The sequence below is a fragment of the Hungatella sp. genome (assembly GCF_046966825.1).
Genome location: NZ_JBKVCZ010000046.1, coordinates 1 through 44,995, shown reverse-complemented (window position 1 = coordinate 44,995; position 44,995 = coordinate 1). Strand labels below are relative to the sequence as shown.

Annotated in this window: 42 protein-coding genes and 6 pseudogenes; 39 read left to right on the top strand and 9 right to left on the bottom strand. The window is 47.4% G+C overall.

Annotated features, from left to right (window positions below):
• The first annotated feature begins 168 nt into the window (after positions 1–168).
• From ACLTD4_RS15625 to ACLTD4_RS15540, 18 genes and pseudogenes are all read left to right on the top strand, one after another.
• Entirely contained in the window at positions 169–957 is a 789-nt protein-coding gene (locus tag ACLTD4_RS15625; RefSeq protein WP_007858309.1) for a hypothetical protein, read from the top strand.
• 21 nt (positions 958–978) lie between these two features.
• Positions 979–1,443 carry a hypothetical protein gene (locus tag ACLTD4_RS15620; protein ID WP_007858308.1) on the top strand — a complete coding sequence of 155 codons (465 nt, stop codon included), beginning with the start codon at positions 979–981 and terminating at the stop codon, positions 1,441–1,443.
• Between the two features lie 54 nt (positions 1,444–1,497).
• Positions 1,498–2,202: a Cas9 inhibitor AcrIIA9 family protein gene (locus ACLTD4_RS15615; RefSeq protein WP_007858307.1), complete on the top strand. Its 705-nt coding sequence runs from the start codon at positions 1,498–1,500 to the stop codon at positions 2,200–2,202.
• Positions 2,203–2,244: 42 nt separating this feature from the next.
• Positions 2,245–2,760 carry a JAB domain-containing protein gene (locus ACLTD4_RS15610; protein WP_243007949.1) on the top strand — a complete coding sequence of 172 codons (516 nt, stop codon included), beginning with the start codon at positions 2,245–2,247 and terminating at the stop codon, positions 2,758–2,760.
• On the top strand, positions 2,744–3,304 hold the full coding sequence (locus tag ACLTD4_RS15605) for a hypothetical protein (RefSeq protein WP_007858305.1): 561 nt from the start codon (positions 2,744–2,746) through the stop codon (positions 3,302–3,304). Before ACLTD4_RS15610 ends, ACLTD4_RS15605 begins: the two co-directional genes overlap by 17 nt.
• A gap of 3 nt (positions 3,305–3,307) precedes the next feature.
• On the top strand, positions 3,308–5,515 hold the full coding sequence (locus tag ACLTD4_RS15600; RefSeq protein ID WP_007858304.1) for a PcfJ domain-containing protein: 2,208 nt from the start codon (positions 3,308–3,310) through the stop codon (positions 5,513–5,515).
• Between the two features lie 461 nt (positions 5,516–5,976).
• Positions 5,977–6,894, top strand: a complete 918-nt coding sequence (locus ACLTD4_RS15595) for a phosphoadenosine phosphosulfate reductase family protein (protein ID WP_117632740.1) — start codon at positions 5,977–5,979, stop codon at positions 6,892–6,894.
• Positions 6,895–6,940: 46 nt separating this feature from the next.
• Positions 6,941–7,237: a hypothetical protein gene (locus ACLTD4_RS15590; protein ID WP_007858302.1), complete on the top strand. Its 297-nt coding sequence runs from the start codon at positions 6,941–6,943 to the stop codon at positions 7,235–7,237.
• Positions 7,238–7,241: 4 nt separating this feature from the next.
• The gene (locus ACLTD4_RS15585) at positions 7,242–7,667 is read left to right on the top strand and encodes a DUF6809 family protein (protein WP_007858301.1); all 426 of its coding nucleotides are present in this window, start codon (positions 7,242–7,244) and stop codon (positions 7,665–7,667) included.
• Positions 7,651–8,025 carry a DUF4313 domain-containing protein gene (locus ACLTD4_RS15580; RefSeq protein ID WP_007858299.1) on the top strand — a complete coding sequence of 125 codons (375 nt, stop codon included), beginning with the start codon at positions 7,651–7,653 and terminating at the stop codon, positions 8,023–8,025. The genes ACLTD4_RS15585 and ACLTD4_RS15580 overlap by 17 nt, the downstream gene beginning before the upstream one ends.
• 131 nt (positions 8,026–8,156) lie before the next feature.
• Positions 8,157–9,515: an ATP-binding protein gene (locus ACLTD4_RS15575; protein WP_007858298.1), complete on the top strand. Its 1,359-nt coding sequence runs from the start codon at positions 8,157–8,159 to the stop codon at positions 9,513–9,515.
• Between the two features lie 382 nt (positions 9,516–9,897).
• Complete coding sequence (locus tag ACLTD4_RS15570; RefSeq protein WP_007858297.1) at positions 9,898–10,221, top strand: helix-turn-helix domain-containing protein; 324 nt, start codon at positions 9,898–9,900, stop codon at positions 10,219–10,221.
• A 56-nt stretch (positions 10,222–10,277) separates the two neighbouring features.
• Complete coding sequence (locus tag ACLTD4_RS15565) at positions 10,278–10,922, top strand: hypothetical protein (protein WP_007858296.1); 645 nt, start codon at positions 10,278–10,280, stop codon at positions 10,920–10,922.
• A 247-nt stretch (positions 10,923–11,169) separates the two neighbouring features.
• Positions 11,170–11,985, top strand: a complete 816-nt coding sequence (locus ACLTD4_RS15560) for a hypothetical protein (RefSeq protein ID WP_007858295.1) — start codon at positions 11,170–11,172, stop codon at positions 11,983–11,985.
• A gap of 110 nt (positions 11,986–12,095) precedes the next feature.
• Positions 12,096–12,554, top strand: coding sequence for a hypothetical protein (locus tag ACLTD4_RS15555; RefSeq protein ID WP_007858294.1), 459 nt, complete (start codon positions 12,096–12,098; stop codon positions 12,552–12,554).
• 477 nt (positions 12,555–13,031) lie between these two features.
• Positions 13,032–13,301, top strand: coding sequence for a DUF6462 family protein (locus tag ACLTD4_RS15550; RefSeq protein WP_412331409.1), 270 nt, complete (start codon positions 13,032–13,034; stop codon positions 13,299–13,301).
• 258 nt (positions 13,302–13,559) lie between these two features.
• Positions 13,560–14,789: a tyrosine-type recombinase/integrase gene (locus ACLTD4_RS15545; RefSeq protein ID WP_007858292.1), complete on the top strand. Its 1,230-nt coding sequence runs from the start codon at positions 13,560–13,562 to the stop codon at positions 14,787–14,789.
• A 196-nt stretch (positions 14,790–14,985) separates the two neighbouring features.
• A pseudogene (locus ACLTD4_RS15540) lies at positions 14,986–15,468 on the top strand (lysine--tRNA ligase); the annotation flags it as partial.
• 181 nt (positions 15,469–15,649) lie between these two features.
• Here ACLTD4_RS15540 and ACLTD4_RS15535 read toward each other — a convergent pair.
• Both ACLTD4_RS15535 and ACLTD4_RS15530 read right to left on the bottom strand, forming a co-directional pair.
• The gene (locus ACLTD4_RS15535; protein ID WP_117621743.1) at positions 15,650–16,105 is read right to left on the bottom strand and encodes a VOC family protein; all 456 of its coding nucleotides are present in this window, start codon (positions 16,103–16,105) and stop codon (positions 15,650–15,652) included.
• 32 nt (positions 16,106–16,137) lie between these two features.
• The gene (locus ACLTD4_RS15530) at positions 16,138–16,974 is read right to left on the bottom strand and encodes a helix-turn-helix domain-containing protein (RefSeq protein WP_117621742.1); all 837 of its coding nucleotides are present in this window, start codon (positions 16,972–16,974) and stop codon (positions 16,138–16,140) included.
• 284 nt (positions 16,975–17,258) lie between these two features.
• Here ACLTD4_RS15530 and ACLTD4_RS15525 point away from each other — a divergent pair, with 284 nt between their 5' ends.
• Together ACLTD4_RS15525 and ACLTD4_RS15520 are read left to right on the top strand one after the other, a co-directional pair.
• The gene (locus ACLTD4_RS15525) at positions 17,259–19,253 is read left to right on the top strand and encodes a L,D-transpeptidase family protein (RefSeq protein WP_117621741.1); all 1,995 of its coding nucleotides are present in this window, start codon (positions 17,259–17,261) and stop codon (positions 19,251–19,253) included.
• Between the two features lie 54 nt (positions 19,254–19,307).
• Positions 19,308–20,708 (top strand): PLP-dependent aminotransferase family protein, encoded by a 1,401-nt coding sequence (locus tag ACLTD4_RS15520; protein ID WP_117621740.1) that lies wholly within the window; start codon positions 19,308–19,310, stop codon positions 20,706–20,708.
• Here ACLTD4_RS15520 and ACLTD4_RS15515 read toward each other — a convergent pair.
• Positions 20,705–21,517, bottom strand: a complete 813-nt coding sequence (locus tag ACLTD4_RS15515; protein WP_117621739.1) for a MerR family transcriptional regulator — start codon at positions 21,515–21,517, stop codon at positions 20,705–20,707. The genes ACLTD4_RS15520 and ACLTD4_RS15515 overlap by 4 nt on opposite strands.
• Positions 21,518–21,612: 95 nt before the next feature.
• Between ACLTD4_RS15515 and ACLTD4_RS15510 the strand changes: the two genes are divergently transcribed.
• Positions 21,613–22,257, top strand: a complete 645-nt coding sequence (locus ACLTD4_RS15510) for a GNAT family N-acetyltransferase (protein ID WP_117621738.1) — start codon at positions 21,613–21,615, stop codon at positions 22,255–22,257.
• A 14-nt stretch (positions 22,258–22,271) separates the two neighbouring features.
• On the opposite strand, the gene ACLTD4_RS15505 is transcribed toward ACLTD4_RS15510, so the two are convergent.
• From ACLTD4_RS15505 to ACLTD4_RS15490, 4 genes are all read right to left on the bottom strand, one after another.
• Positions 22,272–23,393: a hypothetical protein gene (locus ACLTD4_RS15505; RefSeq protein ID WP_412331408.1), complete on the bottom strand. Its 1,122-nt coding sequence runs from the start codon at positions 23,391–23,393 to the stop codon at positions 22,272–22,274.
• Positions 23,384–23,788 (bottom strand): permease prefix domain 1-containing protein, encoded by a 405-nt coding sequence (locus ACLTD4_RS15500; RefSeq protein ID WP_412331407.1) that lies wholly within the window; start codon positions 23,786–23,788, stop codon positions 23,384–23,386. Before ACLTD4_RS15500 ends, ACLTD4_RS15505 begins: the two co-directional genes overlap by 10 nt.
• A complete protein-coding gene (locus tag ACLTD4_RS15495; RefSeq protein ID WP_002600580.1) occupies positions 23,781–24,113 on the bottom strand; it encodes a PadR family transcriptional regulator in 333 nt (110 codons plus the stop codon). The genes ACLTD4_RS15500 and ACLTD4_RS15495 overlap by 8 nt, the downstream gene beginning before the upstream one ends.
• A 124-nt stretch (positions 24,114–24,237) precedes the next feature.
• Positions 24,238–25,632 carry an alanine/glycine:cation symporter family protein gene (locus ACLTD4_RS15490; RefSeq protein ID WP_117621736.1) on the bottom strand — a complete coding sequence of 465 codons (1,395 nt, stop codon included), beginning with the start codon at positions 25,630–25,632 and terminating at the stop codon, positions 24,238–24,240.
• A 381-nt stretch (positions 25,633–26,013) separates the two neighbouring features.
• On the opposite strand from ACLTD4_RS15490, the gene ACLTD4_RS15485 reads away from it, so the two are divergent.
• The 5 genes and pseudogenes from ACLTD4_RS15485 (at position 26,014) to ACLTD4_RS15465 (ending at position 31,459) form a co-directional block, all read left to right on the top strand.
• On the top strand, positions 26,014–26,436 hold the full coding sequence (locus tag ACLTD4_RS15485; protein WP_117621735.1) for a flavodoxin: 423 nt from the start codon (positions 26,014–26,016) through the stop codon (positions 26,434–26,436).
• A 50-nt stretch (positions 26,437–26,486) separates the two neighbouring features.
• Positions 26,487–27,446: a helix-turn-helix transcriptional regulator gene (locus tag ACLTD4_RS15480; RefSeq protein WP_055660580.1), complete on the top strand. Its 960-nt coding sequence runs from the start codon at positions 26,487–26,489 to the stop codon at positions 27,444–27,446.
• 156 nt (positions 27,447–27,602) lie between these two features.
• A pseudogene (locus ACLTD4_RS15475) lies at positions 27,603–29,347 on the top strand (ABC transporter ATP-binding protein).
• Positions 29,347–31,105, top strand: a pseudogene (locus ACLTD4_RS15470) (ABC transporter ATP-binding protein). The pseudogenes ACLTD4_RS15475 and ACLTD4_RS15470 overlap by 1 nt, the downstream one beginning before the upstream one ends.
• Positions 31,106–31,246: 141 nt before the next feature.
• Positions 31,247–31,459, top strand: coding sequence for a FeoA family protein (locus ACLTD4_RS15465; protein ID WP_055660586.1), 213 nt, complete (start codon positions 31,247–31,249; stop codon positions 31,457–31,459).
• A gap of 107 nt (positions 31,460–31,566) precedes the next feature.
• Here ACLTD4_RS15465 and ACLTD4_RS15460 read toward each other — a convergent pair.
• Positions 31,567–31,932: pseudogene (locus ACLTD4_RS15460) on the bottom strand (metal-dependent transcriptional regulator); the annotation flags it as partial.
• Positions 31,933–32,111: 179 nt separating this feature from the next.
• On the opposite strand from ACLTD4_RS15460, the gene ACLTD4_RS15455 reads away from it, so the two are divergent.
• The 4 genes and pseudogenes from ACLTD4_RS15455 (at position 32,112) to ACLTD4_RS15440 (ending at position 35,619) form a co-directional block, all read left to right on the top strand.
• Positions 32,112–32,498, top strand: a complete 387-nt coding sequence (locus ACLTD4_RS15455; protein WP_117621733.1) for a heavy-metal-associated domain-containing protein — start codon at positions 32,112–32,114, stop codon at positions 32,496–32,498.
• A 167-nt stretch (positions 32,499–32,665) separates the two neighbouring features.
• A complete protein-coding gene (locus ACLTD4_RS15450; protein ID WP_002600571.1) occupies positions 32,666–32,944 on the top strand; it encodes a DUF6110 family protein in 279 nt (92 codons plus the stop codon).
• Positions 32,945–33,007: 63 nt separating this feature from the next.
• A pseudogene (locus tag ACLTD4_RS15445) lies at positions 33,008–35,095 on the top strand (heavy metal translocating P-type ATPase).
• Positions 35,096–35,328: 233 nt separating this feature from the next.
• Complete coding sequence (locus ACLTD4_RS15440) at positions 35,329–35,619, top strand: DUF2325 domain-containing protein (RefSeq protein ID WP_002600569.1); 291 nt, start codon at positions 35,329–35,331, stop codon at positions 35,617–35,619.
• Here the strand turns inward: ACLTD4_RS15440 and ACLTD4_RS15435 are convergent.
• Positions 35,582–36,637 (bottom strand): AraC family transcriptional regulator, encoded by a 1,056-nt coding sequence (locus ACLTD4_RS15435; protein ID WP_055660590.1) that lies wholly within the window; start codon positions 36,635–36,637, stop codon positions 35,582–35,584. The two genes, ACLTD4_RS15440 and ACLTD4_RS15435, sit on opposite strands and share 38 nt — an antisense overlap.
• A gap of 170 nt (positions 36,638–36,807) precedes the next feature.
• Here ACLTD4_RS15435 and ACLTD4_RS15430 point away from each other — a divergent pair, with 170 nt between their 5' ends.
• From ACLTD4_RS15430 to ACLTD4_RS15390, 9 genes and pseudogenes are all read left to right on the top strand, one after another.
• Complete coding sequence (locus ACLTD4_RS15430; RefSeq protein WP_117621731.1) at positions 36,808–38,214, top strand: PTS transporter subunit EIIC; 1,407 nt, start codon at positions 36,808–36,810, stop codon at positions 38,212–38,214.
• 27 nt (positions 38,215–38,241) lie between these two features.
• Positions 38,242–39,699: a family 1 glycosylhydrolase gene (locus tag ACLTD4_RS15425; RefSeq protein ID WP_117621730.1), complete on the top strand. Its 1,458-nt coding sequence runs from the start codon at positions 38,242–38,244 to the stop codon at positions 39,697–39,699.
• 147 nt (positions 39,700–39,846) lie between these two features.
• Complete coding sequence (locus tag ACLTD4_RS15420; protein ID WP_117621729.1) at positions 39,847–40,506, top strand: YczE/YyaS/YitT family protein; 660 nt, start codon at positions 39,847–39,849, stop codon at positions 40,504–40,506.
• A gap of 456 nt (positions 40,507–40,962) precedes the next feature.
• Positions 40,963–41,991, top strand: coding sequence for a zinc-dependent alcohol dehydrogenase (locus ACLTD4_RS15415; RefSeq protein WP_117621848.1), 1,029 nt, complete (start codon positions 40,963–40,965; stop codon positions 41,989–41,991).
• A gap of 53 nt (positions 41,992–42,044) precedes the next feature.
• Positions 42,045–42,434: a VOC family protein gene (locus tag ACLTD4_RS15410; RefSeq protein WP_117621728.1), complete on the top strand. Its 390-nt coding sequence runs from the start codon at positions 42,045–42,047 to the stop codon at positions 42,432–42,434.
• 69 nt (positions 42,435–42,503) lie between these two features.
• Complete coding sequence (locus ACLTD4_RS15405) at positions 42,504–43,139, top strand: endonuclease III domain-containing protein (protein ID WP_002600565.1); 636 nt, start codon at positions 42,504–42,506, stop codon at positions 43,137–43,139.
• Between the two features lie 25 nt (positions 43,140–43,164).
• Entirely contained in the window at positions 43,165–43,626 is a 462-nt protein-coding gene (locus tag ACLTD4_RS15400; RefSeq protein WP_412331406.1) for a LysR family transcriptional regulator, read from the top strand.
• On the top strand, positions 43,608–44,054 hold the full coding sequence (locus ACLTD4_RS15395) for a LysR family transcriptional regulator substrate-binding protein (RefSeq protein ID WP_412331405.1): 447 nt from the start codon (positions 43,608–43,610) through the stop codon (positions 44,052–44,054). Before ACLTD4_RS15400 ends, ACLTD4_RS15395 begins: the two co-directional genes overlap by 19 nt.
• 91 nt (positions 44,055–44,145) lie before the next feature.
• Positions 44,146–44,995 (top strand): annotated as a pseudogene (locus ACLTD4_RS15390) (2-enoate reductase); the annotation flags it as partial.

Here is a 44,995-nt window from a genome sequence, read left to right as displayed (position 1 = left end):
GTGCAGGTCCGAACCGCCAGTGGAAAATCCAAGGGAAACTGGAAAGATGGAGAAAGCGTATTTAACTGGTGGCTCTATGGAGGACCTAAGTTGGAAAGACAGGTAGAGGGTCAAATGGATTTAAGTGAGTTTATTGATATGGCTGCTTAGAAAGGAAAGGGAAGCAGAATGGAAAAAGAATCGTGCAGGAACTGCCGGAATATTGATTTTAACAGGAAAGAGATATTGGAAGGCAGGCTGGCAGGAAAATACCGTTATGGGTGTAAGTTTTGTAAAAGCGGATATATCTGCGGCGTATTGTCTCATGACGAAAAGCTGGAGATGCTGGTTTGTCAGGGCTATAGTGGGAATCGCCAACAGGCAGATGATATGAAGTCGATTGCTCAAAGTTATGAGGAACGGCTCCAGGAGCTGTACGACCGCTGGAATTTGTGGAGGCAGACAGGCGCTTTGGAGGCGGAATTGTCTGACGGTATTTATTTAAACAATCTCCGTAAAGGAATTGAGGCATTTCTCAGACAGATTGAAAAAGCATTGCCGGAAGAACACTATCCGGAATGCTATTATTCTCCGCTCCCTCCGGTAATGGACGAGTCCTACATGGCAAACGAAGTCGAAATCAAGGAAGCGGCAGGAAAGGCCCTGAATGCATACAGAAAGAATCCTGATTATCAATGGCTGCAGGAACATTTCTGTGAACTGCAAAATGATGACAGGGAAACAGGGGAGGCTTACCGACTGTTTTACCATGAAGAAGTGCTGGAACAGGCAATCAGGGACGGGGATTTATTAAAAATGAAGAGAGAGAGCTGTCAGGAAGGATTGGCTGTGGCGCTGGCTTTGTGCAGAAAACGAATGGAAAAGAAGCTTCGCTCCGGTAAACGGAAACGGGGAAAGAGCGGAGAAAAGGCGCAGATTACCGGTCAGCTGGATATTGCGGAATTAAAAGTATCTTAGCGGATGATAAGGAGGATGAAAATGTATTATCAGACACTGGTGAAGAACCTGTTTAACGACATGCATCATTTCCTGAATGGGGTTCAGGCAATCAGCCTGGAGGACTTAAAGGACAACTATCAGGAAGAACCGCTGTTCCTGGCTTTCATAGGGAATCTGGATCAGGCTGCAGCTGTTGATTATAATGCGGCGATGAATGAGAGTTATGCTTTTTACAAGAAATTTTGCGGAAAGGGGCTTGCGGAAGAAGATTGGGACCTTGTTATTCTTGAAGTCCAGGAATTTAATAAGAATTGGGAGAACATCTGGTGCAAAGGATTGATTCTTGCGCTTCTGGATATTCTGGACCGGGAGGACAGAGAACTGAGAGGAGAAGGACAGGAATCGGGAGAGAGTTCAACACAGGCGGAAGCAGATGGTGACATGGAGCAGGAAGGAACAGAACTGACAGAGGATGACGGGCAGCAGGAGATGGAAGCAGCCTAAAACGGAAAGGCCGGGGAAACGATTTCTCCGGCTGTTTTTATGGAGGAGGACGCAATGGTAGAAAAGATGATTAAAAAGATGGAAAGTGTTCAGGCAGTCAATCAACTTGCGGCAAAACTAAAGCAGATGGGACTTAAGAAAGACCTGGAAGCACTTGCGGAAAAAAACAAGATAAAAAAATCTGATCTTGAGGCATTCTTGTCCGGAAAGCATTATTTTCTGGTAGACGGCGGAAACACGGTGAAAACTTATGCCAGTGCCAGAGCGAAACTTCTGGATGAAATGCTGTATTTAAAAGACCCCCATTTTGCAGATGTCATTGGAAATGCTCTGTTGAAACAGTGTAGCAATCCGGAAATGGAGTTTCAGATTCTTCAGAGCCATAAGACATTGCAGCGGTGTGTAGACTACTTAATGCAAAAAGCATGGGAACTGGTGGATGAGGAATCGAGGAATCAGCGGATTCGTGTGGGATTTGCTGTGACAAGCGATACGGTGTTTAGCTGGGTCCAGGATTATTATGCCCTTGATGACAAGGAACAGATGGAGCAGAAGGAAAAAGAAGCAGAAGAGAATTTTTTGGAAAAATTATCCACTTCCATCGAGGGTAAAAAGCCAGCAGGCAAGCAGAAAGGCAAAGGGCAGACAAAAAAAGCAAAAACAGAAGAAAAGAAAAAGCCGGATAATACGTCAGACAGGACAGAAAACAAATCGGAAGAGGAACAGATATCTTTGTTTGATGTAGGAATGACTGTGTAAGAGGAGGATATGATGGAAGCGTATTTGCAGCAAGAAAAAATAATGAATATGTTAAGACAGCCGATACCAGGAAAGCGGGTGGATTTAATTCGATTGCAGGTAGTAAGAGAAAGCACAGGTTTATATGGGATTAGCAGGTTTACAGAACCGCAGGAAGCGGCGGACATGGTGAGACCTATGATTTCTGCGGCAGACCGGGAATTATTCCTGGTGATGTCCGTCAATACACGAATGGAGCCTATGGCCGTGGAGATTGTATCGGTGGGGACACTCAACGCTTGCTTAGTCGAGATGCGGGAGGTATTTAAACATGCCATTCTGAATAATGCGGCAGGGATAGTATGTTTCCACAATCATCCGTCCGGAGACGCAGAGCCAAGCCGGGAAGACAGGCTCATGACAGAAAAGCTGGAAGCTGCGGGTGAACTGCTGGGGATTCCTCTGGTTGACCATATTATTGTGACAGAAGAGCAGTATTATAGTTTTAAGGAACAGAAAAGCGGTTCGAGGGATGAATTGGAAGAAGGGGGGCACCGGATTTATGATAATCGCTTATAAAGGGTTTGACAAGGATCTATCCTGTACAGCGTGTGGAAACCGTTTCCAGTATGAGCTGGGAACATGGAATGAGGAGACGGAAGCAAACTGCGCCAGAAACGGATTCCACTGTGCAGAAAATCCCCTAGACTGCCTATCATATTACCCGGATTGGGACAGCGCCCTGTACTATCTGGTTCTGGCAGACGGTGACATTGACGAAGACGCCAACGACAGCCGTATTTCCTGTACCAGGTTGAGGCTTGTAAAACAACTGGAATTACCGGAGTTTATCGCCCATAGCCTGCGATATATCTGTGAGTACCCATTTAGAAAAGATACAAATTTCAGAGTAGAGACAGAGCGGGGGGAAGCATATAGGGGATTTACTGTTGTACGTGGAAAAAGGCCGCTGGCAAAGGGCCGGATTGGCGATGTGCTGGGATTCTTAAAGGAGGAACCGGACAGCCAGAGAATCGCGGAAGCAGGTATCTATGTTGTGGACGGCGAAGAAATTATGCCGGATATCTGGTATGGCATTAAGGGAAGGCAGGAGGCTGCATAGAGAATGAAAAAAGAATATCTGAGAAAGACATATCAAACGGTCGCTACTGATGAAATGATGAAAATGGCGGAAAACGATCATCTGGTAAAAGAAAAGACGTGGTATGGAGCCGTTGTAGAAAATTATAAAACCGATATTTATATGCGCTGCCAGGTGATTGAAAGAATTTTGAAAGTTTCTTTTTTTCAGACACACGATATGCGTATGGGCAGCAATAAACCAGCATATGAGCTGTACATTGATAAGGATACCGGACGATTTTTTACATGGGATACTGCCCGCAGAAAGTGGAAGACAGCAATTCTTGATCATATGGATTGGATTTTTTATGACAGAATTTCTAGAAGTTATATGGCTCCGGAGGACAATCTTCTGATGAAGCAGTATCTGGATGTAGCAGAAGATGGCTATAACGGGATTTCTAATTATCAGAATGACGTGCGTGAAAGACAGCTGAAGGAACGCCACAGACGTGAAACGGAACCATGGGATTTTGTCATGTCAAGAGTACCGGCCCTGCCTAAAGACTGGGAACGCTGGGTGGACAAGCAGGCAATCCACTATAACTATATTTTCTATGATTACTCCAGAAAAAAAATACAGACTGGGTATTGTTCATGGTGTGAGAAGGAAGTTCCAATTAAAAAACCAAAACATAATAAGATGGGGAAATGCCCATGCTGTCGTCATACGATTCAGTATAAGGCCAAAGGAAGGACAGGGAGATTTGAAACGGCTGCGGAGACAGCATATCTTCTTCAGCCTTGTGGAGACGATGTAGTTCTCCGGCAATTTAAAGTTCTCCGGCATTATGCGAAAGGCGGGTATGAAACTCCAAAACTGTATATATTCGAGGAACGGCGGGTTATTTATAACAGCGCAATGGAATCATCAAGATTTTATTATGGTCTGTATAAAAATTCCTATTCCCGTTGGATAAAAGGGGAGCGGGTCAGCTACAATCCATATAGGATGTATTATTATGACAACAGAGATTATGAGGGCGCCGTATACCGTAGGAATCTGCTGTATCTCGCCCGCACAAAATTAAGCAGAACCGGTCTGAGTGAGCTGATTAGGCAATCAGACAGATTAGATCCGGAAGTTTATCTGGAAACACTGAGAGAAAAGCCTTATTTGGAGCAGTTGGCAAAAGCTGGACTGATAATGGTTGTAAAAGATATTCTTGGGGGAAAGAGGGAACTGGAGATAGACAGCTCCCATGACTTTGCAAAAGCGTTAGGGATTGATAAGAACCAGATGAGGCGTTTGAGGAAGGATAAAGGAGGCTTTCAATATCTCGCATGGCTGAAATATGAGAAACAGAATAAAAAGAATTACCCGGATCAAATGTTGAAACAGCTGGAGCAGTGGCAGGCAGAACCCTCAGATTTGGGATTTATCCTGAAAAAAATGAGTCTGGTAAGAATCTGCAATTATCTGAAAAAACAATCTGCTTTATCTGGTAGGCCGGTTAAGGAACTGATTTCAACTTGGCGGGATTACCTTTTTATGGCATCGAGGTTGAAAGCGGATACAGAGGCAGAGCTAGTTTTCAAACCAAAGGATCTGGTAGCGAAGCATGATGAGACAGTTAGCCTGTGCGGTGGAGAGGAGATAGTTAAACAGGCGGAAGAAATATTGGAACATTACCCGGATATTGACTCTATCTGTAGATCTATTCAAGAAAAATATGAATACGGGGATAAACAATACACAATCATTGTCCCCAAAACCGTCGAAGACATTCTCGTCGAAGGTGCAGTCCTCGGACACTGCCTGGATCGTACCGATATCTATTTCGGCCGAATCCAGCGGAGGGAGTCTTTCATTGTATTTTTAAGAAAGACAGAGGCTCTGGATTGCCCTTACTATACGCTGGAGATTGAGCCAGACGGAACCGCAAGGCAGAAACGAACCACGGGAGATAAGCAGAATGCAGATTTTAACAAGGCTAAGCGCTTTATTATGAAATGGCAGCGGGAAATACAGAAGCGTCTCACGGAGGAGGACTTTATTCTTGCTAAGGAGAGCATAAGGCTCAGGAAAAAGGAATTTAAGGAATTGAGAGAAACAAAGGCTAAAATCTGGCATGGTCATCTGGCTGGAAAACTCTTGGTGGATGTCCTGGAAGCGGATTTGATGGAGGCGGTATCCAGTATGGGAGAAGAATGGGAAGGTGAGAAAGCAGACCTTTCTGCCGCAGCCTGATACCACGGTCATGATTTGTGGAGAGTGAGTCAAAAAGAGAAACAAAAAGAGGCCGTGCAAAAGCATTGGCCTCTGTGTGATTACGCAGGAAGGAGGAGAACACATATGGGCAACGATCCCTGTAACAGGAAAGACTGCCCATTACACGGTGCGGCTGTTATGACGTATTTGATTTTTAAGGGAAAGGAGTAATAACAAATCCCGGTAAACCGGGTTTAACGTCAAAGGTGAGTAAGGACGTTAGAGAAAAGGCCAAATAGTTGCGTGAAAGTAAGCCCTGTATGGACATGAAAAGAGAAAACGGTTGAAAGCCCTTAGATGGACAGCAGGCGAAGTAGCAGGGGGAAGCCGATTGGCCTATCCACGATACGAAGTGATTTGTTCGTGGTGTTATGAAATATATCCTTAGCGCGGATACGCTGCGCTGCCGGCAGTCATTGCCTTTAGAGGTGAAAGTGGTAATGACAAGAAACCGGGTAAGAAGCTTTATCAACGAATATGGAACCGAAGGGGTTTACATCAGCTTTAGCGGGGGTAAAGACTCAACAATTCTCATGGATATCGTAAGAAGAGAAGACAGACGGATTCCTGCTGTTTTTGTAGATACCTGGATGGAATACCCGGGTATCCGGCAGTTTGTCAGGCGGCAGGAAAATATCACAGTGCTCAAACCTGTGATGCCGCTGAAAGAAATCATTATACGATACGGCTGGTGCTTTCCGAGTAAGGATGTGGCACAGACTATATGGTATGCAAGACAAGGAAAGCAGTGGGCGCTCAATAAGCTGAATGGTCTGGATTTGGAAGGAAAAAAATCACTCTATCGTCAGCAGTACATAAAATGGCTGCCGCTCTATGAATCAGATATTCTGATTTCGCCGTTTTGCTGTGATAAGCAGAAAGAGGAGCCTGTTGCCCTGTACGAAAAGCAGACCGGCAGGCATCCGATTCTGGCATTGATGGCGGAGGAATCTGCTAGAAGGAAAGAAGCGTATCTGAGGACGGGCTGCAACAGTTTTGAAAGCCGCCGTCCCATGAGCAGACCGATGGAATTTTGGCGGGAGCAGGATGTTCTTCAATATAAACTCCAAAATAGCATTGAATTGGCCGAACCCTATGGAGATGTTGTAGAGGCAGGACAAGTCCCAGGGCAAATGTGCTTTTTTCCATCTGGGGGAAAGCTGCAATGCACCGGGGAACAGCGAACTGGCTGTATGTTCTGCCCTGTGGGCTGCCATCTTACGGATTTTGGTAAATTCAAGAGGTTGAAAAAATTCAATCCCAGGCTGTACGATTACTGTATGGAGGAATTGGGAGAAAAGAGGCTGTTGGATTGGGTAGGAAAAAATTGTAGGAGAGAGCGAAAGTTTGCAGCTTAATGGTTCTTGATAATTAGAAAACTTCTTAGAAAACTGGAGGTACAAATTGAAAGAGAGAGTGGTTGCTTATGGGAGATTTGACTGCAAAAATGAAAAAGGGTATGCAGAACTACTGGCCGTGATTGAATATGAGAATGTCATGGGTAGTGATGCTAAAGGACAACTTATAAAAATCGGTGAGAGGGAGTATGGATGTTATGATGTCCTGAGTGAATCGGATTTTCAGAAAGGTCATTATTTCAGAAACCTGTCAGTACTGATTGATGATTCTATAACTTGTTATGGCAAATATTGTGGGTTCCGAATTTATGAGGTTCCCAGAGAAATCAGGAAGGATGGATAACAATATGAACTTTTATGAAACACAGATGGGAAAGAATTTTTTTGAGGTACAACTGCCCAGGCTGATTCAGGTTTTGGAAGATATTTCTGTATCCTTATCGCAAAAAACGGAATCAGTCACATTGCCGATAGCGATACCAGAAAATTTCCTTGAGGAATTCTATTATGGCAATTTGGAAATCGGAGCCTGTTCCGGAGAAACATGTTCAAATCATCATTTGAAAGAGATTATTTCTATACAAGATGAGTTGCAGGAACAGCTGACACCGGAGCAGTGGGCATTATTCCGAAAATGTATTACACTAATTGAAGATCAGAGCTTAGATGAGGCCAGCTATATGTTTCAGCATGGTTACCGTCTGGCCGTTAATTTAATTGTGGCTGGACTTAAGGAAACAAAGGAGAAAAATAAAGATGGAGAGACGATTTGAATTAAACAAGTACGGGAAAATTTATTCAATATCTTTGGAGGTAAATTCCTACATGGATGGAAATCTTGCCATCCAGATGTACAGTTGGGAAGACGGCTATCCGGAACCGTGGGATTTTCTTACGGTGAATCTGGAGGGGAAAAGAGAAAAAGACTGTGCATTTATTGATACCAATCATAATGGGCAGGAAATCCTTGTATGGATTATTCGTAATGGTCTTGCAGTCCCAGCTGGGAGATATGGGCGCAGCGGATATTGCAGTTATCCAGAATACCGATTTAAAGAAACTTTACTTCGGGAGATTGATCCGAAAGGGTATGAGGACTATATAGAATCGTCATCAGGAGCCGGAAAGTGAACTCAGGGAATGGAACTATGGGAAGCGGCAGAGATGCCGCTTCCTAAAATATTTTATATGACCTTGCATGCATTGAATCCGCATGTCCTATCTGATATAATAAAGATATTCTCTTAGAAGGGAGATTTGCTATGTATATTAAACGAAATGTCTATCAGCAGCTTATGGATTGGAAAAACGAATCCAGTAACAGCACTCTGGAAGTACGGGGAGCCAGACAGGTTGGTAAAACCTATATCATCAATAAGTTTGCAGACGAGAACTTCAAACATAAGATATATATTAACCTTTTTGAATTAAGTGGCAAACAGTTTTTGGAATGTTATAATCGGGCAACTGCATGGATGCCGGGAACACCCCGACCGGAGCACCCGCTTCATGATGCTTTCTGCCTTTACGATCAAAGCTTTGAAGATACTGATGATACCGTTATTATTATTGACGAAATACAGGAATCTGCTGACATATACAATCGGATAAGGGAGTTTACAAGGCAGTTTCAATGCCATTTTATTGTGACTGGCAGTTACCTTGGCCGGGTGTTGGAGCCGGAGTTCCGATTCTCCAGTGGCGATGTCACCAGCGTGACCATCTATACCCTGTCATTTGAAGAATATCTGGCAGCTGCAGACATCGAATTGTTTCGGATGTATCTTCTGATTGGCAATTCTGTGTTTGAAGATAAAAACTATTATGAGCAGTTGAAGCAGTTATACAATATTTATTGCCAGATTGGCGGTTATCCTGCCGTTGTGGAAAAATATCTTTCCAGCGGCTCGCTGGAAATTGCTACCAAAGAACTAAGGCGGATTATAGAAACTTTTTTAAATGAATCCATGCGTTATTTCACAGATATTTTGGATGTAAGTGTTTTTGCGGACATTTTTCTTAATATATGCCGGATACTTGCCAGAGAGAAAAAAGGGCTGGAACAAGATAGTATAGGGGAAGAATTACAGAAATTGGTTGTCAAAGACAGTACTAGCAATATATCCAAGGCAACAGTGGTCCGCGCCATTAATTGGTTGTATCATTCTGGCATAATCGGCTTCTGTGGTAAAATTGTAGAGCTTGATATTCTTGATTTTAAACCGGGAAGACGTTGCTATTTTATGGATTTAGGAATTGCGAATTTCTACATGACACAAGCTGGTCTTGACAAGGCTTCCATAAATGGGACGCTTAATGAAAATTATGTTTATATCAACCTGGTGAAAAGGCTGGATTTTCCACAACAGATTGCATTTGAGACACCAGCGTTTGCCACATATAAGAGTGGTGAAATCGACTTTTACGTACAAAGTCTGAAAGAGCGGACACGGTATGTTATTGAGGTAAAGTCTGGTAAGCAGACTGGAAATACAGCTAAAAAGGCGCTTTTTGACGGTAAGGCAGATTATCTTCTTTACCTGAAAGGCAATACCCATGGCGGTGTTGAGGGCAAAATAATTACCAGACCAATCTATACACTGGAACGATTTCATTTTTAACTGTAATAGGGTACATTAACACATCAATTAAATTACTTTACAAATGAACGGGTCGCCTTGAACATGCGGCCCGTTTGATATTATAGTGAACAAAACATGCGAGATGGGCAGAAGTGTATGGGACATATTAGAAAAGAAAGATTTGTGACTGACTTATCCAATGAAAACGAGGTGCTGGACTTTTGGACTCAATAAAATACTTCTTTAAAAAAATAGTTAATTATGTTAATATAGATGACAGTCCCTATTAAACAAGGACATATTTTTTGGAATTATACTACTCAAAAATGAAGCATTATACTTTTTAGAATACAATCTGATATAATACCTCAATTCTGTTTATGATAGTAATATAATATTACAGAATTGAGGTGTAGTCTACTTGCTAGATGAAAACTATGTTATAAATCGGATTGAAGAATTGTGCGAGAAACGTCAAATGACAAGATATAGGTTAGCGCAGGTATCGGGAATTGAGCAATCCACATTATCCAATCTTCTGAACAGAAAAAGTCTTCCTAACATTATTACATTATCAAAGATTTGTGATGGTTTTGGCATTACACTGTCTCAATTCTTTATGGAAGAGGATAAGATTGTAAATTTGTCAGAAGAACAGCGGCATGTGCTGGACACATGGCTTTCTTTAGCTGATGAGGAGAGGGTTCTTGTGAAAACTTATATACAGGGAATCAGACGGAAGTGAGAGGTACGGTCTAAAAAATATGGACCGACTCTCATTTTTATTGTCCTGGAGCCACTATGAAAAAGAAAATATGTTTTTTAGCCTATTTGTTAGTCTGTTGTCTGTTGTATGGCTGTCAAACAAAGGCCAGTTTATCTATAATTTCTGATGGAGAGGAATCTGCAAATGTTTCAAATGACTGTGCCTTGTGTGGAAAACGAGGGGACAGCCTTATGGGTTATTACCGACGATTTGATTCTATAGGTATAATTTGTCTCAATAAATGGGGTATCAGTGACAGCCAGGTGAGATGTTATGATGAAGATTCTGGAAAAGAAATTTTTGAACAGTCCGGCAACTCTACAATATTTACTTCTTATGGAGAAGGCGAATGTACGTTTATAATCCGAGGAATGCATGAGCGAGGGATTGCTGAAATTGATGTTAATTATGGAGAGAAAAGTGTAATTGACTGGGAGAGACTTTCAGAGCGTCTATGTTCCGAATGCCTAGAGAAGTTTGAAAATATGACAGGCAAAGAAGCTGATTTGGCAGATGGTCAATTCAAGGATGTATGTTTGGTGGACTTTAAAACTGGTGAAGTTTATTCTCTTGAAGATTGGCATACATGGTATATGATTCGGGATTACTATGTAATGATTGATTATGGGGATGATAACGCTCATATTACGATTTTTTATGCACCAGTGAGGAAAGAATAATTTTGGGTATGGTTAGAGGACATATATGTTTTATAGACACGACAAATGCTCGTATAATTAGTCTAATAGGATGAAGTATAATATTAAAAATCAGGTGCATGAATCTAGTGACGAAACGCTCTTCTTTTTGCGTGTAGCATATAGAGGTGTAGCTTATAGAGGTGTAGCTTATAGACTACAATAAGTGGTTACATTTCTTCTGAATATATGTTATAATTTGTCAAAATTGAGTCTTTGGAGAAGCGGTATGAATGAATATTTATTTAAAGATTTAACAACCGAAGAGAAGTTCAGCGTTCGTTTGAAAATTGCAACAAGAAAATACGATGTTTTTGATGGCTATATTATTGTAAGTATAAATCTGGGGGAACAAAAAGATGTGCATATTTTTGAAAAGGATATGTCAGAATTTTGTGGTGGAGAGTTTTCTGCTTGGGAACCAATTTATAAAAATATAGAGATACAGTTGCAGAGCGCTAATGATGGGCATTTCATTGAAACGTTAAAGCAATATAAGCATAATGGAGGTCAATCAGGTTCGCAATTAAAAAATAAATTATTTATTAAATATTATCACTTAGAGAAACCTGCTAATGTAGAGCGGGATGAAGTTGGAAGAAAATGGATAGATTATAATGCTCAATTAACATTAAATAATTATATTTATGATACGAGTGAGAATGGATGTGGGATTTGGGTAACAAATTCGGATTTTTTGTATAAGTCGATGGCGGCGGTTGACAGATATGGCAATAATATTATGATATTGTCTACAATAAAAGATTTAGAATATATTGTTACAGATAATGAAATTGTGGGTGATGGATTTGAAGTGAAATTTTATGGTTCACTAAATAGTGAGGATACATGGCATAATCTTTGGAAGCTGCTAGGAGATAAAATAGTTGAAGATATGCCACTAGATATTATACGTAAATTCAATGGAGCAGAAGTAATTCATGATGAATATATAACAAATAAGGAAAACATATGGATGGAAGAACGTAATAGAAACAATATGAAAAAATCAATACGTGATATCATCAAATCGCGTTTTAAATAGATTTAGTAAGGTATCTTTCGCTTTGTTGGGGAGTGGATATGAAACGATAAATTTTATTGAGCTTCCTGTAAAACGCAAGCTTAAGAAATTATAGGAAAGATGGTATATTAATGAAAAAAAGGTTTTGCAATCTTAGTTGTTATTCAAAGGTGATAATTATTCTTACCATTATATTAACAGTGGTTAATATAGTTCTTATCGTTAAAGGGAAGAGTATTGAGGCATCTTTGCAAGGGAGCACCGGCGTGGTTTTTGATCAAGCCAGTCAAACTGTTAGTGATTTTACAGACGAATATCCAACGCAAAGTAGTAGTGAGATGAAATCACTTATACCTTCGTTGAAAGATACTGCGTTTAAAATTATAACAATAGTGGTAACATTGATTCTCTTTGTAGTCGGAGGTTTAATTTGCAGATTTTTTATAGATCCAATAAAAAAGCTTGCTGTTGGTTTGTGGGAAATGGCATCAGCCGATGGCTGGGTTCCAATTCTAGCCACTATCTATGATGGCATAAGTTTATGCTTTTTAGCTAAGACTATCACGGATATATTATCAGTAATACATTAAAGAACATTCTATAGTTATCTAATTGCTCCCCGTCCAGGCTAACGTCTATAGCTTGAATGAGGGGCAATTGCAATTCTGTGATAGTTTTTAATCACGGCTGTTGCGGTTTCATATTTCATCTATTTAGTCCTATTTTTATTTCATACAATTCTAAATTCTTCCAAAATAATCCTATTTATTTAATGAAAGGCTTAAACGCCAACCGCACATTGACAACCAAATAATCAGTTGTCCTATAACGCAGGCAGGTTTTGAGCATACGAGAGATACGCCCAAACAGAAATGTTGCGAAAACTATCAAATCAAAATAGGTTCCGGCAGGAACCTGATGACTCATGGCGGCCCCATGAATCGTGCGATGATAAGACCTGTTGGAGACTTGTGGGGACTGCCGCTCACCGAATGAGGGGAGACGAGGCCGGCACGAAATATCCGGCTTGGTTTAAGCTGCTTTGCGGGCAGGTAGGGCAACTCCAGGTGCCGGGGGAGGAGAAAATACGGCACAATAAGATTTGCTTTGGAGAAAGTGATTACATTATAAATTCTAAAGAGGTGAAACTGTTGGAACAGGCGAGGAAAGACAGAAAAAAGTTTGTAAGATATCCGGAAGGAGCAGAAATATACTCCATGGGTATTCAATCCTTTATGAAAATAGCAAAAGAAGCCCATGCAGTATATAAGATTCGGAATATTGCATTAGTTAATACGGAGATTCTGGATGCTTATCTGGAAGCCTTTAGAGAATAGGGATGAAAAACGGTTATTGATGGTGATTTATAAATAATATTTAGTATAAATGCACTTGAACAATGAAGACACGAAAGACTATAATATAAGCATAGATTGTTAATCCTGATTGAGGAGGTGAGGAAAAGAAGAATATCGTAAGAAGACAGGAGATACAATCGAAAGTATGCTGAATAAAATGGAATTTTTGTCTCGTCATATGATAGTGAATAAATTGCCAGAAGTAACCTTGATTTTCCGAAAGAGGGGTATAAGCTAATGGCGAATTCGAGAAAAGATTCCAAGGGGCGCGTTTTACGTCCAGGTGAAAGTGAACGGAAAGATGGATATTATATCTATCAGTATAAAGATGTAAACAATATACGGAGGGTGATTTATAACCGTGATTTGGTAAAACTCCGTAAGCAGGAAGATAGCCTTACCAGAGATTTGCTCAATGGGATTGACATATATACAGGTGAGACTACCACGTTGAATGAGGCATTTGACCGCTATATTGCTGGAAAAAGCAATTTGAAGCAGTCTACCAGGACAAATTACAAATATATGTATGACAATTATGTAAGACCTACATTTGGAAACAGAAGGCTGGCGGATATCAAATACTCTGATGTAAAGACATTTTATCAGTATTTGATTGATAAAAAGAAATTTAAGCCTAACAGTATGGAGATAATCAATACGATTCTTCATCCTGTGTTTACAATGGCCCATAGGGATGGTATAATCAGAATCAATCCTTCAGACGGCATTATGAGTGAAATTAAAAAAAGTAATATCTGGGAAAAACCAAAAAGACATGCACTGACTTACGAGCAGCAGAAAGCGTTCATGAAGTATACAACGGAGAGTCCGATTTATAATCATTGGCTGCCACTGTTTGTCACGTTGTTGGGAACCGGCTGCCGTATTGGAGAGGTGATAGGGCTCCGGTGGGAGGATGTGGATTTTGAGGAACGTATTATTTCCATTAATCACAACCTTATCTACCGGATTCAGGATTCCGGGAAATGTGAGTTTCATATAACAACTCCGAAAACAAAGTCTGGTATTCGTACAATTCCAATGTTTGATGAAGTATATGAGGCTCTGCAGCAGGAAGAAGAGCAGCAAAAAGAAACCGGTTTTAATGAGGATGTGATTGACGGATATTCAGGCTTCATATTTACCAATCGCGAGCACCGTGTTCACAATCCCATGACAATTAACCGGGCAATCCGAAGGATTTATGAGGCTTACAATGCAGAGGAAAAGGAGCAGGCTAAAAAGGAAAAGCGGAAACCGATTCTAATTCCGCATTTTTCGTGTCACCATATGCGTCATACATTTTGCACCAGGTTCTGTGAAAATGAAACAAACATCAAAGTTATACAGGACATAATGGGGCACGCAGATGTTACTACAACGATGGACATCTACGCAGAAGCAACAGAAGTAAAAAAGCGTCAGAGTTTTAAAAATTTACAAGGTAAAGTATTAATTTCATAGGGAACAAAATGTCCATAGGATATCCTTTCAGGACATTATGATATACATCATTTCTACATCAAATTTTGCGTTTTACATCAAAATCACATCAAATTCTTGAAATGATATGTAATGGGGTGTAACGCAGAAACCTTGATTTTACAAGGAAAATCGAGCAATATGTAAGAGTGTGTAACGATGTGTAAAGGCTCAAAGTCTAATCCCGACGATGAAGACGCTGGGCAGTTCTGATAATAGCAGGAAGGCCGCTCCGGCCGCTGCTTCTGCTCCGGCTGCTGAGAACGTGAAAGCCGCGGTGGAGATTGATTTTTCCAATGTGAAGATTGAGCCGCTGTTTGAAGAGATGGTGGATTTTGAGACTTTCTCAAAGTCTGATTACCGTGCAGTGAAGATCAAAGACTGCGTGGCAGTGCCGAAGAGCAAGAAGCTTCTCCAGTTTACTCTGGACGATGGAAGCGGCACAGACCGCACGATTTTAAGCGGAATTCATGAGTACTACGAGCCGGAGGATCTGATTGGTAAGACAGCCATCGCCATCGTGAATCTGCCGCCAAGAAAGATGATGGGAATTGACTCCTGCGGTATGCTGATTTCAGCCGTGCATGAGGAAGACGGACATGAGGGACTGAATCTGCTGATGGTGGATGATAGGATTCCGGCGGGGGCGAAGTTGTATTAATACGCAGTGATAGTATTGGAGTAAATAATAACAGGTATCTGATGAAGAAATGTTGCTTCCTCAGATACCTGTTTTAATGTGTGAAAATACATTTGCCTGTTCCAGGACATACTATGCTGTTTTCGCTGGTATGGCCAGAATGTCGTCCCGTTTCATTGCAGATCAGTAAAGTTTTATCCAATTACACCAGCATTTCAACAAACTCAACCGGATACATAGTCCGTTTGGCCACTTCCTCAACCGCTAATCCCTGGCTGAGAAAACGCCTGATGACGCACTCCATGCTTTCTGCTGCCTCAATGATATATTTATCAAAATCATAAAACCGCATACTCCGCTGGCCCCAGGGATATTCCGTCGGGTGATGGATAAATTCCACTCCTTCGATGGCCTCCAGCTTTCTCTCCCAGTCGTCGATCCGGTCTGTTTCAAAATAGAGCTGAAAGTTATTTGCTGCTGTTTTTCTGTTCAGTGATTTACCGATCATTGCTTCGTAGTTTGCCTGCAGGCTGAGGCCATTTTCCAATGAGACGTGTTCTCCTAAATCCATGAGGATTTTTTGCTCCAGGATTGTTTCGTAAAAATATTTTGATTTTTCCATATCATCAACTATAAGCAATGTGCCTCCGTATTTCATATGGATACCTCCTCTTTTTTCTCAATTATAGCCTAAAACTTTGCGATCGCACTGTAAAAATCGGACAAGTTGCTTCGGAATTCCTGAGGAGTAACGCCGCATATGGCCCTAAAATCCCTGATAAAATGAGAAATGTCATAAAAACCGGATTCGGCAGATATATAATCGAGGATGTGGCTCGTATGGTGCAGCAGATAAATGGCTTTGTTGATACGCACGATTCGGGAAAAATGTTTCAGGTTAAATCCTAAATAGTGATTGGAAAGCCTGTTTAAATGACGTTCACTGTAAAATGTTTTTTCTGTTATTTCTTTGAGACTTAAGTTACCGTTACTCTGAATGATCAGCTGCACGGCCAGACGGAATTCAGCCGGGTATTTGCTGCATTGGCTGCAAAGCAGCAGACTCTCGATTCTGGTCAGCAGTTCTTCCGCGGTTCCCGCGTTACAGAAGATTTCTTTTATGGAAGAATTCAGGCGGGGCGCGATCTGTTCAAAGGAAATGATCGTATCCATCAGCTGATTCTGTTTTGTTCCGGTGAATACAAACAGCCCTGCCGGCTGAAATTCGATAATGAATATCACGCTGCATGCATTCGCATTTTTTCCAACAAAATATGGTTTGGAGGACGGTCCGAAAATCAGGATGCGCAGATCGGCCCCGTCATATGTAAGGACAAGAGTTGCACTTCCATGCGGCACGATAGTATAGTTATCGGAAATGACACCTTTGTTTGGAAAGGTTATGGTATAGTTAGAGATCAGTGTTTTCAACTGCTCGCTGGGCGAAAAATAAGCAAAATTCTCATCACCCATTAATAGCGTATTGTTCTTCACGGCTGAAAAATCTGCGCTGTCCTTTTTTATCATATATTTTCACTTTCTGAGAGCTGATCTGTTTAAATGAAAAAAATGCAGATAATTCTATCTACACTTCCTGATTCAGTCTACTACATTTCAAATAAAAAGTCTATAACTTCTTTTTGCTTATCGGGGAATCGCTTTCTTACCATGGTTTTGCTGCTTAAATTGTCTGCCACACAATTCTCCTGTTTTTGTGGTGCAAAGTTGATGTTATAATACCGATAGATTCAAAGCTGTATTGCAGAAGTAAAGTGACAGACGGATTGAAATGAGGAGCATAAGAAAGAAATATGGTTGAAAGAAGGAGTAATGGCGGAGAGCGGCCATTGAAGCGGTGTAAGGAAAAACATATCACGAACCGCAGTATGAAGGCCAGAAGACGGCGAAGGAGAAGAAAATGGATCTATTTTACCAGACGTATTTCCATTTGTATGATAGCGGCGGCAGCAATAGTCTACTGTATGATCAGTCTGAAATACAGAAATACATTTCTGCCAAACACGAGGATTGGCGGTATTACTGTTTCGGGAATGACGATAGAAGAGGTGCAGTCAGAGATCAGGAAGGGAATTGAACGTTATGAACTGGTCCTGGAGGAGAGGGACGGCGCAGAGGAGCGGATAAATGGAGAAGCGGTCGGTCTGCATCCTGTCTTTGACGGGACCTTAGAGAACATTTTGAGGAAGCAGAATTCACTGCTATGGGGGCTGCGAGCCATAAGAGGAGCCGAGTATCCCTCCAGTTATATGGTGGAATATGACAAAGGAAAAATGGATTTGGCGGTTGCTGCTCTGGAATGTCTCGATCCGGAACAGGTTGTGGAGCCGGCTGATGCGTATGTGGCCTTTGTGAGTGGAATCGGATTACAGATTATTAAGGAAGAACCGGGAAAGGCGCCTGTCCGGGAACGTCTGTCAGAAGAAATAGGAAAAGCGGTCTCCAGCCTGGAAACACGTATCTCGCTGGACGAACGGGCTGTTTATAAAGAACCGGGAGTCTCAGAGACGGACCCGGAACTGCTGGCTCAAAAGGAGGCGTTAAAGGTCTGTGCAGATGTGACCGTGACCTACCGTTTCGGAAGCCGTTCTGAGGTACTGGACGGAAGTACGATTCTTCCGTGGCTGTCGATGGATGGAGAAGGAAGGGCAGTCGTTGACCGGAACGGAGTGGAAGCGTATGTGGTGAATCTGGCGAAAAAATACAATACTGCATACTGTGCAAAGGAACTGAAGACTTCCTATGGACCCACTGTGACGATCACAAAAGGCCATTACGGCTGGCTGATTGATAAGGAGGCGGAAACGGAGGCTCTGTTGGAAATAATCAGATCCGGAGAAAGTCAGGAGCTGGAGCCGGTCTACGCCCAGAAAGCGGCCAGCCACGACGGCCCGGATTACGGGGACACTTACGTGGAAATGAATCTCACTGCCCAGCATTTGTTCTATTATAAGAATGGGAAGCTGCTGATTGAATCGGATTTTGTATCCGGAAATGAGGCGAAGGGGTGGAGCACCCCTGCTGGCGCCTATGAACTGACCTATAAGCAGCGCAACGCGGTGCTGAAGGGCAAGAACTATAATACGCCTGTTACATACTGGATGCCATTTAACGGAAATATCGGGATGCATGATGGATACTGGCGGTCCAGTTTCGGCGGGACCATCTATAAGAAAAACGGTTCCCATGGCTGTATAAACCTTCCTCCTGCGGTGGCAAAAACTATTTATGAAAATATTGAGGCACACATACCGGTATTGTGTTATCATCTGGATGGAACGGAAACTGGTAAGACTACGCCGGGGGCGGGTGATGCGTCGAAGGCGGGAGCTTCATCGGTATCGGGAGGTTCGTCCTCTTCCGTGGATTCATCAGTCTCCGAAGAGGGATCAAAGAAAACAACTCCAAACAACAGCCAGACAGAAAGCAGTACGCCAGCAGCAGAAAATACGACTGGTGAGAACCAGACGGCCGCGTCTGAAAATGGAAATAGTAGCGAAGACGGAGAGAACCAGACGTCTGCGTCTGAAAGTGGAAACGGTAACGCAGCCAGTCAGACGGCTGGCCCCGGAAATACCAGCAGCAATAGAGAAAATCCGTCCTCCCCGCCTGGAAGCGAAAGCAGAAATGACCAAATACCAGCGTCATCCCCCATTTCCGACGCTTCCATGCCGAACCAGCCGAATATGCCGAACCAGCCGAATCCGTCAAACCAGCCGAGTCAGTCAAACCAACCGAATCTGTCGGACAACCCCACCTGCCCGGCAACGGTATCCCCGGGACCGTAACACCGCCTTTTCCAACGCGGCAGCACACACAGACACGCCATAGAGGAGATTATCATGCCAATTAATTCATTTGAAAATTATCCAATGTCCTGGAAGCCGGATAAGCAGAAGCTGGCTTACCCGGTCTATTACAGTCTTGCCGATCTGATGGAGCAGGATATTAAGAGCGGAAAGCTGGCGGCCAATACGAAGCTGCCCCCACAGCGGGAACTGGCGGACTTTCTGGATTTAAATCTGAGCACCATCACAAAGGCGTACAAGCTTTGTGAAATGCGGGGGCTGATCCACGCTGCCACCGGAAAAGGGACGTATGTGACGCCTTACGCCAATGTCCCCACATCTACAGTTGAGAAAAATACCGGACCCAGAATCGAACTGGCCATCATCCATCCCTTCTACGAGTCCAACGCGGCGATCCGGGATCTGACGATGGAGATTCTGAAAAAACCATTTTCAGAAAGGCTGTTTGAGTATTCCCATCCCCTGGGGGACAGAGGGCAGATTCTGGCCGCTTCCCGGTGGCTGCAGCGGTTTGGCCTGGAGGCCAATGAGCACAACACCATGATCGCGGCAGGCGCTCAGAATGCACTTGCGACCATACTTTCCACGCTTTTTGAGGCGGGAGACCGCATTGCCGTCGACACCTACACGTATCCCAATTTCATCAGCCTGGCCAATCAGCTTTATTTACAGCTGGTGCCCATTGAAAATGACGTGTGGGGAATGCGTCCTGACCAACTGGAAAATGTCTGTACGCTTCAAAAGATAAAAGGTGTATATATGATGCCGGCGGGAGGAAATCCCACCAATATCGCCTTTTCAGATTCGAGGAAGAGGGAGATCGCTGAGATTATACGAAAACAGAACCTGATTGCAATTGAGGATGACAATTACGCCGCCCTGCTTGAGACACCGTATTCGCCCCTCGCCTTAGAGGCGCCGGAACACTGTATCTATGTCAGCGGGCTTTCCAAGCCGCTCTGTCCGGGGATAAGAATTGCATATTTATATCTGCCGGATCAATATATCAATGCCATGGAACAGGGGATGTTCAGTCAGAATTTGAAGATTTCCTCTTTAAATATGGAGATTGCAGCCGAGATAATCCGGAGCGGCCTGGCGTGGAAAATCATACAGAAAAAGAGGGCGGCCGCCGCGGAGCGCAATCAGATTTATGCCTCCTTTTTTCCTGACTGCGATATTTGCATGGAATCGTATTATCAGTGGCTGGAACTTCCGGAGCATTTAACCGGAAGGCTTTGTGAGGCCGAACTCTCCAGCAGGGGAGTCAGCGTATTCGGCGCAGAGCGCTTCTATGTTGGAAAACAGCTGAAAGCAAATGCCGTCAGAGTGGCAACCAGCTCGGCGGAGAGTGACGAACAACTCCGCCGGGGGCTGGAGGTACTGCAGAATTTTATCCAGCAGCGGGATGCGGGGCCTCTATTCATCGTCTAGTTTTTGACCGGAATCACGATTCGTGTAATGTATTCGTCAATGGAATTGATGGTCATCTCGTTTACCCCTGTTTCGTAGGCGTATCCGAAAAGCGTGAGGCCGTGCTGCTTCGCATAATCCAGGATTTCCGAATATCGCTGCGGAAGCCTGTCCCAGCTTCCCGTACAGTAGGCGCACAGATAGCTGCCGCCCGGTTTTTTATGGATTTCATTTACAGAAGCTGTGTGGGAAACCTTCATAAACAGGCCGTCATACTGGTCGAACTCGGAATGGAGCAGGTGGGAGACGGAGATCAGGGAGCCGTAAGTGGTATCGTGGAGACTCTTAAAATGGTGCTGTTTCATGGATTCAACCATCTGTTCAATCTCATCCTCCATGGACAGGGCCTGGTCGGAGGCAATGATGTGCAGATACTCCTCTTCACATTCGATAACGTCGATCCGGGTCAGATCGGTGTTCAGTAAATCGGTGAAGGTACCGTACTGGTCCGTCAGCATATCACGGATCGCGTTCAGCTTCTCTATTTCACGGTCCACGTCCTGAATCTTTTTATGCAGAAGCTGAACGTAGGCTTCTGCCCCACGCCTGTCTAAAAACTCTTTGATCTCAGGAATTCCCATATTTAATTCCCGCAAAATCAGAATCGTCTCCAGCAAAGAGCTCTGATAGTAGGTGTAATAGCGGTAGCCGTTCTCTTTTACGACCGCCGGCTTGAATAAGCCGATCTCATCGTACCACATCAGAGTCTTTTTGTTGATGTTATGAAGGGCTGCAAATTGGCCGATCGTAAATAGTTTTTCTCTTTCCATAAAAAAATCCCCTTTTCCTCTTGACCGTACAGTTACTGTATGGATTATTATACAGGTAAGACGGTACAAATACAAGAAAAAAGGAGAATAGAATCATGAATTCAAAACATATTACACTGCGCCCCATCACACGAAAGGATTATCCGTTTATAGAGGATATCATACGCAAGACGTGGAAATACGACGCGCTGAGCAGCAATCCGAAGGATGCAAAGCATATGGCAAGGCTGTATCTGCGTTCCTGTCTGCTGCGGGCGACATTTTCCTGTGTCGCGGCTGTGGATGGAAAGGTGCTGGGAGTTATTCTGGCAGGGAGTAAAAAATCCGTTCCGAAATTCGCCCTTCGCCGCACCCTGGCTCAGCTCTGGTCCATTGCGCTGCTGTTCACAACGAAAACCGGAAGAGGAATCGGTAAATTCTTCAGTACCTTCGACCAGACGGACGAAGAACTGCTGAAAAATGCAGGAAATGCCTTTGACGCGGAAATCTGTTTCTTTGCCGTGGATGAGAGTACTAGGGGAACCGGCATCGGAAAAATGCTTTTTGCCCAGGCCCTTGATTATCTGGAACAGGAAGGGGCAAAGACTCTGTACCTCTTCACGGATTCCAGCTGTACTTACCAGTTTTACGAGAAGCGGGGAATGCAGCGGCTGGGAGAGAAGACGGTGGAATTCAGCCCACATACAGACTACCGCCTGAATATGTTTATCTATGGCCTGGAATTGCAGGCGGCCAGCTAAGGCCGCTTTGCAATTCAGACCGCACTGCTTCGCTGCCCGCAGGCCGGCGCATCGATGACCCGGTCATACCGGTAGGCCGAGAAGATAAATCCCAGCAGTAGCATATTTACGAGGATGCTGATACTGCCCTCCGAAACCATGGGAAGATTAGTAAAGCTGCCATACTGGAAACCAAAGTTCCCAAGTATATAGAGCACGCTCTGAAACAGCAGGCACAGGCCGCAGTGAAAGGACACCGCTCCGGCGAGCGCGCCGTGTATCCTTCGGATGCAGGAGAAGAGGACTGCGTAGAAGGCGGCCATAATTGTAAGAAACAGAATTCCGGTCAGCCAGCCGAACTGTAGTATGAATACGGCCAGAAGATAGTTGTTCGCGTAATGCTGGGGCAGAATGTTCCATAAAGTGACATCTGACGGATCGGAGCGGAAGATGGAGCGGTGATGTTCTGAAAACGGCTTTTTCCCTTCCGCGGCAGCCTCTCTGGCATCTCCGTAGCTGAAATACCATTCGCCGGTTCCATACTCCATCAGCTCCTCCGGCGTAAGCGAAATCCGGCCGGCCAGCGGTGATTTGGAGAGCAGCTCCTGAATCAGAACCCCGTTATAGGAGTCGCTTAAGGTGTCGTATGCGTTCGCCTCCGGATTTACAAATGCCTGAAAATACCGGGACTGGCCGGGAAGCATCCCATAAAAAAGAAGGAGTACCACGCCCCCGGCGGCGGCCTGGATCAGGAGCCTTCTTTTATTTCCGGCGAACATCCCCCGGCAGATCATATACAACACGGTTCCGATCATGGAGAAGAGGAAAGTCACGGTCTCGGCCAGCGTAAAGCTGTTGTATGTAAAGTAATGGATAAGGACTGCCCCGGCAGTGAGAAGAAAAGCGGCTGCCATGGCTTTCTGTGTCTGCTTCCGCATCCGGTAGAGAAGGATGACGACAACCGGTCCGGTCAGCAGAAGCGCATAGTAATCAATCATATGCCATGGAATGATGTATGCCGTGTCCCAGATTACATCCGCTATCCAATCGAATTTGATCATGGAAAGGAATATGGCTTCCGCGGTAAATATGGCTGCCGCCAGAATGAGCAGCCGCTTCTGGTACCGGATCAGCAGAGGATATCCTTTCAGCGCCATGACCACCAGAAGGACACGCCAGTCAGATAGATAGAAAGCCCGCGGAACGTCAGTTCCGGAATCACGGCCGTGCAGGTTTCCGCAGCGAGACCGATGAGAAGAAGAATCACGGTCAGAACCATCAGAAGGCGGCTGGACTGGACGTGACGGACCGCGTTGATCCCGGTGCCGATCGCGACACCGTCCCCCATGGCATCCACCGCTTTTTTAACCGCATCTTCGGGACTCATCCCTTCTGAGAGATACTCTTCCGTCCTGTCATCGATATGGTCCTTTAATTCTTTTACCACTGCCGGGCGCAGAGGCTTATAGGCGATCTGATCCGCCACATCCTCTAAAAATTCTTCTTCATAATCTGTATGCTGATTGTGATTCTTCTGGAAGGGTTTATCCAAACAAAACACCCCCGATCACCTGATTCACTGCCGTCTGAAACGAATCCCATTCCTTCAGCTTATCCTGTAAAAGTTTCCGGCCGCTTTCGGTTATGATGTAATACTTACGCTCACGGCCATTTTCCGCAGTTCTCTGTTCGCAGATCACCGCCCCATCCTGTTCGAGCGCGTGCAGCAGGGGATAAAGCGTCCCCTCCTTCAGCGTGAAAACGCGTTCACTTCTTATTTCCAGCTCTTTGATGATCTGATAGCCGTACATGTCCTGCTGTTCCAATAGCTTCAGGATCAGCATGGAAGAGCCTACGGCCATATATTTTTTGTCCATATTTGCCTCCGTTTCAGAAATATTTCCCTAAAAAATACCTCGAGTTTCTATGTATCGTAATCCTATCATACATAGAAACTCGAGGTATGTCAAGAAGCAAATAATAATTCTTAAAATTCGCGGATTACTCTTTTCCTTCCCCGTCAAAGTATTCTTTAACCAGCCTGACTACAGTGCCGGACAGCAGGAACACCGCGATCAGGTTGGGAATTGCCATCAGGCCGTTAAAGGTTTCGGCGATACTCCAGAGCATCCCTAAATCCATGGTGGCGCCCAGGATTGCGACCAGAGAGTAGACGATCATGAACGCTTTGATAATGCGCGAGGAGAACAGGAACTCGATACATCTGGCACCGTATAATCCCCAGCCGATGATGGTGGAAAATGCGAAACAGCACATGGCAACGGCTGTAAAAATGGAGACCCAGCTGCCATAGGTGGAAGTAAACCCGAGAATGGTTAATTCTGCGCCGGCCGCTTCCCCGTAAGGAACCGGAACACCGCTGCAGAGGATGACAAATGCGGTCAGCGTACAGATGACGATGGTGTCGGCAAACACTTCGAAAATCCCGAAAAAGCCCTGTTTCACCGGTTTTTTCGTGTCGGCGCAGGCGTGGGCGATGGATCCCGTTCCAAGGCCTGCTTCGTTGGAGAAGATGCCGCGGGAGACGCCTTTCTTCATGCTCATAAAGAAGGTTCCGACCACGCCGCCTGTGACGGCCGCCGGGTTAAATGCCCCGTAAACAATCGACGAAAATACAGCGGGAACCCGGTTAATATTGAGAAGAATCACGCCGAAGGCGAGCACGATATAGAACAGCGCCATAAAGGGAACCAGTTTCTCCGTCACGCTTCCGATTCTTTTGATTCCGCCGAGAAGGACCAGGGCTACCAGAGCCGCCAGAATGATTCCGATGATAAGACTGGTGGTGTGCGCAGAACCTTCCTCGATCAAATGGTAATTGAGCAGCGCAGAGTTGATTGCTGTTGTGATGGTGTTTACCTGAGTGGCATTGCCCGTTCCGAACACGGTGAGGACGCCGAAGGCCGAAAACAGAGTGGCCAGCCAGCGCCAGTTTTTCCCGAGACCGTTCTTTATGTAGTACATGGGGCCGCCTACTAAGTCGCCCTTCTCATTCACTTCACGGAAATGCACAGCCAGAGTTACCTCGGAAAATTTCGTACACATACCCAGAATCGCAGAAACCCACATCCAGAATACGGAGCCAGGGCCTCCGATGGCGATGGCTCCGGCCACTCCGGCGATATTGCCGGTGCCGACCGTGGCGGCCAGAGCGGTGCAGACCGCCTGAAACGGTGTCATGGTACCATCGGACGCGTCGCGCTTGCGGAACATCCGGCCCAGGGTAACCCGGATCGAATAGGAGAACTTGCGGATCTGCAGAAAATTGGTGCGGATACTCAGATAGAGGCCCACGCCGATGATGCAGACCATGGCTGGGACGCCCCAGATAAAATTGTTCACGGCATTGTTGATGGATTCGATAGTATTTAACATATGATGGAACCTTCCTGATTGTATTTTTGCTTTTTATTAACGTGTTTTGGTAAGGGAAAAAACAGTGAAAATATATAAAATAATACCATAATATTACAGAAAAGTACATGGCAATCGAGATTCTTAAGCCTGACGGCCGCCGCAGTGACCCTCTGTCGGACCCTGCCTCCCGGTCTCTTCCTTCAGATAGTGAGAAACATTGTTAAATAGCGGTACTTGTATTTACGGAATCCCAATGCTATACTATTTGAAGTTAGTTGAAACTAACCTGCGAAATCCATACGAGATAAAGGCATTTCTGTCCTTGTGCCGGTGTTCGGTCCGGCCCTGGAGCAGAAATACTGTGGTTGGTAAAAAAAGAAAGGAAGAGAGGATTAAAACATGAGCAAAACAGCAGTAGTGTATTGGAGCGGAACAGGCAATACGGAGGCTATGGCGGCAAAAGTGGTGGAAGGCGCGCAGGCGGCAGGAGCGGAGGTCTCGCTGTATACGGCTGCGGAATTCGGGGCGGACAAAATGGATGAATTTGATTCAGTTGCATTCGGCTGCCCGTCTATGGGAAGTGAGCAGCTGGAGGAGGACGAATTTGAGCCGATGTTCCTGAGCTGCGAGGCGAAGCTGAGAGGGAAGAAGATTGCGCTCTTCGGCTCCTACGGATGGGGAGACGGCGAGTGGATGAGAAACTGGGAGGAGACCTGCCGGGAGGATGGCGCTGTACTGGCCTGCGACTGCGTGATCTGCAATGACGCTCCGGACGCGGAGGCGGAAAGTGCCTGCGAGGAGCTGGGAAAGGCGCTGGCATAGGAGAGAAGAAAAGCCGGCAAAGGAAGGCCCGCTAAAAGGAGGAACACAAGGTGCAGGATGCAAGCCGATATTTCAACGATCTTTTTGAACAGATGCCATCGGAGCAGGTCTACGAGGTTTTGAGAAATGCGCCGGAGGAAATCGGACGGTTTTCCATTTGCCAGAAAAATACGAGACAGGGAATCGACCTTCTGGACTGGCGCATGAATTACCAGCGGGATGTCCATGTATACAGGCGGGGAGAGAACAACAGAGATGAGGTGCAGTTTGTATTCTGCATGAATCAGGGCATGGTCTGGGAGATCGAGGGGATCCCCAGACCTGTTTCCATGGAAAAAGGAAATGCCTATATCTATCGGAACGGAGACAGGACCACATGGGGATACTATCCGGGAAAATGCGATTTCGTGTTTAAAAGCGTGCAGATTCCGGTACAGGTTTACCGCAGGCTTCAGAACGCGTATTTTGAAGGCAGGGAAGAGATATCGGCGGAGCGGTTCAGCTCTGCGGTGGAGAGTATTGAGATCACGCCCGGAATCTGCCGGATACTGGCTGAACTGGAACAGTCCGGGCGGTATGAGGACGGGATTGGCCGCCTCTATCTGGAAGGAAAGCTGCTGGAACTGCTCGCCGCCTCTTTTGAGGAACTTCTCACATGCCGGAAGGCCCAAAAGAGACTGTGTGGGATTACCCGAACCGATCAGGAAGCGGTGAGGGAGGCAAAGCGGATTCTGGACCGGCACCTTACCGATGCGCCGGACTGCGAGCGGCTGGCAAGGGCGGTAGGCGTAAGCGTCTCCAGGCTGGCCCGGTTGTTTTCGGAAATAACCGGAAAAACCATACACTCCTATCTGATCGAGCGGAGGCTGGAGCACGCGGCGCTTCTGCTGACCGAACAGAAGAATGTGAGCCAGGCGGCCGCGCTGTCCGGATACTCCAACATGAGCCATTTTTCCGCCTCTTTTAAAAAGAAATACGGCGTGCTCCCCAAGGAGTACGCCGGAAAATGAAAAACCGTTAGAAATATACCGTTTTTTGGTAGAAATGCTTTGGTTATCGCCGTAAAATATAACACGTCAAGTTAGATAAAACTAACTCGACGTGTTTTTTTCATACCGGAGAGTCCGGCATGACAGGAGTTACTGTTGAAAGGAGTGGTATCGGATATGTTTCAAAAGATTTTAGAGTACGCGGGGCCCTACAAAAAGACGACCTTTCTGGCTTCTGCGGTCATCCTGCTGGGAGTGTTCATGAGTGTCCTCCCGTTTATCTTTGCCTGCCAGATCATCGCGCCGCTGATTGAGGGAGAACCCATGGACTTGTCCTATGCGGCGGTCCGGATAGCCGGCGTGCTGGTGTGCCTGGTGCTGCATGCCTGCCTGTATGTGAAGGGACTGTCCCTGTCCCATGAAGCCGCCTACAACATCCTGATGAGAATCCGCATTTCTCTTCAGAACCGTATGGAGAAGCTGCCGTTGGGGGTGATTCAGGAGAAAGGGACGGGGAGTATCAAGCGCCTGTTCGTAGATGACGTGGAGAGCATGGAGATGCTTCTGGCCCACGCTCTGCCGGAGGGCTTTGCCAACACGGTGATTCCGGTCGTGGTTTACACAGCTCTGTTCTTTGTGGACTGGAAGCTGGCGCTTATGTCCCTCGCATCCCTGCCTGTGGGTTTCCTGGCCATGATGGTCATGTACCGCATTGGTCAGAACGGGATGGTGAGTTACTATGAGGCCGGCAAGGTCATGAACAACACCATTATCGAGTACATAAACGGCATGGAGGTGGTGAAGGTGTTCAACAGGGATGGCGTATCCTATGAACGGTTCCAGAGAGATGTGCTGGCCTACCGGAATCTGACCCTCGACTGGTATAAGGCCTGCTGGCCGTGGATGGCGGCCTATAACAGTATTCTGCCGTGCACGCTGATTGTGACGCTGCCTCTGGGGTCCTGGTTTGTGCTGAAGGGATATTCCTCTCTGCCGGATTTTATTCTGGTGATGTGCCTGTCCTTAAGCCTGGGAATTCCGCTTCCAGGGCATTGAGCTTTCTTCCCTCGCTGCCGCAGATCAATTATAAGCTGAATGCACTGGAGCAAATGCTGGGGGCGGAGCCCCTAAGACAGACCGCCGATGGATGGCACGGCGCGGACAATACCGTGGTGTTCGGCCGTGTGACCTTCGGCTACGAGGAGAAATCCGTGATCCGCGACGTCAGCCTGACGGTGAGGGAAGGTCAGAAGACAGCCCTTGTGGGAGAATCCGGTTCGGGCAAGAGCACGCTGGCGAAGCTGCTGGTTCACTATTACGATGTGGGGGAAGGAAAGATCACCATAGGCGGCCAGGATATCTGCGAAATGAGCCTGGAAGCCTTAAACGCCAGAATCTCTTACGTGGCCCAGGAACAGTATTTATTCAACACCTCTTTGCTTGAAAATATCAGGATCGGCCGTCTTACAGCCACCGACGAAGAGGTGCTTGAGGCTGCGGCAAAGGCCCAGTGTATGGAATTTATCGAAAAACTCCCCGATGGAATTTACACGATGGCCGGAGACGGAGGAAAACAGCTGTCGGGAGGCCAGAGGCAGAGAATAGCGCTGGCTAGAGCCATTTTAAAGAATGCACCCGTCGTAGTCCTCGATGAGGCGACCGCATTTACGGATCCGGAAAATGAGGAGAAGATGGAGGCCGCCATCTCCCAGGTGGTAAAGGGAAAGACGCTTCTGGTCATCGCCCACCGTTTATCCTCTGTGAAAAATGCCGATCAGATCTGCGTGATGGCGGAAGGCAGAATTGCAGCCAGGGGAACCCATGACGAGCTTTTGAAAGCCAGCGAAGAGTACCGGAAACTCTGGAACGCTTCCATGGAGAGTGCAGAGTGGCGTGTATCGGGCGGAAAGGAGGAACGGTAATGGTTCCATTATTTCAGAGAATATTAAAGCTGTCAGGAAAATACAGGGGCAGAATTGAGACCGCCTTCCTGTTTTCCGTTCTGAAGGCGATTCTGTCGAAAATGCCTCTCTGCGTGGCATTTCTCATGCTGTCCCGGTTTTATACCGGCGCAATTACGGCCGCAGATTGTGTGACCGCTGCTGCTGTGCTGTGTGTGTCCGTGCTTCTGGAAGCATTTTTTCAGCTGATGAGCGACCGGCTGCAGAGTGGGGCCGGATATATGATGTTTGCGGAGCAGCGGATGGCGCTGGGCGCTCATTTGCGGAAGCTGCCCATGGGGTACTTTACGGCGGGGAATATCGGAAAGATCAGCTCGGTTCTGACTACGGACATGATCTTTGTGGAAGAGATCGCCATGAGTTCCATTGCCAATATGATGAGCTACGCGTTTTCTGCAGCTCTCATGGCGGTATTTCTTTTCTACCTCGATGTGCGGCTGGGAATCATCGGCCTGCTCGTGACCGTGACAGCGATGGTCACAGCCGGAAAAATGAACCGGATCTCCATGAAGGAAGCCGCCGGCAGACAGGAGCAGAGCGAGAAGCTTACGGACGCCGTGCTCTCCTTTACGGAGGGGATAGCCATCATCAAAAGCTATAATTTGTTGGGAGAAATCCGCAGAGCTTTCCAATAATTTCAAGTGGTCGAGAGACAAATCACTGGGATTTGAGGAAGCGATGACGCCGTGGCAGAGGGGGCTCAACCTGATTTATGCCTGCGGAATGGCGCTGTTGTTCGGTGTGTCCATCTATCTGCAGCAGACCGGTTCCCTGACCATTCTGTACCTTATGGGACTGCTTCTGTTTGTGTTTGATTTATTCGGCCCGCTGAAGGCGCTGTACGGCGAGGCAACGCGGCTCACGGTCATGAACAGCTGTCTTGACCGGATTGAAAGCGTCTGCGCGGAGAAAGAACTGCCGGATGAGGGGAAAAAGCACATTCCGGAGCGGAATCACAAGGCGGAGATAGCGTTCGATCACGTTACCTTTGCCTATCACGAGAAGGAGGTTTTAAAGGACGTCACTTTTCAGATACAGCCGAATACAATGACAGCCCTGGTTGGACCCAGCGGCGGCGGAAAATCGACGGCAGCCAACCTGCTGGCCCGTTTCTGGGACGTGAAATCCGGATGCATCCGGATGAGAGGAGAAGATATCCGCGACGTGCCGCTGGCGGAGCTGATGGATCATATCAGCGTGGTGTTCCAGAGAGTATATCTCTTTCAGGATACAATTTACCAGAATATCAGCATGGGAAAGACGGATGCGTCGAAAGAAGAGGTGTATGAGGCGGCGAGGAAGGCCAGATGCTATGATTTTATCATGGCGCTTCCGGAGGGCTTTGACACCGTGATCGGGGAGGGCGGCACGAGTCTTTCCGGAGGGGAAAAACAGCGGATTTCCATTGCGCGCTGCATCTTAAAGGATGCTCCTGTGGTGATTCTCGATGAGGCGACTGCAAGCGTGGATGCCGATAATGAACGCTTCATCCAGGAGGCGATTTCAGAGCTGGTAAAAGGGAAGACTCTTCTGGTAATCGCCCACCGGCTAAATACTATCAGAGCCGCCGGTCAGATCCTGGTGATCGACGATGGCCGTGTGGTGCAGAGAGGAACGCATGAAGCGCTGATGAAGGAGAAGGGAATCTACAGAGATTACGTGGATATCCGCGAAAAAGCGGCAGGCTGGAGCATCGACGGACTTTCACGTCAAATATAAAAAGATTAAAAGTGCCTAACCCGCATTGCCATTGACTAACCGACGCCAAAATGGTTACACTAGGAGTAAAAAGAGGCGGATAGTTTCAAAGCGCATAGAACGAAAACACGCAGCGCGTGATGTGGAAATGGGGGTGCAGCTATGCAGTCACTGGCACAGGCAAAGGCGGGAGACGACTATACGATCAAATGGATGTTCGGTGCTCCCCAGATTCTGGAATTTCTAAAGGGATACGGGATCAGAGAGGGAAGCGATATCCGTGTTTTCCAGCAGGGAAAAGACGGAATCATCATCGGACGGGATAACGTGCGCCTTGCGATCGGTGAAGATGTGGCGAGACGGATTCAGGTATGAGCCGGCTTTAGCAGGAAACGGAACAGAATACAAACTAACAGAAAAAACAGGCGGTCTGGAGAAAAGGTTTCCTCCCGGACCGCCTGTTTTCCTATTTTTCCAATTCCATTTCCTTTTGTCACGTGATCCTTGATAGCCTGAAAGCTTTTTGCGCTCACCACATGCTCGATCCGGCAGGCGTCTTCCGCCGCGGTTTTTTCATCGACTCCCAGATACATCAGCCAGTTGGAAAGCATCGTATGGCGCTCATACATGGTCTCAGCAACCTGTTTCCCGGAATCTGTCAGGGTGATATAGCCATCCTGATCCACCAGAATATAACCATTTTCGCGGAGGTTGCGCATGGCGACGCTGACACTCGGCTTGGAGAAATCCAGTTCATTGGCGATATCGATGGAACGGACGTGCGGCTTTCTATTGCTAAGAATCAGTATGGTTTCAAGATAGTTTTCGGATGATTCGTTCATCTTCAATGTTCGTTTACCTCCCTGCGGTTAAAGTATCAGAATGCGTGATACAAATAGTTTATCATAGCCGGGGAAAAAGGTCAAAATAAGAATATGAAAAAAATTATTGACAATTCAGTTAGCAGGTACTAATCTATAGTTAGTTACAACTAATAGAAGAAATTGGAAGAAAGGAAGGAGCACATATGGCGACAGCGATTATATGCCTGGTCCTTATCATGGCAGGGGTTCTGGCGATAAGAAGCTACAGAAAGAGGCTGACCACCGGCTGCTGCGGAGGTTCGGGCGAGGCTGCGGTGAAGAAAATAAAGGTAAGTGATAAGGATCTCACCCACTATCCGCACCGCCGGGTTTTGAAGGTGGACGGGATGTCCTGCGGCAACTGCGCGATCCGGGTGGAGAATGCATTAAATTCCCTGGAGGGCGTCTATGCCCGCGTGAATTTAATGGAGGCGGAGGCAGATGTCCGCATGAAACAGGAGCTTAGCGACGCCGTGTTAAAGGAGACTGTCAAGGACGCGGGATACACTGTTTACCGGATCACACCGGTAAATGACTCAATTTCTCAATAAGGTCTGTTGGCGTTGACTAACCGGGTAAATTTCTAGTAAAACGTTTATATAAGGAGTGACTGAAGATGAAAAAACACAGGTTTTGGGCCTGGGCAATGCTGTTCTGCCTGGCGATGGTTTTTTATACGGGTTACAAGCATAAATAAGAAAAACAGGAGGATAAAGAAATGTTGGACTGCTTCAAAATGAAAAAAATCGGAATCTTTGCAGGAGGTGTTTTATTCGGTACAGCCGGCGTTAAAATTCTGGCGAGTAAAGATGCGAAGAAGTTTTACATCAACTGTCTGGCCGCCGGACTGCGCGCGAAGGACTGCGTGATGACAACTGCCACTTCGATCCAGGAGAACGCAGACGATATTCTGGCTGAGGCGAAGGAGATCAACCGCCAGAGAGCGGATGAAGCCTTTGAAGACGAGAGCGAAGAGATGGTTTCAGAGACCGCCTGATGGAATTTTCCTCAGGCGTTCCTTTTTGAAGAGCTGTAGAAACACAGGACAGGAGACAAAGACATGAGATTTATAGTGAAACACGAGATAAAGGGTCGGCTTCGGATCCATCTCGATCGGCGTCAGCTGACTCTGAGAGAGGCAGATCTGTTCTGCTGTGCCCTGAGCCTCATTCCGGGTGTGAAGGAGGTGAAGGTCTATGAGAGGACCGCGGATGCGGCGATTCTCTATGAGGACGGCCTGCGGCCGGTCATCATCGGGGAGATCAGGCGTTTTTCCTTTCAGGACGAGTCACTCTGTGAGCTGGTCCCGAAGGACAGCGGCCGGGCGCTGAACCGGGAATACAAGGAAAAACTGATCCAGCGGGTCGTTGTGAGGGCGTTTACAAAGGTATTTCTGCCTGTGCCGTTTCGGGCTGTGTATACGGCGGTGAAGTCCGCTGGCTATATCGTATAGGGCCTTCGCTGTCTCCTGAAGGGAAAGCTGACGGTTGAGGTTCTGGATGCCACCGCTATCACGGTGTCGATCGCAAGACTGGATTTCAATACGGCCGGTTCCGTGATGTTTCTGCTGGGGATCGGGGAGCTTTTGGAGGAATGGACCCACAAGAAATCGGTGGGAGATCTGGCGAGAAGCATGTCCCTGAACATCGAGAAGGTATGGCAGAATGTGGACGGTACGGAGGTTCTGGTTCCGGTCTCCCGAATCCGCGAGGGAGACCTCGTGACAGTACATGTGGGCAGCGTGATTCCGCTGGACGGAATTGTCGTGACCGGCGAAGCCATGGTTAATCAGGCCTCCATGACCGGTGAATCCATACCGGTGAAGAAGGAACCGGATACATACGTATACGCGGGAACCGCAGTGGAGGAAGGGAGCATCACCATCTGTGTGAAGAAGGCGGCCGGATCCACCAGATTCGAGCGGATCGTCAAGATGATTGAGGACTCCGAGAAGCTGAAATCCAATGTGGAAGGAAAGGCGGCCGCCATGGCCGATGCACTGGTTCCCTGGAGTCTGGGCGGCACGGTGCTCACCTGGCTGCTCACACGGAATGTGACGAAGGCGATCTCGATCCTGATGGTAGACTTCTCCTGTGCGCTGAAGCTGGCCATGCCGCTGTCCGTGCTTTCCGCCATGCGGGAGGCGGGAAGCTACCGGGTTACAGTCAAAGGCGGCGTCTATCTGGAGTCATTGGCGGAGGCAGATACCATCGTATTTGATAAGACTGGTACTCTCACGAAGGCCAGGCCGGTGGTGGCCGGCGTCGTGACCTTCGAGGGGCGGGACGAGGATGAGATGCTCCGGATTGCAGCCTGCCTGGAGGAACATTTCCCCCATTCCATGGCGAACGCGGTCATTCAGGAGTCCGTCCGGAGAGGTTTAACCCACGAGGAAATGCACTCGAAGGTGGACTATATTGTAGCCCACGGAATCGCCTCCTATATCGGAGGGGAACGGGTGATTATCGGCAGTCACCACTTTGTCTTCGAGGATGAGGGGAGCGTGATTCCGGAAGACGGAAGAGAACAGTACGAGAGCCTTCCACCGGAGTATTCCCATCTCTACATGGCGGTTGGAGGGCGCCTCGCCGCGGTGATCTGCATTATCGATCCCCTGCGGGAGGAGGCCGCCTCAGTGGTCAGTCAGCTGAGAGCACTGGGACTCTCCAAGATCGTTATGATGACGGGAGACAGTGACCGGACTGCAAAGGCCATCGCGCAGAAGGTGGGCGTGGACGAGTATTACTCCGAAGTACTTCCGGAGGACAAGGCCAGTTTCGTGGAGGCAGAGAGAGCCGCAGGCAGGAAAGTCATCATGGTCGGTGACGGTATCAACGATTCCCCTGCCTTATCAGCCGCCGATGTGGGAATCGCCATCAGCGAGGGGGCGGAGATCGCCAGGGAAATCGCGGATATCACCATTTCGGAGGACGCACTGGATCAACTGGTGACACTGAAACGAATCAGCAACGCGCTGATGGTCCGTGTAAACAGAAATTACCGGTTTGTGATCGGATTTAATTTGGGCCTGATCCTGCTGGGTGTCAACGGAATCCTGGCGCCGGCTACTTCCGCGCTGCTTCATAATACATCGACGCTCATGGTCAGTCTGAAAAGCATGACCAATTTACTGGAACAGAAACAATAGAAAACGGTTTAAAAGAGTCATACCACGAAAAGCGGTGTGACTCTTTTTTTCCATTTCCCATCTATTAAGAAATGTTCTCAAGAACGGCTATGGACAAATGTTGTAATAGCTGGTAAAATGTAGTTAGTTATAACTAACCAAATAAACTGAAGAGCCGGAGGAAACAGTAATGGTGTAAAACCCGGCAGGCTGTGAATTACAGACAGCACGATAGAGAACTGGAGGTATTATAAATGAGCGTAGTGATTATCGGCGGCCACGACCGTATGGTGAGCCAGTACAAGAAGATATGCAAGGAATTCAAATGCAAGGCAAAGGTCTTTACCCAGATGAGCACCAACATGGATAAGAAGATCGGATGTCCGGACCTGCTGGTCCTGTTTACCAACACGGTTTCCCACAAGATGGTAAAATGTGCCCTGGACGGCATCGATGACGGCGCCACCCGCGTGGTCCGCTGCCATACCAGCAGCGGAACAGCGCTTTCTAAGATTCTGGAGGATGAGACTCCGCAGGCGGTGTAAGAAGCTGCCGCGGAAGTACCGGTTCGGTGTTTTTCTTCCGGTAATCGCCCGGAGACATGCGGTAAGCGGCCTCGAAGCTTTTATAAAAAAAGTTCTGATTGGACGCGCCGACTTTATGGCAGATGGATTGTATCGAATCATCGGTATCAATGAGGAGCGCGGCAGCTGCCTTCAGCCTCTGATCCAGCTGCGTCTCCTTAAAGGTTTTTCCGGTCTGCTTCTTTAAAAGGGCGGAAATATATTTGGGATGATAGCCAAAGGCGGCGGACAGTTGAGCGAGTGTACAGTCCTTGTAGTGTTCCTCGATGTAATGAAGGATCTCGAGGGTGCAGGACATCTGTCCGGAGGAAATTTGAACAAGCTGGTTGTCCTTGTCCTCCTGGTATAGACGAAGCAGCTCGACGAAGATTAAGTGTAAATACCCCTGAATCATCTCTTTGCCATAGATGCGGCTGCCGTAATATTCGGTGAACAGCTGGCAGAAGAGCGTGGAGATTAACGTCTCGTGGTTGGTCCGGAAGACCAGATAATGATTATGGGTATCGCTGTGGTCGGAAAGCACGTGCAGCATGAAGTTGGAGATGATACTCTGTTCGCCGATCCGGCGCAGGAAGCTGTTGTTGAAGAACTCATTGCTCATGCTGATGTTGATGACAATATCCTCTTCACCCGCATACTGTTTGCGGCGGACCACATCCTTGTCGAAGATCACCACGTCGCCCTGATGGAGCGTGACGGAACGGCTGTTGATCACGTAATCACATTTTCCGGAATAAATGTAATTCATATTTAAATTGGAGTGAATATAATACGGTACGTCAGTAAAGCGGGAATCCTTTCGAATGAGGATTTCCGCTTCTTTTAATGCGGGCAGCCTGAAATAAAGCACGTCCTTACCGTCGATCTGCCGGTGCTCCATGGTACGGTAGGAAGGGCTGGGAGCGCCCTGATGCTCCAGATAATACTGCTCGCGCCGTGTTCTGGTCCGAAACAGGGTATCCAGTTCCTGTAAATCCATTTCCTCACCTCACAATCTTACATTTTGCCAGTAGCCTTCTGACTAAATATCATTGTTTTTCCGGCTGAAGACTTTTATAATGAGATCATGAACCATGATCTACATGGATTATAACAATACATGGCCGTGTATGCAAGCGTAAAGATTACATTTACAAGGAGGATATCAGTATGGATTATAAAAAAACTGCGGCGGAGATTTTGCCACTGATCGGAGGAAAAGAGAATATCCTTTCGCTGGTACACTGTGCCACCAGACTGCGCTTTTCACTGGCGGATGGAGAGGCCTTTCAGGCGGAAGAGTTAAAGAAAGTTAAGGGTGTCATGGGCGCCATGTTCACAGGCGGACAGTATCAGGTCATCATTGGGACCGATGTAAATCACGTTTATGACAATCTGCTTCATATGACCGGGCTGGAAGGCGGAAGTGTGGAAATCGTGGAGCAGGCAGACTTAAAGAATGGCGGGAGCGGAAACGGCAGCGGGAAAATGGCAAAGGCCATGGACATCATCTCCAGCCTGTTTACACCGGCGATTGCGGCGATCACAGGAGCCGCCATGATTAAGGTGGTGCTCGTAATTCTGACCATGACGGGGCTCATGGACGCCTCCGGACAGACGTATCAGATGTTCAGCATGGTAGGCGATGCTCCGTTCTATTTTATGCCTGTGATTCTGGCTTACACGTCCTCCGTGAAATTCGGTGTGGACCCGATGGTTGGTCTCACGATCGGTTTATGCATGGTACACCCAACGTATCTGTCCCTGATTGACGCGGGTGAGGCCGTCCGCATGTTTGGATTGCTGCCGGTCAATCTGGCGAAATATACATCCACGGTACTGCCGGTCATACTCGTCATTTATGTGGCCTCCTGGGTGCAGAAGCTGGCGGAAAAGCTGTCTCCCAAGGTTATCCGGTTCTTCTTTAAGCCGCTTTTGACCCTGATCATCATGACGCCTCTCACCTTCTGTATCGTCGGTCCTCTTGGCAATTTATGCGGAAAAGTGCTGGAAGGCGGATTATCCATCGTGCAGGTAAATGCTCCGTGGTTCCTCCCGATCTTCTTCGGCGCATTTGGTCCCATCGTCATCATGCTGGGGATGCACTATGCGGTTACCATACCCCTTGCTTTGGCCGCAATTCAGGCCTTTGGATACGATATGCTGGGACCGGGCTTCCTGGTGGCCAATATTGCCCAGGGCGCGGCCGCTCTTGCGGTAGCGGTGCTGGCAAAGGACAAAGATTTCAAATCCCTTGCGACTTCCACTGGTGTCAGCGCCATTCTCGGTACCACAGAGCCTGCGCTCTACGGTGTTAATCTTCGGCTTAAGAAACCCCTTTACGCGTCTATCCTTGGCGGGCTCATCGGCGGAATCATCTGCGGCATCGCGGGAGTGAAGCGGATTGTGTTCGGCCCTACTGGCCTCACCTCGATCGCCATTTTTATAGATCCGGATAACGGAATGAACTTCGTCTTCGCTCTGATCGGAGTGGCAGCCACATTTGCGGCAACCTTTGTGATTACCTATGCGCTGGTCAGGAAAGACCGAAGTATTTTAAAGGAAATAGGACAATAGGAGTACGGCAAAAAGGAGAATGAGAACATGAGCGGATTTTACAAGGATTTTCTCTGGGGCGGTGCCATTGCAGCTTCCCAGGCGGATGGTGCCTGGAACGAGGGAGGAAAGGGCATTGATACACAGGATTTAAGATATTTTGACGCGGGCTGGGATTGGGAAAAAAGACAGGAAAACCGCAACATTAACATGACGGGAGAGCGTTTCCTTGCGGCGCTCCAGACCGGGGAGACGGAACATTATCCCTTCCGGCGCGGAATTGATTTTTACCACCATTATAAAGAAGATCTGGCATTGATGGAAGAACTGGGGCTTAAGCTGTTCCGCACCTCCATCAACTGGGCCAGGATTTATCCAAACGGCGACGATGAGACGCCGAATGAAGAGGGGATTCAGTTTTATACAGATTTATTCACCGAATGCCATAAACGCGGCATGAAAGTATTTGCAACCATCCTGCATTACAATATTCCAGTGAACTTAGTGACGAAGTATGGCGGATGGAAGAACCGGAAGACCATTGATTTTTATGTGAAGTACTGTAAAACTCTGTACGAACGTCTGGGAGCGCTGGTAGATTACTGGCTTCCGTTTAATGAGATCAACTGCTCCAGATTTAACCCGTGGAACGGCTGCTGCATTATTAAGGATCAGGAAGAGCATTACGAACAGACCATTTTCCAGTGCACCCATCATCAGCTGCTGGCCAATGCGATGGCGGTTAAGACAGCTCATGAAATACTTCCGGGATCCATGGTTGGAGGTATGATTGCCCGGTTTACCTCTTATCCGGCCACCTGCAGGCCGGAGGATGTCATGCAGACCATACTGGACGAAAATTATAAGAATTATTTCTATACAGATGTAATGGCGCGGGGGCGGTATCCGGCCTATGCGAAGCGCATGCTCCGGGAAATGGGCGTTTCCATAGAGACAGAGCCCGGAGACGAGGAAATCCTGCGGGATAATACGGTAGATTTTCTATCCTTCAGCTACTATATGTCCATGATATCTTCCAACGATCCGAATTACGAAATTACCAGCGGAAATCTGCTCTCAGGCAAGAAAAATCCTTATCTGGAGACCAGTGCGTGGGGCTGGCAGATCGATCCATTAGGAATCCGGATCTCCTTGAATGAAATGTACGACCGGTACCAGCTCCCGCTGTTTATTGCGGAAAATGGCCTGGGCGCCGTGGATATCCTGGAAGGGGAGTCGGTGCATGACAGCTACCGCATTGCCTATCTGAGGGAACACGTAAAGCAGATGGCGGAGGCGCTGGATGACGGCGTGGAGCTGCTGGGATATACGATGTGGGGAATTATCGATATTGTTTCCTGCGGAACCATCGAGATGAGCAAGCGTTACGGTGTGGTCTACGTGGACCGCGGCGACGCGGGAGAGGGGACAAACCGACGGTATAAAAAGGATTCCTTCGAGTGGTATAAGCGTTGCATTGCCACCGGCGGCCTGGCGATTGATTGAGTGAGAACACCACAAATTTTTAAAGGTTGTTATGGCATGTTCTGTAAAAGGATGGTATGATGGGGCAGGAGCGCAGTTTTTGGTGGTACAGGCTTGAAAAACCAGCCGCGAAACGCGCAAACTGAGGAGAAAGGACCCCTTCATAAAATGATAAGAGATTACTTTAAGAAACTGGACCGCAGGCGGGCCGTCATCATGATCATCGGTAATATTTTTACGGGAATGGGAATCAGCATTTTTAAACTTTCAGGACTGGGCAACGACCCCTTCAGCGGCATGGTAATGGCCCTGTCGGACTGCACCGGCATTCAGTATGCGTTTTTCCTTATCCTGGTGAATCTTGTGATTTTTATTGCTGAGATTACCATGGGCCGGGAGCTGATCGGCCTGGGCACTGCGGTGAACGCGCTGCTTCTGGGATACATCGTTACCTTCTTTTTCGGAATATGGGAGGTGACCCTTGGAATGCCTTCGATGCTGTGGCAGAAGCTATTGACCGTATTCATCGGAGTGGTGATCTGCAGTTTCGGGCTCTCTTTATACCAGACCTCCGATGTGGGTGTGGCGCCGTATGACAGCCTTGCGCTGATTATGTGCAGAAAGCAGAAAAAGATCTCCTACTTCTGGTGCCGTATGGCCTGTGATGCGTTCTGCGCGGTGGTGTGCTTCGCGGCAGGTGGAATTGTCGGCCTGGGAACGCTGGTATCCGCTTTGGGACTTGGGCCTTTTGTGCAGTTCTTTAACAGAACAAGCAAGAATTTCCTCACCTCTACAGGTGGAGGGATGAAACGCCAAAAACAAGCTTAACGTCAGTGGTGGGCGGAGAGAAATCGGTATCCCCCACTGACATGAAGTCAGGTCGTGCATCTACAAGATGTAGTCGCACTTTGTGAAATTATCGAGCGTGGATTGAAACATTTTACGGACAGGCTGTTGAAAAAGGACGGAGTATCGAATCCTGTATAAGTGAAAATCAAATTCCCTGTGACTTTACTAAATGGTAATGGCACAGGGAATTTATGCGTCTGTAAGTAATCGTTTAGACTATGAATATCCGCATCCTGGCAAAAGAAGAATTTGGTCTGGACTGCTTTCTGTCCGGTGAGCCGGATTATATTTATAAACAAATAGCAGATTTAAGGTGACATACAGGATTGACAAGTTCCCTGGTTTGTGCAATAATATAAATACTTTAATAAAAAGATATATAAAAGTATTTATGTTATTGTACAAACCAAAATGTAGAAAGAGGGTACATGTATGATGCTGCAGCAGGTAATGACTGCTCCGGGGGAAATTGAGTTTCGGGAGGTGCCGGTTCCGGAGCCGGAAGAGAATCAGGTACTGGTTAAGATCAGAAAGATCGGCGTGTGCGGATCGGACATCCATGTCTACCATGGCGAGCATCCGTTTACCAGCTATCCGGTCACTCAGGGACACGAAGTATCGGGGGAGATCGAGAAGCTCGGAAGCGGTGTAAAAGGATGGAAGGCGGGGCAGAATGTGACGATCCAGCCGCAGGTGGTCTGCGGAAAATGTTATCCGTGCCGTCATGGCAAATACAATCTCTGCGAAGAACTGAAGGTAATGGGATTTCAGACGACCGGTGTGGCATCCGATTACTTCGCTGTCGACGCGGCCAAGGTGACGCCGCTTCCGGAGGAGATGAGCTTTGACGAGGGCGCCATGATTGAACCATTGGCGGTGGCGGTTCACGCGGTGAAGCGTGCCGGAAATGTGGAAGGCGCTAAGATCGCAGTCCTGGGAGCGGGACCGATCGGAATCCTGGTGGCCCAGACGGCGAAGGGCCTGGGTGCGGAGAGAGTCATGATTACGGATGTCAGCGATTTGAGGCTGGAAAAGGCGAAGGAATGCGGCGCGGATTTCTGCATCAATACGAAGACGAAGAATTTCGGCGAGGCCATGGTGGAGAATTTCGGGCCGGATAAGGCTGACGTCATCTACGACTGCGCGGGCAATAATATTACGATGGGACAGGCCATTCAATATGCGCGCAAGGGAAGCACCATCATCCTGGTGGCGGTATTTGCGGGAACCGCCCAGATTGATCTGGCTGTCTTAAATGACCATGAGCTGGACTTGAATACCAGTATGATGTACCGAAATGAGGACTATCTCGATGCGATCCGTCTGGTAAAGGAAAAAAAGGTGGTGCTGGCGCCGCTGATCTCCAAACATTTCGCATTCAGGGACTATCTGGAGGCATACCGGTATATCGATGAGAACCGGGAGAGCACCATGAAGGTGATTATCAATGTGGCAGAATCGTAACGCGGAAGAATAGACGGAGCTGTGGATCATGATACAGGGGAGAGGAAGATAAAATGGCAGCACAGTACATAACGGGACTCCAGCATATTGGCATCCCGACGAATGATATAGAGAAGACGGTGGCATTTTACCATGAACTGGGGTTTGAGATTGCATTTGAAACGGTAAATGAAGCGGCTGGGGAGAGAGTTGCTTTTTTGAGATGCGGCAGTCTTGTAATCGAGACGTATGAGAACCATCAGGCGGCGGAGAGGAACGGTGCGGTGGATCACGTGGCTCTCGATGTGACGGATATTGAAGCAGTATTTGCAGAGATCAAAGAAGCGGGATACCCCATGCTTGACGAGGAGATCCAGTTTCTGCCCTTCTGGGCAAATGGCGTCCGCTTTTTCACCATTCTGGGACCGAACCGGGAAAAGGTTGAGTTCAGCCAGATGCTGTAAACGATGCACTGCCACTTGCCGTCTTCCCCAATCAATGATAATATGATTACAGGATTGGAGGAGACGGCTATGACAAAAGAAAAGCTTGCGCTTGAAATTATCAGGCGCCTAAAAGAAGAATACCCTGACGTTGGTTGTACACTGGATTACGATGAGGCCTGGAAGCTCCTTGTGAGCGTGCGCCTGGCGGCCCAGTGTACCGATGCCAGGGTAAATGTGGTTGTACAGGATTTATATGCAGAGTATCCGGACGTGGAGGCGCTGGCAGGGGCCGAAGTGGAAGACATCGAAAAGATCGTGAAGCCCTGCGGCCTGGGGCACAGCAAAGCAAAGGATATCAGCGCGTGCATGAAGATCCTGAAGGAACAGTATGACGGCAGAGTTCCCGACGATTTCGATGCACTCTTAAAGCTTCCCGGAGTGGGGAGAAAGAGCGCGAACCTGATTATGGGCGATGTGTTCGGCAAACCGGCCATCGTCACTGATACCCACTGTATCCGTCTGGTAAACCGTATGGGACTGGTGGAGGATTTAAAGGACCCGAAAAAGGTGGAGATGGCTTTGTGGAAGCTGATTCCGCCGGAGGAGGGCAGTGATTTCTGTCACCGCCTCGTATTCCATGGCAGAGATGTCTGTACAGCCAGGACGAAGCCATTCTGTGAAAAATGCTGCCTGAAGGATATCTGCGCCCGAAACGGGGTATAGGGAAGACGGCTCCCGGGAGAATGGTATGAATGTCAAGGATTTAAAGAGCTTTGAGGCGGTCTATGAGGAACGCGGCATCAACCAGGCGGCACAGAAGCTGTTTATCACGCCTCAGGGCCTGAGCCGCAATATTAAGATGCTGGAGAGCGAGCTGGATACGGTGCTCTTTGAACGGACGAAACAGGGTGTGAGGCCGACGGAGAGCGCAGAACTGCTCCATGAGAGGGCGGGTATCCTGATTCGGGAGTTCGAGGAAATCCGCAACAGTATCCAACAGCTGAAAAATGAAAAACGACTGCTCCGCATTGGCTGTGCCTGCGGAGTATTTAACGTACTTTCTTTTCCGGTGATTCAGAAATTTATCGATGAGAATCCTGAGATTTCCGTGGAATGGTGTGAGTACTCGAATCAGGAGGTGAAGGAGCGGCTGAAGGATTCCACCATCGAATACGGTTTCGTCGTTGGAGCGTGGGAAAAGACGGCGTAAAAAACAGGCGTCTGGCCGGATGCAGAGTCTGTCTTCTGGTTTACGAAGGCCACCCCTTCTATGATCTGGAAGAGGTCACCATTGATATGGTCCGTGGTGAAAAACTGATCCTGATGAACGAGTACTTTCATATGTACCACGATTTTCTGGAGGCCTGCGAGGTCAGGGGATTTAAGCCGCTTATTGCTGCCAAAACTGCAGATGCAAACTTTCAGTACCAGCTGTGCAGGCAGAAGACGGGGCTTGCGGTGGTGCCTGATTTTGCCGCGGAGCATTTCCGCATGGACCATATGAGGGCCATTCCCTTCCGGGAGAGGCTGAGATGGGAAGTGTACGGCGTTTATAAGGAGAATAACGGCTGGTATTCGGTGATCCGGGCGCTGGAGGATTTTCTGCGGAGCCAGTCTGCGGATTTCCCGGAGGAATAAAAAAAGTATTGACAGCCATCAAGCAATTGTTGATAGCGCCTGTCCTGTATGAAACGGTATAATATCGTTATAAAAATAACAGGAGGGTGCCATGAAGTACAAGAATCTGTTTACACCGGTCAAAATAGGATCGGTCACATTGAAAAACCGTTTTGCCCTGGCCCCCATGGGTCCGCTGGGACTGGCTGACGCTGAGGGCGGCTTTAATCAGAGGGGAATCGACTATTACACGGAACGCGCCAAGGGCGGCACAGGTCTGATTATCACGGGAGTAACCTTTTCGGACTGTGAGGTTGAGACCCAGAGTATGCCAAACTGCCCCAATTCCACGTACAATCCGGTTCATTTTATCCGGACATCGAAGGAGATGACGGAGCGGGTTCATGCCTACGGAAGCAAGATATTTCTCATGATGTCGGCCGGCTTCGGAAGGGTGACAATACCGACGAATCTCGGAGAGTTTCCGCCGGTCGCTCCGTCCGCGATTCCGCACCGGTGGCTGGATAAAATCTGCAGGCCGCTTACGAAGGAGGAAATCCACAGCATTGTAAAGTCATTCGGCGACGGGGCGTATCATGCGAAAAGGGGCGGTTTTGACGGCGTGGAGATTCATGCGGTTCACGAGGGCTATCTGCTGGACCAGTTTGCCATTTCCATGTTCAACCAGAGGACGGACGAGTATGGGGGATCACTGGAAAACAGGCTGCGGTTCGCCCGGGAAGTGGTGGAAGAGATCAAGTCCCGGTGCGGACAGGATTTTCCCGTGGTGCTGCGTTTCAGCTTAAAGAGTATGATTAAGGACTGGCGGGAAGGCGCTCTGCCGGGAGAAACGTTTGAGGAGAAGGGCCGCGATATCGAGGAGGGCCTGGAGACTGCGAAGCTGCTGGTGCAGTACGGCTATGATGCGCTGGACACCGATGTGGGAACGTATGACGCATGGT

What these genes read in the sequence shown, in the direction of transcription:
- ACLTD4_RS15625 (WP_007858309.1), top strand. Translation starts at nt 169, where the DNA reads ATGGAAAAAGAATCGTGCAGGAACTGCCGGAATATTGATTTTAACAGG.
- ACLTD4_RS15620 (WP_007858308.1), top strand. Translation starts at nt 979, where the DNA reads ATGTATTATCAGACACTGGTGAAGAACCTGTTTAACGACATGCATCAT.
- ACLTD4_RS15615 (WP_007858307.1), top strand. Translation starts at nt 1,498, where the DNA reads ATGGTAGAAAAGATGATTAAAAAGATGGAAAGTGTTCAGGCAGTCAAT.
- ACLTD4_RS15610 (WP_243007949.1), top strand. Translation starts at nt 2,245, where the DNA reads ATGAATATGTTAAGACAGCCGATACCAGGAAAGCGGGTGGATTTAATT.
- ACLTD4_RS15605 (WP_007858305.1), top strand. Translation starts at nt 2,744, where the DNA reads ATGATAATCGCTTATAAAGGGTTTGACAAGGATCTATCCTGTACAGCG.
- ACLTD4_RS15600 (WP_007858304.1), top strand. Translation starts at nt 3,308, where the DNA reads ATGAAAAAAGAATATCTGAGAAAGACATATCAAACGGTCGCTACTGAT.
- ACLTD4_RS15595 (WP_117632740.1), top strand. Translation starts at nt 5,977, where the DNA reads ATGACAAGAAACCGGGTAAGAAGCTTTATCAACGAATATGGAACCGAA.
- ACLTD4_RS15585 (WP_007858301.1), top strand. Translation starts at nt 7,242, where the DNA reads ATGAACTTTTATGAAACACAGATGGGAAAGAATTTTTTTGAGGTACAA.
- ACLTD4_RS15580 (WP_007858299.1), top strand. Translation starts at nt 7,651, where the DNA reads ATGGAGAGACGATTTGAATTAAACAAGTACGGGAAAATTTATTCAATA.
- ACLTD4_RS15575 (WP_007858298.1), top strand. Translation starts at nt 8,157, where the DNA reads ATGTATATTAAACGAAATGTCTATCAGCAGCTTATGGATTGGAAAAAC.
- ACLTD4_RS15565 (WP_007858296.1), top strand. Translation starts at nt 10,278, where the DNA reads ATGAAAAAGAAAATATGTTTTTTAGCCTATTTGTTAGTCTGTTGTCTG.
- ACLTD4_RS15560 (WP_007858295.1), top strand. Translation starts at nt 11,170, where the DNA reads ATGAATGAATATTTATTTAAAGATTTAACAACCGAAGAGAAGTTCAGC.
- ACLTD4_RS15555 (WP_007858294.1), top strand. Translation starts at nt 12,096, where the DNA reads ATGAAAAAAAGGTTTTGCAATCTTAGTTGTTATTCAAAGGTGATAATT.
- ACLTD4_RS15545 (WP_007858292.1), top strand. Translation starts at nt 13,560, where the DNA reads ATGGCGAATTCGAGAAAAGATTCCAAGGGGCGCGTTTTACGTCCAGGT.
- ACLTD4_RS15535 (WP_117621743.1), bottom strand. Translation starts at nt 16,105, where the DNA reads ATGAAATACGGAGGCACATTGCTTATAGTTGATGATATGGAAAAATCA.
- ACLTD4_RS15530 (WP_117621742.1), bottom strand. Translation starts at nt 16,974, where the DNA reads ATGATAAAAAAGGACAGCGCAGATTTTTCAGCCGTGAAGAACAATACG.
- ACLTD4_RS15525 (WP_117621741.1), top strand. Translation starts at nt 17,259, where the DNA reads ATGGTTGAAAGAAGGAGTAATGGCGGAGAGCGGCCATTGAAGCGGTGT.
- ACLTD4_RS15520 (WP_117621740.1), top strand. Translation starts at nt 19,308, where the DNA reads ATGCCAATTAATTCATTTGAAAATTATCCAATGTCCTGGAAGCCGGAT.
- ACLTD4_RS15515 (WP_117621739.1), bottom strand. Translation starts at nt 21,517, where the DNA reads ATGGAAAGAGAAAAACTATTTACGATCGGCCAATTTGCAGCCCTTCAT.
- ACLTD4_RS15510 (WP_117621738.1), top strand. Translation starts at nt 21,613, where the DNA reads ATGAATTCAAAACATATTACACTGCGCCCCATCACACGAAAGGATTAT.
- ACLTD4_RS15505 (WP_412331408.1), bottom strand. Translation starts at nt 23,393, where the DNA reads ATGGCGCTGAAAGGATATCCTCTGCTGATCCGGTACCAGAAGCGGCTG.
- ACLTD4_RS15495 (WP_002600580.1), bottom strand. Translation starts at nt 24,113, where the DNA reads ATGGACAAAAAATATATGGCCGTAGGCTCTTCCATGCTGATCCTGAAG.
- ACLTD4_RS15490 (WP_117621736.1), bottom strand. Translation starts at nt 25,632, where the DNA reads ATGTTAAATACTATCGAATCCATCAACAATGCCGTGAACAATTTTATC.
- ACLTD4_RS15485 (WP_117621735.1), top strand. Translation starts at nt 26,014, where the DNA reads ATGAGCAAAACAGCAGTAGTGTATTGGAGCGGAACAGGCAATACGGAG.
- ACLTD4_RS15465 (WP_055660586.1), top strand. Translation starts at nt 31,247, where the DNA reads ATGCAGTCACTGGCACAGGCAAAGGCGGGAGACGACTATACGATCAAA.
- ACLTD4_RS15455 (WP_117621733.1), top strand. Translation starts at nt 32,112, where the DNA reads ATGGCGACAGCGATTATATGCCTGGTCCTTATCATGGCAGGGGTTCTG.
- ACLTD4_RS15450 (WP_002600571.1), top strand. Translation starts at nt 32,666, where the DNA reads ATGTTGGACTGCTTCAAAATGAAAAAAATCGGAATCTTTGCAGGAGGT.
- ACLTD4_RS15440 (WP_002600569.1), top strand. Translation starts at nt 35,329, where the DNA reads ATGAGCGTAGTGATTATCGGCGGCCACGACCGTATGGTGAGCCAGTAC.
- ACLTD4_RS15435 (WP_055660590.1), bottom strand. Translation starts at nt 36,637, where the DNA reads ATGGATTTACAGGAACTGGATACCCTGTTTCGGACCAGAACACGGCGC.
- ACLTD4_RS15430 (WP_117621731.1), top strand. Translation starts at nt 36,808, where the DNA reads ATGGATTATAAAAAAACTGCGGCGGAGATTTTGCCACTGATCGGAGGA.
- ACLTD4_RS15425 (WP_117621730.1), top strand. Translation starts at nt 38,242, where the DNA reads ATGAGCGGATTTTACAAGGATTTTCTCTGGGGCGGTGCCATTGCAGCT.
- ACLTD4_RS15420 (WP_117621729.1), top strand. Translation starts at nt 39,847, where the DNA reads ATGATAAGAGATTACTTTAAGAAACTGGACCGCAGGCGGGCCGTCATC.
- ACLTD4_RS15415 (WP_117621848.1), top strand. Translation starts at nt 40,963, where the DNA reads ATGCTGCAGCAGGTAATGACTGCTCCGGGGGAAATTGAGTTTCGGGAG.
- ACLTD4_RS15410 (WP_117621728.1), top strand. Translation starts at nt 42,045, where the DNA reads ATGGCAGCACAGTACATAACGGGACTCCAGCATATTGGCATCCCGACG.
- ACLTD4_RS15405 (WP_002600565.1), top strand. Translation starts at nt 42,504, where the DNA reads ATGACAAAAGAAAAGCTTGCGCTTGAAATTATCAGGCGCCTAAAAGAA.
- ACLTD4_RS15400 (WP_412331406.1), top strand. Translation starts at nt 43,165, where the DNA reads ATGAATGTCAAGGATTTAAAGAGCTTTGAGGCGGTCTATGAGGAACGC.